This is a genomic window from Streptomyces sp. NRRL S-118, assembly GCF_000716335.1.
In the GTDB taxonomy this organism is placed as follows: Bacteria; Actinomycetota; Actinomycetes; order Streptomycetales; family Streptomycetaceae; genus Streptomyces.
Genome location: NZ_KL591027.1, coordinates 1 through 50,451, shown reverse-complemented (window position 1 = coordinate 50,451; position 50,451 = coordinate 1). Strand labels below are relative to the sequence as shown.

General features: G+C 73.5%; 45 protein-coding genes, 2 pseudogenes and 1 riboswitch. Of the genes and pseudogenes, 32 read left to right on the top strand and 15 right to left on the bottom strand.

From position 1 onward, the window contains the following. Positions 1 to 11: 11 nt before the first annotated feature. A complete protein-coding gene (locus tag IH00_RS0131435; protein WP_039947611.1) occupies positions 12 to 1,298 on the bottom strand; it encodes a GAF domain-containing protein in 1,287 nt (428 codons plus the stop codon). Between the two features lie 123 nt (positions 1,299 to 1,421). Next, a riboswitch (ZMP/ZTP riboswitch) is annotated at positions 1,422 to 1,510 on the top strand. A 22-nt stretch (positions 1,511 to 1,532) separates the two neighbouring features. Here IH00_RS0131435 and IH00_RS0131425 point away from each other — a divergent pair. Further along, positions 1,533 to 2,432, top strand: a complete 900-nt coding sequence (locus IH00_RS0131425; RefSeq protein WP_052411778.1) for a bifunctional 5,10-methylenetetrahydrofolate dehydrogenase/5,10-methenyltetrahydrofolate cyclohydrolase — start codon at positions 1,533 to 1,535, stop codon at positions 2,430 to 2,432. Between the two features lie 12 nt (positions 2,433 to 2,444). On the opposite strand, the pseudogene IH00_RS40830 reads toward IH00_RS0131425, so the two are convergent. The 3 genes and pseudogenes from IH00_RS40830 to IH00_RS0131410 all read right to left on the bottom strand — a co-directional run. After that, positions 2,445 to 2,609: pseudogene (locus IH00_RS40830) on the bottom strand (acetamidase); the annotation flags it as partial. Between the two features lie 134 nt (positions 2,610 to 2,743). After that, on the bottom strand, positions 2,744 to 4,012 hold the full coding sequence (locus tag IH00_RS0131415) for an SWIM zinc finger family protein (protein WP_031079473.1): 1,269 nt from the start codon (positions 4,010 to 4,012) through the stop codon (positions 2,744 to 2,746). Next, a complete protein-coding gene (locus IH00_RS0131410; protein WP_078888062.1) occupies positions 4,009 to 7,236 on the bottom strand; it encodes a DEAD/DEAH box helicase in 3,228 nt (1,075 codons plus the stop codon). The genes IH00_RS0131415 and IH00_RS0131410 overlap by 4 nt, the downstream gene beginning before the upstream one ends. Positions 7,237 to 7,511: 275 nt before the next feature. On the opposite strand from IH00_RS0131410, the gene IH00_RS0131405 reads away from it, so the two are divergent. Both IH00_RS0131405 and IH00_RS0131400 read left to right on the top strand, forming a co-directional pair. After that, the gene (locus IH00_RS0131405; protein WP_031079471.1) at positions 7,512 to 8,612 is read left to right on the top strand and encodes a fatty acid desaturase family protein; all 1,101 of its coding nucleotides are present in this window, start codon (positions 7,512 to 7,514) and stop codon (positions 8,610 to 8,612) included. Between the two features lie 88 nt (positions 8,613 to 8,700). Continuing rightward, complete coding sequence (locus IH00_RS0131400; RefSeq protein ID WP_031079470.1) at positions 8,701 to 8,925, top strand: hypothetical protein; 225 nt, start codon at positions 8,701 to 8,703, stop codon at positions 8,923 to 8,925. Positions 8,926 to 8,930: 5 nt separating this feature from the next. On the opposite strand, the gene IH00_RS0131395 is transcribed toward IH00_RS0131400, so the two are convergent. From IH00_RS0131395 to IH00_RS0131385, 3 genes are all read right to left on the bottom strand, one after another. Then, positions 8,931 to 10,070 (bottom strand): hypothetical protein, encoded by a 1,140-nt coding sequence (locus tag IH00_RS0131395; RefSeq protein WP_052411777.1) that lies wholly within the window; start codon positions 10,068 to 10,070, stop codon positions 8,931 to 8,933. A 466-nt stretch (positions 10,071 to 10,536) separates the two neighbouring features. Then, positions 10,537 to 10,815 carry a hypothetical protein gene (locus tag IH00_RS0131390; RefSeq protein ID WP_052411780.1) on the bottom strand — a complete coding sequence of 93 codons (279 nt, stop codon included), beginning with the start codon at positions 10,813 to 10,815 and terminating at the stop codon, positions 10,537 to 10,539. Positions 10,816 to 10,960: 145 nt separating this feature from the next. Then, complete coding sequence (locus tag IH00_RS0131385; RefSeq protein ID WP_031079467.1) at positions 10,961 to 11,569, bottom strand: class I SAM-dependent methyltransferase; 609 nt, start codon at positions 11,567 to 11,569, stop codon at positions 10,961 to 10,963. Positions 11,570 to 11,719: 150 nt separating this feature from the next. On the opposite strand from IH00_RS0131385, the gene IH00_RS37930 reads away from it, so the two are divergent. The 7 genes from IH00_RS37930 (at position 11,720) to IH00_RS0131345 (ending at position 18,578) form a co-directional block, all read left to right on the top strand. Then, complete coding sequence (locus IH00_RS37930; RefSeq protein ID WP_039947610.1) at positions 11,720 to 12,658, top strand: MHYT domain-containing protein; 939 nt, start codon at positions 11,720 to 11,722, stop codon at positions 12,656 to 12,658. 205 nt (positions 12,659 to 12,863) lie between these two features. Next, positions 12,864 to 15,536, top strand: a complete 2,673-nt coding sequence (locus IH00_RS0131370; RefSeq protein ID WP_052411776.1) for a sensor histidine kinase — start codon at positions 12,864 to 12,866, stop codon at positions 15,534 to 15,536. After that, a complete protein-coding gene (locus tag IH00_RS0131365; RefSeq protein ID WP_031079465.1) occupies positions 15,533 to 15,970 on the top strand; it encodes a roadblock/LC7 domain-containing protein in 438 nt (145 codons plus the stop codon). The genes IH00_RS0131370 and IH00_RS0131365 overlap by 4 nt, the downstream gene beginning before the upstream one ends. 13 nt (positions 15,971 to 15,983) lie before the next feature. Further along, positions 15,984 to 16,376, top strand: coding sequence for a DUF742 domain-containing protein (locus IH00_RS0131360; protein ID WP_031079463.1), 393 nt, complete (start codon positions 15,984 to 15,986; stop codon positions 16,374 to 16,376). Between the two features lie 68 nt (positions 16,377 to 16,444). Next, the gene (locus IH00_RS0131355; RefSeq protein WP_031079462.1) at positions 16,445 to 17,035 is read left to right on the top strand and encodes a GTP-binding protein; all 591 of its coding nucleotides are present in this window, start codon (positions 16,445 to 16,447) and stop codon (positions 17,033 to 17,035) included. A 174-nt stretch (positions 17,036 to 17,209) separates the two neighbouring features. Beyond that, on the top strand, positions 17,210 to 17,605 hold the full coding sequence (locus IH00_RS0131350) for a roadblock/LC7 domain-containing protein (RefSeq protein ID WP_031079461.1): 396 nt from the start codon (positions 17,210 to 17,212) through the stop codon (positions 17,603 to 17,605). Positions 17,606 to 17,690: 85 nt separating this feature from the next. Next, a complete protein-coding gene (locus tag IH00_RS0131345; protein WP_052411775.1) occupies positions 17,691 to 18,578 on the top strand; it encodes a DUF6397 family protein in 888 nt (295 codons plus the stop codon). Positions 18,579 to 18,759: 181 nt separating this feature from the next. Here the strand turns inward: IH00_RS0131345 and IH00_RS0131340 are convergent, their stop codons facing one another. Beyond that, positions 18,760 to 19,167 (bottom strand): RidA family protein, encoded by a 408-nt coding sequence (locus IH00_RS0131340; protein ID WP_031079459.1) that lies wholly within the window; start codon positions 19,165 to 19,167, stop codon positions 18,760 to 18,762. A gap of 118 nt (positions 19,168 to 19,285) precedes the next feature. On the opposite strand from IH00_RS0131340, the gene IH00_RS0131335 reads away from it, so the two are divergent. The 3 genes and pseudogenes from IH00_RS0131335 to IH00_RS0131325 all read left to right on the top strand — a co-directional run bounded on the left by IH00_RS0131335 (position 19,286) and on the right by IH00_RS0131325 (position 22,110). Next, a complete protein-coding gene (locus IH00_RS0131335) occupies positions 19,286 to 19,666 on the top strand; it encodes a winged helix-turn-helix transcriptional regulator (protein WP_031079458.1) in 381 nt (126 codons plus the stop codon). A gap of 267 nt (positions 19,667 to 19,933) precedes the next feature. Continuing rightward, positions 19,934 to 20,642, top strand: a pseudogene (locus IH00_RS37925) (enoyl-CoA hydratase/isomerase family protein). A 1-nt stretch (position 20,643) separates the two neighbouring features. Further along, entirely contained in the window at positions 20,644 to 22,110 is a 1,467-nt protein-coding gene (locus IH00_RS0131325) for a hypothetical protein (RefSeq protein WP_031079457.1), read from the top strand. 252 nt (positions 22,111 to 22,362) lie between these two features. On the opposite strand, the gene IH00_RS0131320 is transcribed toward IH00_RS0131325, so the two are convergent. After that, on the bottom strand, positions 22,363 to 23,406 hold the full coding sequence (locus IH00_RS0131320; RefSeq protein WP_031079455.1) for a phosphatidylinositol-specific phospholipase C domain-containing protein: 1,044 nt from the start codon (positions 23,404 to 23,406) through the stop codon (positions 22,363 to 22,365). Positions 23,407 to 24,093: 687 nt separating this feature from the next. Next, on the bottom strand, positions 24,094 to 24,495 hold the full coding sequence (locus IH00_RS0131315; RefSeq protein WP_031079454.1) for a hypothetical protein: 402 nt from the start codon (positions 24,493 to 24,495) through the stop codon (positions 24,094 to 24,096). Between the two features lie 192 nt (positions 24,496 to 24,687). Here IH00_RS0131315 and IH00_RS0131310 point away from each other — a divergent pair, with 192 nt between their 5' ends. Continuing rightward, complete coding sequence (locus IH00_RS0131310; protein ID WP_031079453.1) at positions 24,688 to 26,244, top strand: ATP-dependent DNA ligase; 1,557 nt, start codon at positions 24,688 to 24,690, stop codon at positions 26,242 to 26,244. Here the strand turns inward: IH00_RS0131310 and IH00_RS0131305 are convergent. Beyond that, complete coding sequence (locus IH00_RS0131305) at positions 26,220 to 26,735, bottom strand: DUF6328 family protein (RefSeq protein WP_031079452.1); 516 nt, start codon at positions 26,733 to 26,735, stop codon at positions 26,220 to 26,222. The genes IH00_RS0131310 and IH00_RS0131305 overlap by 25 nt on opposite strands. 672 nt (positions 26,736 to 27,407) lie before the next feature. On the opposite strand from IH00_RS0131305, the gene IH00_RS0131300 reads away from it, so the two are divergent. Continuing rightward, on the top strand, positions 27,408 to 28,079 hold the full coding sequence (locus tag IH00_RS0131300) for an HAD family hydrolase (RefSeq protein WP_031079450.1): 672 nt from the start codon (positions 27,408 to 27,410) through the stop codon (positions 28,077 to 28,079). A 34-nt stretch (positions 28,080 to 28,113) separates the two neighbouring features. Here IH00_RS0131300 and IH00_RS0131295 read toward each other — a convergent pair whose 3' ends face one another. Continuing rightward, positions 28,114 to 28,443 (bottom strand): hypothetical protein, encoded by a 330-nt coding sequence (locus IH00_RS0131295; protein WP_031079449.1) that lies wholly within the window; start codon positions 28,441 to 28,443, stop codon positions 28,114 to 28,116. Between the two features lie 161 nt (positions 28,444 to 28,604). On the opposite strand from IH00_RS0131295, the gene IH00_RS0131290 reads away from it, so the two are divergent. The 5 genes from IH00_RS0131290 (at position 28,605) to IH00_RS0131270 (ending at position 33,303) form a co-directional block, all read left to right on the top strand. Next, positions 28,605 to 28,991, top strand: coding sequence for a hypothetical protein (locus IH00_RS0131290; RefSeq protein ID WP_031079447.1), 387 nt, complete (start codon positions 28,605 to 28,607; stop codon positions 28,989 to 28,991). A 250-nt stretch (positions 28,992 to 29,241) separates the two neighbouring features. Further along, on the top strand, positions 29,242 to 30,021 hold the full coding sequence (locus IH00_RS0131285) for a polysaccharide deacetylase family protein (RefSeq protein WP_031079446.1): 780 nt from the start codon (positions 29,242 to 29,244) through the stop codon (positions 30,019 to 30,021). Between the two features lie 351 nt (positions 30,022 to 30,372). Further along, positions 30,373 to 31,032, top strand: a complete 660-nt coding sequence (locus IH00_RS0131280) for a hypothetical protein (RefSeq protein ID WP_031079445.1) — start codon at positions 30,373 to 30,375, stop codon at positions 31,030 to 31,032. Between the two features lie 91 nt (positions 31,033 to 31,123). Then, positions 31,124 to 31,633, top strand: coding sequence for an SRPBCC family protein (locus IH00_RS0131275; protein WP_052411774.1), 510 nt, complete (start codon positions 31,124 to 31,126; stop codon positions 31,631 to 31,633). 11 nt (positions 31,634 to 31,644) lie between these two features. After that, complete coding sequence (locus IH00_RS0131270) at positions 31,645 to 33,303, top strand: phytoene desaturase family protein (protein ID WP_052411773.1); 1,659 nt, start codon at positions 31,645 to 31,647, stop codon at positions 33,301 to 33,303. Positions 33,304 to 33,668: 365 nt separating this feature from the next. On the opposite strand, the gene IH00_RS0131265 is transcribed toward IH00_RS0131270, so the two are convergent. Further along, the gene (locus tag IH00_RS0131265) at positions 33,669 to 34,637 is read right to left on the bottom strand and encodes a hypothetical protein (RefSeq protein ID WP_234335026.1); all 969 of its coding nucleotides are present in this window, start codon (positions 34,635 to 34,637) and stop codon (positions 33,669 to 33,671) included. Positions 34,638 to 34,800: 163 nt separating this feature from the next. Here IH00_RS0131265 and IH00_RS0131260 point away from each other — a divergent pair, with 163 nt between their 5' ends. Next, positions 34,801 to 35,664 carry a DUF2382 domain-containing protein gene (locus IH00_RS0131260; protein WP_039947609.1) on the top strand — a complete coding sequence of 288 codons (864 nt, stop codon included), beginning with the start codon at positions 34,801 to 34,803 and terminating at the stop codon, positions 35,662 to 35,664. Positions 35,665 to 35,908: 244 nt separating this feature from the next. Here the strand turns inward: IH00_RS0131260 and IH00_RS0131255 are convergent, their stop codons facing one another. Continuing rightward, the gene (locus IH00_RS0131255; protein WP_031079440.1) at positions 35,909 to 36,337 is read right to left on the bottom strand and encodes a subtilase-type protease inhibitor; all 429 of its coding nucleotides are present in this window, start codon (positions 36,335 to 36,337) and stop codon (positions 35,909 to 35,911) included. A 640-nt stretch (positions 36,338 to 36,977) separates the two neighbouring features. Here IH00_RS0131255 and IH00_RS0131250 point away from each other — a divergent pair. Then, positions 36,978 to 38,501 (top strand): SulP family inorganic anion transporter, encoded by a 1,524-nt coding sequence (locus IH00_RS0131250; protein WP_052411772.1) that lies wholly within the window; start codon positions 36,978 to 36,980, stop codon positions 38,499 to 38,501. On the opposite strand, the gene IH00_RS0131245 is transcribed toward IH00_RS0131250, so the two are convergent. Next, positions 38,462 to 38,740, bottom strand: coding sequence for a hypothetical protein (locus IH00_RS0131245; protein WP_031079438.1), 279 nt, complete (start codon positions 38,738 to 38,740; stop codon positions 38,462 to 38,464). The two genes, IH00_RS0131250 and IH00_RS0131245, sit on opposite strands and share 40 nt — an antisense overlap. A 185-nt stretch (positions 38,741 to 38,925) precedes the next feature. On the opposite strand from IH00_RS0131245, the gene IH00_RS0131240 reads away from it, so the two are divergent. The 10 genes from IH00_RS0131240 (at position 38,926) to IH00_RS0131195 (ending at position 50,393) form a co-directional block, all read left to right on the top strand. Beyond that, positions 38,926 to 39,393 carry an SPW repeat protein gene (locus IH00_RS0131240; RefSeq protein ID WP_031079437.1) on the top strand — a complete coding sequence of 156 codons (468 nt, stop codon included), beginning with the start codon at positions 38,926 to 38,928 and terminating at the stop codon, positions 39,391 to 39,393. Between the two features lie 599 nt (positions 39,394 to 39,992). Continuing rightward, entirely contained in the window at positions 39,993 to 40,526 is a 534-nt protein-coding gene (locus IH00_RS0131235; protein WP_031079436.1) for a hypothetical protein, read from the top strand. A 422-nt stretch (positions 40,527 to 40,948) separates the two neighbouring features. Beyond that, positions 40,949 to 43,135, top strand: coding sequence for a hypothetical protein (locus tag IH00_RS0131230; RefSeq protein WP_031079434.1), 2,187 nt, complete (start codon positions 40,949 to 40,951; stop codon positions 43,133 to 43,135). A gap of 292 nt (positions 43,136 to 43,427) precedes the next feature. Next, on the top strand, positions 43,428 to 44,957 hold the full coding sequence (pelF, locus tag IH00_RS0131225) for a GT4 family glycosyltransferase PelF (protein ID WP_031079433.1): 1,530 nt from the start codon (positions 43,428 to 43,430) through the stop codon (positions 44,955 to 44,957). Continuing rightward, on the top strand, positions 44,954 to 46,258 hold the full coding sequence (locus tag IH00_RS0131220) for a hypothetical protein (RefSeq protein ID WP_052411771.1): 1,305 nt from the start codon (positions 44,954 to 44,956) through the stop codon (positions 46,256 to 46,258). Before pelF ends, IH00_RS0131220 begins: the two co-directional genes overlap by 4 nt. A gap of 67 nt (positions 46,259 to 46,325) precedes the next feature. Further along, the gene (locus IH00_RS0131215) at positions 46,326 to 47,327 is read left to right on the top strand and encodes an SDR family NAD(P)-dependent oxidoreductase (protein WP_031079431.1); all 1,002 of its coding nucleotides are present in this window, start codon (positions 46,326 to 46,328) and stop codon (positions 47,325 to 47,327) included. A 146-nt stretch (positions 47,328 to 47,473) separates the two neighbouring features. Further along, positions 47,474 to 48,187, top strand: a complete 714-nt coding sequence (locus IH00_RS0131210; protein ID WP_031079430.1) for a nucleotidyltransferase family protein — start codon at positions 47,474 to 47,476, stop codon at positions 48,185 to 48,187. Between the two features lie 7 nt (positions 48,188 to 48,194). Beyond that, positions 48,195 to 49,106 (top strand): NAD-dependent epimerase/dehydratase family protein, encoded by a 912-nt coding sequence (locus IH00_RS0131205; RefSeq protein WP_031079429.1) that lies wholly within the window; start codon positions 48,195 to 48,197, stop codon positions 49,104 to 49,106. Continuing rightward, positions 49,103 to 49,939 carry an endo alpha-1,4 polygalactosaminidase gene (locus IH00_RS0131200; protein WP_052411770.1) on the top strand — a complete coding sequence of 279 codons (837 nt, stop codon included), beginning with the start codon at positions 49,103 to 49,105 and terminating at the stop codon, positions 49,937 to 49,939. The genes IH00_RS0131205 and IH00_RS0131200 overlap by 4 nt, the downstream gene beginning before the upstream one ends. Positions 49,940 to 50,042: 103 nt before the next feature. Then, complete coding sequence (locus tag IH00_RS0131195) at positions 50,043 to 50,393, top strand: hypothetical protein (protein WP_031079427.1); 351 nt, start codon at positions 50,043 to 50,045, stop codon at positions 50,391 to 50,393. The last annotated feature ends 58 nt before the right edge of the window (positions 50,394 to 50,451 follow it).

The following is a 50,451-nucleotide window of genomic DNA, read 5'->3' as shown; positions in this document are numbered from 1 at the left end:
GCCCCCCGCTGCTACGGCCCCGCCCCACCGCCCCCCGCCCCCAGTTCCGCGTCCAGCGCGCGCAGCCTCGCCCGTACGGCGGCGCGCTCACCGGCCGGCGCGCGCGTGGCGAGCGCGCGCCACACCTCCAGGTCGTCCTCGCCCCAGGGGCTGTACGCCCAGTCCGCCAGCAGCCCCGCGTCCCCGCGCGCGATCAGCGCCGCCCGCAGCTGATCCGCCAGCCTCCGCCGCAGCCGCACCACCGCAGGTGCCCCCGAGCCGGGCAGCAACGGCCCGGCGTACCCGCTCAGGGCGGCCGTCAGCGCCCCCGAAGCCAGCCGCCGGCCGACCGCCCCGAAGTCCGCGTCGACCGGCACGGCCAGCCGGTACGGCCGCGAACGCAGCACAGCGGGACCCAACAGCGCGCGAAGCCGCGACAGTTCGGCGCGCAGCGTCACCGGGGTGACCGCCCCCTCCTCGTACAGTGCCACCAGCAGCTCGTCGCCGCTCAGGCCCTCCGGGTGACGGGCCAGCAGCACCAGGATCTCGCTGTGCCGCCGGCTCAGCCGTACCGTGCGCCCCCCGGCCGCCCACAGCGCCTCGTCCCGCCCGAGGGCCGACAGCCGCGCCCGCTGGTCGCCCGCGGGCGGCCCCGCAAGCGCCAGCTGCGACTCCGCGGCCCGCGCCACCGCCTGCACGAAAGCCAGGCTGTGCGGATGCGCCAGCCGGTCCCCGCCGGTGATGTCCACCGCGCCCAGCAGGTGCCCGGTCTGCGGATCGTGCACGGGCGCCGCCGCGCACGTCCACGCCTGCACCGGGCGCCGGAAGTGCTCCGCGGCGAAGACCTGCACGGGCCGGTCGACGGCGAGCGCCGTCCCGGGCGCGTTCGTGCCGGCCGCCGTCTCCGCCCACCGCGCGCCCGCCACGAAGTTCATGCGCTCCGCGCGACGCAGGGTGCCCGCATGCCCCTCCACCCACAGCAGCCGCCCGTACGCGTCGCACACCGCGACCAGGTGTTCCCCGTCCGTCGCGTACGCGCCCATCAACTCCCGGATCACCGGCATCGCGGCGGCCAGCGGATGCCCGCCCCGGTACGCGCCCAGCTCGTCCTCACCGAGGTCCACGCAGGCGGCGCCGTCGGGGCTCACCCGAGCGCGCGCCGAGCGCCGCCACGACTCCGCCACCAGCGCCCGCACGGGCGGCCCCTGCAACCCGCCGCCGGACGTGAACGCTTCGTGCGCCCGGCGCAGCGCCCCGGCCCGGGCCACAGGATCCGCACCCCGCTCCAGCGCCACCTCACCCGCCCAGGCATCGCCCAACTCGCCCTCCCGGTCCCGTACGCCGCCGCGCCGGTGCCATCGTCGCCGCCCCTCACCACGCCCACAAGCGTGCCGGTGCGTGCGACCCGGCACGCGCGGCCGGACAGGCCCTCCCGTAGAGTGGGTACGGGCCGTGACTGGCGCTTGGGTGGAGTACCACCGGGGAGCGGCCCGACGGACCGACGTCGATGCCGCGCGCCTGGGCGAGCCACCGCGACGCTCAGGAGCGCATCCATGACCACCGACAGGTCCACCAGCACGCCCACCGGCGCGTACGCCACGTCCCCGACCGCCCGTCTCATGGACGGCAGTGGCCTCGCCCGCCGCCTCGTCGAGGACACCGCCGTCCGCGCCGCCGACCTCACCCGCCGCACCGGCAGCCGGCCCTGCCTCGCCACCGTCCTCGTCGGTGAGGACCCGGCTTCCGTGACCTATGTGCGGATGAAGCGGGCCCGCTGCGAAAAGGCCGGAATCCGCTCCCGTCACATCGAGCTGCCCGCCACGACGACCACCGGCGAACTGGTCGCCACCCTGCGGTCCCTGTCGGACGACCCCGACGTCCACGGCATCCTGCTGCAGCACCCCGTCGGCCCGCACATCGACGAACGGGCCGCCTTCGAGGCCATCGCCCCGGAGAAGGACGTCGACGGAGTGACCACCACCTCGTTCGCGACGATGAGCTTCGGACTGCCCGGCTTCGTCTCCTGCACCCCGGGCGGCATCATGCGGCTGCTCGACGCGTACGACGTCGACCCGGCCGGCAAGCGGGCCGTCGTCGTCGGCCGCAGCGCCATCCTCGGCAAGCCCGCCGGCATGCTGCTGCTCGCCCGCAACGCCACGGTGACGTACTGCCACTCCCACACGCCCGCCGCCGACCTGTCGGCGGCCCTCCGTGAGGCCGACATCGTGGTGGCAGCGGTCGGCCGCGCCCGTTTCATCCGCGGCGAGGACATCAAGCCGGGCGCCGTCGTGATCGACGCCGGGTACAACGAGGGCAACGTCGGCGACGTCGACTTCGAGGGCGCCGCGGCCCGGGCGGGCCTGATCACTCCCGTGCCGGGCGGTGTCGGCCCGATGACCATCGCCGTCCTGCTGGCCCAGACCGTCGACGCGGCGGAGCGGCAGCTCGCGTAACACCCGAGGGCCTCACGGCCGGGGCAGCACCGCCGCCAGCTCCCGCAGGTGACGGTGCAGCCCCCGGTGCGGCTCACCGGCCGGCAGCCACTCCTTGCGGATCTTCGCCACGCACGTGTAGTCGGTGTCGCAGACGTTGGCCAGCGGTGCCTCCCCCGCCTGCGTCACCAACTGATGGCGGACAGCGTTCACGCCACGGCGCCGCCACCGGCCCCGCCAGGCTCACACCGGGCGACCGGACAGGTCCTCGGCCGCACCCGACGAGCCCCTCGCCTCCCGGAGGCCCGACGCCGGATCCCCGTCCGCACCCCTCAGCCCCTCGCCTCCGCGAAGGCCGATGCCGGATCCTCGGCCGGCGGCGTCACCGGAGCCCAGCGGCCGCCCTCCTTGCGGTACGCCCACCAGTGGCCGTCACGGCCCAGACGGAGCTGGACGCCCGTACCCGGCGCCGTCCAGCGGTCCGGCCCCGACGCCCGCAGCGCGGGCCGCTCGGCGTCGTCCCACGCCTCGGCGAGCAACGCGCGGGCGCGTGCCGACTGCTCCGGGGAGGGTGTCCACTCCTCCTCCAGCACGGCCAGTGCCGCGGACCCGCCCAGGCACCACGCGCGCGTGGCCAGGTCCAGATCGGCATGCCGCCGGCCGGTCCCGGAAGCCAGCCGGCCGGCGACCCGGGGATGCCCCTCCGCCCCGGCGGCGAGCCGCACCGCGTCCTGGTCCCGTGACAGCTCCGGCTCCACCGGCTGGTCCTCATGACCGGGTGCGAGCGCCTCCGCCAGCATCCGGTGGGCCCGCGCCGCCGCGTCCGTCGCGAGCAGGGCCAGAGCGCCCGGGTCGACACCCGGCGCCGGCGGGGTCTCCGCGTCCGGCGCCGGTGGCTCGCCCGGCCGCTCCGGCAGCGGGGGAGGAGCGGGAAGCGGTGGCAGGACGTCCCGCGCGGCGAACGCCTCGTCGGCCCGTACGCCTTCCGGCCCGGCGCCCGCGGGCCGGCCGTCCTCGGTCCGCCCGGCCCGCGCCGTACTGCGCACCTGGAGTTCGTCCAGCACCCGCCGCTCCCCGCGGCCCCGCATCAGCAGCAGCACGAACGGGTCCTGGTCCAGCAGCCGCGCCACCTGGTAGCAGAGCGCAGAGGTGTGCGGGCAGTGGTCCCAGGCATCGCACGTGCACTCCGGCTCCAGGTCACCGATGCCCGGCAGCAGTTCGACACCGGCGGCCGCCGCGTCCTCCACCAGATGCGGCGGCATGTCGCGGTCCAGCAGTGCGGCGATGTGCCCCGCCCGGTCCACCACGAGGTCCAGGAACCGGTCCCACTCCCCGTCGGTCAGCTCCTGCAGCAGCACGTCGCTGCGGTGCGCGGTGCCGTGCCGGTCCATGACGACCGCGGTGATCCGCCCCGGCCGGACCGAGACCGCGCCCACCGCGCCCTCACGTGCCTGCCGGCGCCCCCTCTTCAGCTGCTCCCTGTCGAGCGCCGTGTCCTCCAGGGCCTGCAGCCACGCCCGGCCCCACCACGTCTCGGCGACACCGCGGCCGCGGGCGGGCGGCAGCGCCGCGAACGTACGCTCGTCGTCGGCACGGCTCATCGCGCGCTCCCTCGCTCCGTCTTCCGCTGTGTCCTGCGCCGGGTCGGCTGCTGCGTCTCCCGAGGCGCCTGCTGCTGCCTTCCTCGCCCCGGACCCCGACCCGAGCGATCCGGATCTTGCTCCGGTCCCCGATCCGGCCCGCGCAGCTCCACCAGTGCCGCCAGTTCGGCGTCGGTCAGCTCGGTCAGCGCGCTCTCGCCGGAGCCGAGGACGGCGTCCGCCAGGTTCTGCTTGCGCGCGAGCATGCCGGCGATGCGGTCCTCGATGGTGCCCTCCGCGACCAACCGGTGCACCTGCACGGGCTGGGTCTGCCCGATCCGGTACGCGCGGTCGGTCGCCTGCGCCTCGACGGCCGGGTTCCACCAGCGGTCGTAGTGCACGACGTGACCGGCGCGGGTGAGGTTGAGACCGGTGCCCGCGGCCTTCAACGACAGCAGGAACACCGGCACTTCACCGTGCTGGAACCGCGCCACCATCGCCTCGCGCTCGGCGACCGGGGTACCGCCGTGCAGGAACTGCGTCCGTACGCCGCGTGCCGCCAGATGCCGCTCCAGCAACCGGGCCATTTGCACGTACTGGGTGAAGACCAGCACGCTCGCCTCCTCGGCGAGGATCGTGTCGAGCAGTTCGTCCAGCAGTTCCAGTTTTCCGGACCGGCCGGCGATCCGCGGACCGTCCTCCTTCAGGTACTGCGCGGGGTGGTTGCAGATCTGCTTGAGCGCGGTCAGCAGCTTGACCACCAGGCCGCGGCGTTCCATGCCGTCCGCCTCGGCGATGGCCGCCAGGGTCTCGCGCACCACCGCCTCGTACAGGCCCGCCTGCTCCGTGGTCAGCGACACGGTGTGGTCGGTCTCCGTCTTCGGCGGCAGCTCGGGCGCGATGCCCGGGTCCGCCTTGCGCCGGCGCAGCAGGAACGGCCGCACGAGCGCGGCCAGCCGCTCGGCGGCGGCCGGATCCGTGCCCCCTTCCACGGCCCGCGCGTAGCGGCTGCGGAAGCTCCCGAGCCGGCCCAGGAGCCCCGGCGTCGTCCAGTCGAGGATCGCCCACAGTTCGGAGAGGTTGTTCTCCACCGGCGTGCCGGTCAGCGCCACGCGCGCGTGGGCCCCGATGGTCCGCAGCTGCCGGGCCGTCGCCGAGTAGGGGTTCTTGACGTGCTGCGCCTCGTCCGTGACGACCATGCCCCAGGCGATGCCCGCGAGCCGCGCCGCGTCCAGCCGCATCGTGCCGTACGTGGTGAGGACGAACTCCCCGGCCGTCACACCGCTCAGATCCCGCGCGGAGCCGTGGAAGCGGCGCACCGCGGTGCCCGGTGCGAACCTCTCGATCTCGCGCTGCCAGTTGCCCATCAGGGACGTCGGGCACACGACGAGGGTCGGGCCGGCGGCCGACGGGTCGGTCTGCCGGTGCAGGTGCAGCGCGATGAGCGTGACGGTCTTGCCGAGCCCCATGTCGTCGGCGAGACAGGCCCCGAGGCCGAGGGACGTCATGCGGTGCAGCCAGTTGAGACCGCGCAGCTGGTAATCGCGGAGCGTCGCGGCCAGGCCTGCCGGCTGCCCGATCTCCTGCTGCCCGCCGGATGTGCCCTCCGGATCGGCGAGCCGGTCCCGCAGGGCCTGCAGCCGTCCCGTCGCACGGACCTCGACCCGGCGGCCGTCGACCTCGGTGCTGCCGGTCAGCACGGCGCCGAGCGCGTCGATGGGGGCGACCTCGTGGTCCTGGGCGGCCCGGGCACGGCGCGCCTCCTCGGGGTCGAGGAGCACCCACTGGTCGCGCAACCGCACGACCGGCCGGCCCGCCTCGGCGAGCCGGTCCAGTTCGGCGCGGGTCAGCTGCTGGTCGCCGATCGCGAAACGCCAGTCGAAGCGGAGCAGGGCGTCGGCGGACAGGAACGCCGGCAGGCCGTCCTGCCGGGGCGCGCCGCCGGGCGTCTCCTCGTCCGGAAACCCGATCACCGCCCGCGCGGTCAGAGAACGCGCGAGCTGCCTCGGCCAGTGCACCGGTACGCCGGCCGCCGCCAGCGCCCGTCCCGCCTCACCGAGCAGCTCGGTGACCTCCTCGTCGGCGAGGGCGACGGCATCCGGAACGGCGGCCGACAGCAAGGGGCCGAGCGCAGGCCAGGCTCGCGCGGCCCGCCGCAGCGCCAGCAGGGCGTCCATCCGGGCACGCGGCCCGAACGCCCGGCCCACGGCCGTCCCCGGCTCGTCCGCCGCACCCGACCAGACGTCCGCGGCGTCGGCCACCAGGGCCGGGTCGCTGACACTGTGCAGCTGCAGCACGGCGCGGAAGGCCGGCCGCGCATCGGCCGCGGGTCCGGCGAGGGAGCCGTGTGCCGCGCCGTCGGCCGAGCGCGCGTGGGCTTCATCCGCCATGACCCCGGCCGGCCTCCCGGCCCGGCTGTCCGCCGCGCCGTCGGGTGTGTCCAGGCCGGTCACCTCGACGCGCAGGGAGAGCCGTACGCCGGCGTCGTGGCCGGCAGCGACGGCCGCCGCCCATGCCCGCTGCTCCGGGACGTGCTGCGGGGGCGCCGCGGCGAAGGCCGTGCCGTCGGCGGCGAGAGGCGCCGCGGGCGTACGGGGCAGCGTGTCGGCCACGGCGTCCAGGAACGACCGCAGCAGCTGCTCCGGCCGCGGCAGCAGTGCCACGCCGTCCGGTGCGCTGCCGACCGGCACGGCATGGGCCTGGGGAGGCATGGACGCCGCCAGGGTTCGTAGGTGCTCCAGGTCTTCGGGCTCGAGCGGACCCACCCGCCACGCGTCATGGTCCGTGGCGGTCAGACCGGGCAACAGCTTTCCACGGGCGACGAGTTGGAGTGCCATCAGGGTGGCCGCGCCCCAGAACGCGGCGGAGGGCGAAGCGCCGGCGTGGAGACGGGCCCGCGTGAGCACGGGCAGGACGTGACGCACGGGCAGCGTCAGCGCCCGTACGGTGTCGGGCACCCCCTCGTCCGTGATGACGGTGAGCTCCTCGGCGGCCCCCGCGATATCAGCGATACCTCCGATACCGGCGGCACCGGCCGGGACGGTTGACTCCGGCACGTCGGGGAGCCAGAAGGCGACACGGCCGGCGCGGGGAGGGTCGCCGGGCAGGAAGACCGCCCGCGAGCGCGCGAAGAAGGAGAAGTCCGGGGCGCCGGCGTTCGGTGTGGCCGGGTGCGGGGCGACGGGATCCGGGGCGATGGGGTCAGGGGTGGCGGGGTCAGGGGTGGCGGGGTTCGGGGCGGGCATTGCATCGGAGAGCCTGTGCACAGCGCTGACGCATTCCTCAAATTTGACTAGTGCGATCCGGAGCGGCCGAGGGTACCGGAGCTGGCGCTTTCATGCGCTCAAGTCAGCAGTGATCCGGCTCACTTCGCCGGGGGAGGTGCAGCCAGCCCTACCCTCGCCCCCCGGGAAGCCCCCCGACTGGTTCCGGGTGGTGGTGCCATGGCCGGGTGTGTGCACTCGTCCGTAGGTTGATCAGGTCGGCACGTCATGCGTACGGACCAACCTCCGGAGACTTCATGCCCCAGGCCATCGCTGTCCCCCTCACGCCCGCGCCGCCGGCCGGTGCCCCCGCTCCCGCGCGCAGGATCCGGAGCCACGGCAGTGAGTTCACGCCCCTGCTGCGCGTCGTGAAGTCCCAGGGTCTGCTGGAGCGCCGCACCGGGTGGTACGCCCTCGGTATCTCCGTCAACCTGCTGGCCCTGGCGGCTGTCGCCGCCGGCCTCGTCCTCTTCGGGCATTCCTGGTGGTCCCTGCTACTGGCCGTCCCCTTCGCCGTCCTGTCCGCACGCGCCGGATTCTTCGCCCACGACGCCGGCCACCACCAGATCGGCGCGGACAAGCGCCGGGACCGGCTGCTCCAGCTGCTCCACGCCAACCTGCTGCTCGGCATGAGCCAGGAGTGGTGGAACGACAAACACAACCGGCACCACGCCAACCCCAACCATGAGGACAAGGATCCCGACGTCGCCCCGGACGTCCTCGTCTTCTCGCGGCACCAGGCGGAGGGTCGCACCGGCTTCCGGGGCTGGCTCACCCGTCATCAGGCCTGGCTCTTCTTCCCGCTGACCACCCTCGAGGGCCTCGCCCTGAAGGTGTACGGATTCCAGGCACTGTTCTCCAAGGACGGGCCGCGCCTGGCCCCGCGCGAGCGGCTGATCGAAGGCGGACTGCTGTTCGCCCACGTGGCGGGCTACCTCACCCTGCTGATGAGCACCATGTCGGTCGGCCAGGCCGTCGTGTTCGCCCTGATCCACCAGATGCTGCTCGGCGTCCACCTGGGCCTGGCCTTCGCCCCCAACCACAAGGGCATGGAGGTGCCCGACCCGCACGAGGAGCCCTGGGGTCATCTGCGCCGCCAGGTGCTCACCTCGCGCAACATCCGCGGCGGCGCCTTCACCGACTGGTTCCTGGGCGGTCTGAACTACCAGGTCGAACACCATCTCTTCCCCAGCATGCCCCGGCCCCACCTGAAGCTCGCCCAGCCCATGGTGCGCGCCCACTGCCGCGCCCTCGGCATCCGTTACACCGAGACCGGGTTCGTCGACTCGTACCGTCAGGCCCTCGGCCACCTCCATGACGTGGGCGAGCCGCTCCGTACCGCCCCGACGGCACGGTGAGGACGCTCGCCACCACGGGCGCGCACCGGTCCGCGAGGGGTGGCACCGGAACGGGTCTGAGAAGTGCCGATGGGGGTACGCGCCCGTCATGAGCGACAAGCGGCACGAAGGACCCGGCGAAGAAGGGCGCAGCGTCCCGAGGGACCTGCCCGACGAGCAGGCGAGCACCGGCTCCGACCACTGGGACGCCGATCTGTCCCGGACGGGTGACGAGGCGCGGGGCGGCACGCCCGCCGGAGAACCCGCCCCGGCGGACGGCGCACAGGGGGCCGTGCCCGAAGACGAGCCGGCCCCCGAGGAGCCCACCGGCTGACCCCGTCAGGCGGGCCGCACCGCCATCGCCTCCAGGGCCGTCAGCAGGGCGGGGAGCCGCGCTCCGCGCCCCACCGGAAGCACTTCGCCCGGCTGGTCGTCGAGCAGGACGAAGGCGATGTCGTCGGTCCGTGCCACCAGTGACCACCCGGGCCCGTCCGCCCTCAGCATGCGGGCCCCGTCGGGTGCGAACCCGGACCGCACCCGGCCGAGGGGCGGCGGGGAGTCCAGATACCCCTGAAGCTCCTCCAGCACGCGCCGCACCGCCGCGTCCCCGTACTCCGCGGGTTCCCGGCGCCCGGTGGACCCGGAGCCTGCGGAGTCCGGAGGGTTTGCACCGCCAGAGGCCCTCGCGGTCCCGGAACCTCCCGCCTCGCCGGTCGCACCAGGCCGGGCCGGATCATCCGGCGCTCCCGCAGCGCCGCCCGCTGTCCGGGCTTCCCGGCCGCCCTGCGGAGCGTCGCGGCCGTCTTGCGGAGCGTCGCGCCCGGGCAGCGGCCCCACCTGGTCCTGCGCGCCGTCCCCGGCTGCCGGCGTTTCCCGGCCCGGCTTCGGGCCCGACCGGCCCTCCGTGCCTTCCTCGTCCGCCGGAGCCCCAGGAGAGGCGAAGTCGCCGTCGTCGAGCCGGCTGCGCCAGGAGGCCCACTGGAGCGCGATCTCGTCCGCACCCAGGCGCCGCTGGGCCGGGCCCCAGGAGCCGGCGTCCGGCGGGGTCAGCGGGGGCCGGTCGTCCGCGGCCGTCGGGGGATCGTGCGGCGGCGGCAGCTGCGGCGCGGCCACCGAGAGCCCGAGCGGCCAGCCCGGCAGAGCGGCGACGACACTGCGCTCGTCGGGGGAGAGGTCGTACTCCATACCGCAGTCCCAGGAGGCGATGGCCACCGCGACCAGGGACACGTCGTCCACGACGACCGTCCACCGGGCACCGTCGCCGTCCTGCCCCAGCACCAGCCCGTAACCGTCCGCGTACGGCTCCAGGCCCAGGGCAGCGCACGCCTCGGGATAGTCGTCCGCGAGCACGCTGGGGAACTGCGCGGGTGTCAGCAGCGCGGCCGTGAGTACGTACAGCGCGTCGTCGTCCGCCGGGGCGCCGACCACGACGTCGTCCCCGACACCACCGGCCTCACCCACATCCCGAGTCCCCTCCATGCCACCCTCCCCTCGGATCGTTCGTCGGCGCACCTTAACCAGCGGGTAACCCGCCCGTCGAGGGCCTGTCCGACCGTAATGAGGTCGACACCTCCGGATCGCCCGGCTACGGTCCGTGGCATGTCCACCTCCAGCTCGCACTTCGTGTGCCTGCCCTGCCGTGCCTCCTACAAGAAGGCGGCCGGCTACGGCAGGCGGCTCGCGAACGTCTGTCCCCGTTGCGGCGGGCAGCTGCTGAGCGCGGGCTCCGCCCTCGCCGTACCGCCGCGCCGCGACCGGGCGGGCTGGCGCGCTCTCGCCGCCGTGCTCACCGCGGGCCTGCGCTTCCGCCAGGACTGCTGCGGCTGTGGCCCCGGCTACCGTCCCCGGACGCCCCGCGAGGTGAAGGACCTCCTGGCGTACGGCGCCCGCACCGGCACCTCACCGGCGCGGGCACTGGCCCAGGGCGACCCGTACGGCGACGACGTCAGGCAGCGGGTAGGCCGAGGAGGCTTCGCGCCACGGTCTGGGGGGACTCGTCGCGCTCGCGGGCGAGGGCGATGACCGCCCGGCAGGCCAGCTCGCTGACCCCGAAGGACAGCGCCTCGGGCGACACCCAGCCCGCCGCTTCGTCGATCCGCTCCTGGTCGTCCTCGGCGCACGCGGACACGTAGACCGCCGCGGCCTCGAAGAGGTTGTGCTGCCGTGCGCGGGAGCCGTTCCCGGGCTCCGGCGCCGGGGACTTGGGGAACCTGGGGAGCTTCAAGATCGTGCGGAGTCTGCTGTACAACGGACCCACCTTCCCCTCCACCTGGGCTGTCCCTCCAACCTACGGCCCGCCCCGCGGCGGCAGAAGAGGGCTGCACCACGCGGGGCTCGTCTCGGTGCCCCGCGCGGTCGCCGGTTCCCGGTCAGTCCTGCGTCACCTCACGTGCGGCGAGGACCAGAAAGCGGTCGTCCTCGTCCACGTACGACTCCATCCGCCAGCCGGCGCCGGCCAGCAGCGGCCGCAGGTTCGGCTCGGCACGCAGATCGTCCTCGGTGATCCGCCGCCCGTGGCGGGCGGCCAGAGCGGCCCGGCCGACCGGGTGGAACAGCGCCAGCCGCCCGCCGGGCCGCACGACGCGCGCCAACTCCCGCAGGTTCTCCACCGGATGGGGCAGGTGCGAGATGAGTCCCGCCCCGAAGACGGCGTCGAGCGCACCGTCACGCAAGGGCAGCCGGGCCACGTCGGCCAGGAGCAGCGCTGCGCTGCCGTCGCGCCCGGCCCGCACGGCCGCCGCCAGCATCGCGGGGGTGAGGTCGGCGCCGATGACGGTTCCCTCCGGACCGACGGCCTCGCGCAGCGGCGGCAGCGCACGGCCGGTGCCGCAGCCCGCGTCGAGGACCGCGTCCCCGGGGCGCAGCCCGACATCGGCGACAGCCGCGGCGTACGCCGGACCGTCGTCCGGGAACCGCGCGTCCCAGTCCGCCGCCCGGGCTGTGAAGAACTCCTGCACATCCGTGTGGTCTTCGGTCATGCGGCCATGATCCCGCACACGCGATCCAGCCGTGCGGTGCACACGTTCGAGCGGGGCGCGATCGTGCAGAACCACCTCTCTGTCATATTTCATCAGCTTTCGAAATGCGCCCCCCATGTGCGCCCCTGCGGGGTCTAGCGTCCCTGAGCCATGGGACACCTGGACCACGCCACCCTCGGCTGGCTGACCCCCGTGCTGTCGTACGCCATGGCCTGCATCGGAGCGGCCCTCGGCCTGCGCTGCACCGTACGCGCGCTCGACGAGGTGGGCCCCTCCCGCCGCAACTGGCTGCTGACCGCCGCCTCCGCCATCGGCACCGGCATCTGGACGATGCACTTCGTCGCGATGCTGGGCTTCGGCGTCACCGGCACCGACATCCGCTACGACGTGCCGCTGACGCTCCTGAGCCTGCTCGTCGCCATGGCCGTGGTGGGCGCCGGCGTCTTCGCCGTCGGCCACGGACACCGGCGGGCTGCGGGTGACACCGGCGCCCACGGCCGGGCACACGGCCCTGTCGCCGGCCCCCGCACCGGCCCCACGACGCACGGCGACAGCAATGGCAATGGCGACGGCAACGGTGACGGCAGCAGAGCCGGACGAGGACAGGGCCGCAGGCAGGGACTCGGCCGCGTCGGTGCCCTCCTGCTCGGCGGGCTCACCACCGGCCTCGGCGTCGCGAGCATGCACTACCTCGGCATGGCCGCACTCCGCCTCCACGGCACCGTCCGCTACGACCCGCTCCTCGTCGCGCTCTCCGTCGCCATCGCCGTCGTGGCCGCCACCGCCGCCCTGTGGGCGGCCCTCAACATCACCTCACCCGTCGCCGTCGCCGTCGCATCCCTGGTCATGGGCGCGGCCGTCAGCAGCATGCACTACACCGGCATGCTCGCCGTCACGGTCGACGTCGCCCCGTCCGGCGGGCGACTGCCCGGGGCCACGCCGATGCAGTTCATCTTCCCCCTCGCCGTCGGCCTCGGGTCCTACCTCTTCGTCACCGCCGCCTTCGTCGCGCTCTCCCCGACCACCGGGGAACGCGCCGCCTACACCTCGGCCGAACGACGCACCGAACCGGCGATCACCCCCCTCTAGGGGTTGTCCGCCGGTCAGGCCGGGCTCGCGCCCCTGGCACCGCACCACGGCTCGCCACGTTCGTCGCCGGTCGCCGACGCTCCGCATCGGCTTCCTCCTCCGCCTCGTGACGCACGGCACCGGACGCCGCTCGCTGCTCCGGCCCGATCGATGAGACACCCCCTGGCCCTGCCGGCCCCCGACCCGTACCCGGAACGAGGACGCCATGCCCACCTCCCGCACAGCCCCCGGCGGCGCCGCCGCCCCCGGGGTGTCGCCACCCGGCACGCCGGCGATCCGCGGCCGCCGCGCGCACGCGGGACCGCCGGGCCCTGGTGACCACCGCGTACCGCACACGGCGGCTCGGCGTCCGGCCGGCGCCCGAGGGCGCCCGAGGCCCCGGACCGTACGCGCCAGGATCATCTCGCTGCTGATGGTGCCCGTCGTCTCCCTGCTCGCCCTGTGGGGCTTCGCCACCGTGACCACCGCGCAGGACGTCACCCGGCTGCGCGAGGCCCGGCACGTCGACGACCGGGTACGCCAACCGGTGGCCACCGCCGCTGCCGCCCTGCAGGCGGAGCGCAGCGCGGCCGTACGCCAGGCGGCCGCGCCCGGCAGCGGACACGCCACCGGACTGCAGCGACTCGCGCGGCGCACCGACGCCGCCGTCGCGACCCTCCGCCTGGACGACCGGCACACCGTGGCGGACACCGGAGACCTGCCGGCCGATGTCGCCGCGAGGGTACGGAAGTTCGTCGACCGTGCCGAGGGCCTCGCCGCCCTGCGGACCGCGGTCATCGACGGAGGAGCCGGCGGGGACACCGTCTACACCCGGTACACGGCCGCCATCTCGGCCGCCTTCGACGTCCAGGGCGCTCTCACCGGCATGCCCGAGGTCCCGCAGGGCTCCCGGGCGCGCGTGCTGCTGGAGCTCGCCCGCGCCGGCGAGATGCTCTCCCGGGAGGACGCCCTCCTCACCTCCGCCCGGCTCAACGGGGAGTTCCCCGCACCCCGGCACCGCACCTTCACCGGCACCGTGGAAACCCGTCGCACCCTCCTCGCGTCGGCCTCCGCCGACCTGCCCGCCCCTCAGCGCGACGGCTGGCGCCGACCCGGCGTACAGCGTCCCCACCGGCAGCTCGTCGCCGCGGAGGACGCCGTCGTCGCCGCGGCGCCCGGACGGAAGGCCGCCGCGGCCGTGCCGGCCGCCGCCTGGGACGGGGCCCACGGCGCCGTACGCACCGCCCTGGCAGCCCTCGAGAGCGACGCCCGTAGCACCGCGGCCGACGACACCGACCCGCTCACCGGCGGCATCCTCACCCCGGCCGGAGCAGCCGTCCTCCTGGGCCTGGCGGCGGTCGCCGCCTCCCTCGTCATCTCCGTACGCATCGGGCGCGCCCTCGTCGTCGAACTCGTCACCCTCCGCAACACCGCCCTGGAGATCGCCCGGCGCAAACTCCCGCACGCCATGGGCCGGCTGCGCGCCGGGGAAGAACTCGACATCCGGACCGAAGCACCACCCGGGCCGCCCGCGCAGGACGAGATCGGACAGGTCGGCGAGGCCCTCGGCACGGTCCACCGGGCCGCGCTCGGCGCCGCCGCCGAGCGTGCCGAACTCGCCAGCGGGATCTCCGGTGTCTTCGTCAACCTCGCCCGCCGCAGCCAGGTCCTCGTCCACCGGCAGCTCACGCTCCTCGACAGCATGGAACGCCGCGTGGACGACCCGGCCGAGCTGGGCGACCTGTTCCGGCTGGACCACCTGACCACCCGTATGCGCAGGCACGCGGAGAGCCTCATCATCCTCTCGGGCGCCGCCCCCGGCCGCGCCTGGCGGACGCCGGTTCCGCTGACCGACGTCGTACGGGCCGCCGTGTCGGAGATCGAGGACTACGCGCGCGTGGAGGTACGCCACCTGCCCGAAACGGCGGTCGACGGGACCGCGGTGGCCGATCTCACTCACCTCCTCGCCGAACTCGTCGAGAACGCCACCCAGTTCTCCCCGCCCCACACCAAGGTCCGCGTCACCGGCGAACCCGTCGGCAACGGCTACGCCCTGGAGATCGAGGACCGCGGCCTGGGCATGGGCAGGCAGGCCCTGGCCGAAGCCAACCACCGCATCCGGCAGTCCGAGGCGCTCGACCTGTTCGACAGCGACCGCCTCGGCCTGTTCGTCGTCAGCAGGCTCTCCGCACGCCATGACATCCAGGTCCACCTGCGCCCCTCGCCGTACGGCGGCACCACGGCCGTCGTCCTGCTCCCCACCGACCTGCTGCGGACCGCGCTCCCGGCGGATGTCGCCGGCCGCGCGACCACCGTGCCCGCGCCGCCGTCCGCCGCGCACAGCCGGCCACCCCGGGTCCCCGTACCGACGCCCACCGGCACCGCGCCCACCGGCACCGCGTCGGCCGACCACCAACCGCACGAGCCCCCGCCCGCCCGGGTCACCGCCCTGCCCGTGCCGGGCCGCCCACCGGGCCCGCCGAGCCGGCCGAGCCCGCCCCGCCCCGGCCGCCCCGACGACCCTGTGGTGGACGGGGCCGGCGGCCGCAGCGGCGAGCACGACGCCCGCAACCCCACGGAGCACGGCCGGAGCGGTGAGTACGACGTCAGCAGCCGCGCCGGCCGTGGCCCCCATGATCCGCGCGGCGACATGGTGGACGACCGCGGCGGGCTCCCGCGCCGCGTTCGGCAGGCCGGCCTGGCACCGCAGTTGCGCGAGGCGCCGCCACCCCGATCCGAGCCGGATCCGGCCACCGGTGGCAACGACACCACTCGCACCGCCGACCCCACCGGCACCCCGCTCACCACACGAACGCCCGAGCAGGTCAGGGACCGCATGACCGCCTACCGCGACGGCTGGGTCCGCGGCGGCGCAGCCGGCGAAGGAGACAGAAGATGATCGAGCACCAGAGGACCGCCGCCCATCCCCCCGCCCGGGAGCTCGACTGGCTGCTGGACGACCTGAGCGCCCGCGTCAGGGAGGTACGCCACACGGTCGTGCTCTCCGGCGACGGCCTGGCCGTGGGGGCCTCCAGCGCGCTGTCCCGCGAGGACGCCGAGCACCTGGCTGCCGTGGCGTCCGGGTTCCACAGCCTCGCCAAGGGGGCCGGCCGCCACTTCCACGCCGGTGGCGTACGCCGGACCATGGTGGAGATGGACGAGGGCTTCCTGTTCGTCGCAGCCGCCGGGGAGGGGTCGTGCCTGGCCGTGCTCAGCACGGCCCACGCCGACATCGGCCTCATCGCGTACGAGATGGCACGACTCGTCAGACGGGTGGGCGAGCACCTTCGTACCCCGCCGCGCGTCAACGGCACCCCGCCGGCCGCCGGATGACGGGCGGCACACCATGACCGAGCCGGACAGCCACTGGTACGACGCCGACGCGGGGCCGCTCGTCCGCCCGTACGCCATGACCGGCGGCCGTACGAAACCGGGTCCCAGCACCGTACGCTTCGACCTCATCGCCCTCGTGGTCGTCGACGACGATCCGCCGGACGCCGCGGCAGGCGCATCGCTCCTCGGACCGGAACACCGGGCTCTGCTCACCCTGTGCCGCGCCGAGACGCAGTCCGTGGCCGAACTCGCCGCCGACGCCGACCTGCCGGTCGGGGTCGTCCGGGTGCTGCTGGGAGACCTCCTCGAAGCCGGGTACGTCGCCGTCAGCCGGCCCGTACCGCCCGCGCAGCTCCCGGACGAGCGGATCCTCAGAGAGGTCGTCGACGGCCTCCGGGCCCTGTAGCGCCGCCCCCCCTCACACATCCTCCGCCCACCGACCGTCATTGACGCCCATCCCGAGAGAAGAGTTCCATGGCCTCCGAGTGCTCCGACACCACCGCCCTGGCCCTGAAGATCCTGGTCGCCGGGGGCTTCGGCGTCGGCAAGACCACCCTGGTGGGGGCGGTCAGTGAAATCCGCCCCCTGCGGACCGAGGAACAGCTCAGTGAGGCGGGAGCGGCCGTCGACGACACCGGCGGGGTCGACCGGAAGACCACGACGACCGTCGCCATGGACTTCGGCCGCATCACCATCCGCTCCGGCTTGTCCCTCTACCTGTTCGGGACGCCCGGGCAGGACCGCTTCTGGTTCCTGTGGGACGAACTGTCCCAAGGAGCTCTCGGCGCGGTCGTCCTGGCGGACACCCGCCGCCTGGAGGACTGCTTCCCGGCCGTCGACTACTTCGAGCACCGCCGCATCCCGTTCGTCGTCGCCGTCAACTGCTTCGCCGGAGCCCGTACGTACGGTGCGCATGACGTCCTGCGCGCACTCGACCTCGACCGGGGGACGCCCGTCGTGCTGTGCGACGCCCGTGACCGCGACTCGGGGAAGGAGGTCCTCATCCGGCTCGTCGAGTACGCCGGCCGGTTCCACACCGCCCGCCTGCTCGACTCGGTGTCCTGACCATCAGCCGCCTGTGTCAGGGCACTTCGGGCACTTCGCCTTGGAGATCAAGGCGTTGCCGCCGCACACCACGTGATGGTGAAGCTCCGGAGCGCTCTTGCCCTGCCCACGCCAGTACGAAAGGCTTACGGAGAAACGGGGCAACGGGGAACGCGGGAAACGGGGAGGACCGGAATGGCTCTGGACAAGGGACTCGACTGGCTTCTGGACGACCTGACCAAGCGGGTCGCCTACATACGGCACGCTCTCGTGCTGTCGAACGATGGACTGGTGACCGGTGCCAGCAGCGGGCTCGCCCGGGAGGACGCCGAGCATCTGGCGGCGGTCTCCTCCGGCCTGCACAGCCTGGCGCGTGGATCCGGACGCCACTTCGGTGTGGGCAGTGCCCGGCAGACGATGGTCGAGTTCGACGAGGCGATGCTGTTCGTCACCGCAGCCGGTGAGGGCAGCTGCCTGTGCGTGCTGAGCGCGGCCGAAGCCGATGTGGGCCAGGTCGCCTACGAGATGACACTGCTCGTCAACCGTGTCGGCGAACACCTCGCCGTGGCCGCCCGGCGGCCCGGCGACTGAGTTGTCCACAGGCCGGACGCGCGGGTCCGCCTCCGCGCTACCTTCGTGACACAGAGTGACGCTCGACTCACGGGGGAGGGCCCGCATGACGGCCACCGACACCACTGCACGCACAGTCGCGTTCGCGCGCGCCGCACAGGAACTCGTGCTCAGGAAAGGCGAGTTCGAACTCGCGGTCCAGCTCGGACACGTGCGCACCGTGCCCGGCGCCACGGGAAGCGCCGGCACCGCGGGGCGGCCCCGCGTCGCCCGGACGGAGCTCGACCGGCTGCGCGCGGCGCCCGACTTCCCGGACGGACTGCGCGACCGCGTCCGCACGGTCGGTACGGCCGAGGCCGCCCGGCTCGCCTCCATCACCACCGACCGCTTCACCAGACTCGCCCGGACCGGCCACTTCACCCCGGTCAGGTTCTACCTCAACCGCTACCGGGCGGTCGTCTGGCTCTACCTCGCCGGTGAGGTGCGCGAGTTCGCCGAGCGGCACCCGGAGCTCCTCACCGGCAGGCTGCCCGGCGCACTGCGCGCCAAGCTCGACGCGGGCGACGACGCGCGCCCCCGCAATTGGCGCGCCCGCCGGCTCGGCCTGCTGCTGCGCGGCACGGACGATCCCTGGGCGGGGGCGGCGGCCATCGCCTCGCTGCTCGATCCGGTCCAGGTCGCCGAAGTGGTCGACGACCCGTACGAACGCGCCTACCTCGACCGGCTCCGCCCCGAACCGCCGCACGAACGCTCGGAGTCGGCGTCCTTGCACGAGGCCACCGAGCGGCTGCTGCGGGCCGACGAGCCCGACGAGATCCTGTGGCACCGCCTCAGCCTGGCGCTGGCTCTCGACGAAGCCCGTGCCCTGCGGCCGGCACCCCGCCCGGACGGCGGCGCCTCCCGCAGCCGACCTCCGGCCCGCCCAGCCCGCGGACGCGCGGGCCTGCTCGGCCGCCTCCGGTTGCGCCGCCGCACCTCGGTACGGGCCGGTTGAGACGGCATCGCCCGGGCCTGTCTTTCGGGTCCTGCCGGGTCCGGCCTGATGACGGACACCATCGCAGGTTCGCGACACCGACCGGCGACCGGGTCGGTGGGCTCCCCGGTGGCCCGGCCTACGACCTGAAGCTCGACGGCTACCGCTGCCCGCTCACGTCGTGGCCGTGGGCGGGGTGCCGTCAGTCGATGACCGCGGTGGCTTCGATCTCGACCAGGTGCTCGGGTACGTCCAGCGCCGCGACCCCCACCAGGGTCGCCGGGGGTGCAGGGGAGACCCCCTGTTTCGTGACCGCCCGGGTGATCCCTTCCATGAGCAGGGGCATTTTGTCAGGGGTCCAGTCGGCGACGTAGACAGTCAGTTTCGCCACGTTGCCGAGGGAGGCGCCGACTTCGGCCAGCGCGGTGCCGATGTTGAGGTAGCACTGTTCGGCCTGGGCGGCGAGGTCACCCTCGCCGACCGTGACACCGTCGGCATCCCAGGCGACCTGGCCTGCGATGAAGACCAGCTTCGAGCCGGTTGCGATCGACACATGATGGTAACCATCGACCTTCGGCAGTCCGCCGGGGTTCACCAGGGTGATGGGCATGTTGCTTCCTCCTTGTCGACGACGCACCGCGACCGTCGCTCTCTTGTGGTGACTTCGGAACCGTAAGAGAGTGTTCGCTGACATGGAAGAACGCACTTTTCAGTGACTGGGGAACCTTATGGTGACCAAGCAGTTCGTAGGCTCGCCCGACGAAGCAGACGTGAGGCGCGCCGACTCGCTGGCGCGGGAGATCTTCTCGGACCTCGCCAACAAGTGGGCCCTCCTGATCGTCGAGGCTCTGGGGGGAAGCACCCTGCGTTTCGGTGAGCTGCGGGACGAGGTCGAGGGCATCAGCCACAAGATGCTCACCCAGAACTTGCGCATGCTGGAGCGCAATGGCCTGATCGAGCGGACGGTGCACCCGGTGGTACCGCCGCGAGTCGAGTACACCCTCACCGAGGCGGGTCAGGCCCTGCGAGTGACGATCGACGGGATGTGTGACTGGACCCACCGGTACCTGGGGCAGATCGAGGCCTCCCGCCACCGCTTCAACGACTGACGGGTTGACCACTCGCTGACCGCCCCGGGCTTCTCGCCGTGCTGACCCGCGTTCCGGCCAACAGTCCTGCCCTGTCGGCAACCCACGCGCGCCTCGGCGACGCCTTCGGTGCTGCCGCTCAGGCCCGCGGCGGCGACGGCGGTGCGCCTGTCGCTGATCAGTGCGCGGCTCCGCTGTTGCCCACTGCGCCCGAACGACGTCACCGGCAGACCGGGCGGCGCCCCCTACTTGATCATATGATCGGCTGTTGTGAACAGCATCCGGTGCATGGAGCCGTCGAAACCGCAGCCGCGGCTGGCGCACGGTGTCGCGGACGGCGTCGCCACGGTCGTCATCTGCAACGCCACGAAGCGCAAGGCGATGACGGCCGCGATGTGGCGCGCCCTGCCCGGCCTTTTCGCGGAGCCGGCCGCCGACCGCGCCGTCCGGGCGCTGGTGCTCACCGGCGCCGGCGCCACCTTCTGCGCCGGTGCGGACATCGCCTCCCTGCGCGAACCGGGCGACGAACAGCAGGCACTCGCGGTACCGGGCCGAGGAGGCGCCGGCCGCCTTTCCCGGGCCGACGCCCGCCTGCTACCTGCGGTTCGCCGACGAGGGCGCGCTGTTCGGCGTGACCCCGGCGAGGCCGGGCATCGCTCACCCCGCCTCCTCGACCCGGCGGCTGGTCTCCCTGGTGGGCCCGTTCGCCGCCAAGTACCTGCTCTTCTGAGGCGAGTTGATCGATACGGGACGGCCGCAGCGCACCGACTCGGCGGACGAGGACCTGCTGTCGGGCGGCCGGTTGGGGCGAGCGGGTGGCGGAATGCACCCGGTCCCCGCCTCCCGCTCGCCGCCGACCCAGGCGGCGGCGAAGGAGTGCGCGGCGGGCCGCACCGACCGGCACGCCCACCGGGCGGAGCAGGTGCGCGACAGTGGCGCCGAAGGGGTCGCCCCTTTCCTGGAGCGGCGGTTGCCGCGCCTCACGTACGAGGTGTGAGATGACGTCGTCACGCGAGCCGCGCGACGCCTGGCTGCACGGCCTCGCCGGCAATCCGTCCGCGCCCGCATCGGTCCTCGTACGGCTGCTGCGCATGGCGCCGGAGCGGCAGCTCCCTTACGCACTGATGCTCAGGCCGCTGCCGGCGGAGGTGATCGAGGCGTGGCTGCGCCACCCGGACCGGAGAACCCGGCGGGCCCTGTGCGAACAGCACCACCTCACCCCCGAGCAGCGCGGCCGGCAGCTCGACGGCGACGACCCGCGGATCGCCTTCATCGTGGCGACCGTCGCCGCCGATGAGGGCAGGGCGCTGACCGAGGACACGTTCGAGCGGCTGGCCGCGCACCCCGACTCCAAGGTCCGCTGCGAGGCCGCACGCCACCGTGACCTGCCGCGCCGCCTCCGGCACGCCCTGGCGGCGGATCCGCATCCGGCGGTCCGCCGCAGCGTGTGCCGGTGGGGGTGGGCCGAGTTCGACGCCGGTCTGCGGGCGGCGCTCGTGGCCGACGAGGACGACGGTGTCCGCTCCGAGGCCCTGCTGAGCCGCCACCGCGAGCTCCCCATGGACCCGCACATCCATGCTTCTCTGCCTGAGGAGGCGGTGCGGCAGCAGGCGGCCCGGGAGTGCCGTCTGACGTCCGAGCTCGCGGAGCTGCTGGTGACCCACGAGGACGCGGGCATACGTGCCGGTGTGGCGGAGAACCCGCACCTGGCCGCGGACCTGGTGGTCCGCCTCGGCGAGGACCCGGACGAGCGGGTGCGCTTCACGGCAGCGCAGCACCCCTCCCTCGACGAGGACCAGCGCGCGGCGATACCGGTGGAGATCTCGCCGGACGTGCGCTACTGGCCGCTCGACTGGGTCCTGGCACGCCGGGACGATCCCGAGGAGATGCGGCGCTGCGCCACCTCGGGACACGTTCTGCTGCGCCGGGGCGCGGCGCTGGCGAAGGAGCTGCCGCCCGACGTCGTCGAGCTCCTCGCGCGGGACGAGGACCACGTCGTACGGCTCCTCCTGGCCGAGTCGTGCGCGCAGGCGCCGGGCGAGCTGCTGCTGGAGATGTGGCGGACATGGAACGGCTGGTCCCGCTTCGAGATGCCGCGGCACCCCAACTTCCCGCGTCGGGGCCTGCTGCGGTACGCGGACGACCCCGACCCGCGGATGCGGGAGCTGGCCCGGCTCGACCCGGAGTCGACGGCCGAGGTGGTGGAGCGGCTCGGCCGGGACCCCGAGCCGACGGTGCGGTACGCGGCGCTCGGCGACGGGCGGCTCTCGCCCGAGTCGGTCGTCCGCCTGACCACCGATGCCCAGGAGGAGGTGCGGGAGCGCGCCGCGGCGGACTCCCGGCTCCCGCGCGAGGTGCTGGCCCGGTTGCTGGAGGCACCCGGGACGGCCGGCGCCGCCGCGGCGAACCCCGTCCTGCCCGTCGCGGTGATGCATGACCTGCTCGACAGGGCCGGGTTGCCCTGAGGGCCCGGGCCCGGCGGAGCCACCGGCGACCGAGCGCAGCCCCTGGGCTGGCCGACCATGCCGTCCATCAGCTGCCGCCGCGTCCACACCTGCGGCCGTCCCGGCTTGATGCCCCGTGGCAGCAACGGCTCAAGCCGGGCCCACTGGCCGTTCGTCACATCCCCACGTCCCACGCGACCTGATCACCGACGGACGAGATCCACTTACGGAGTCGACCACTCCGCGACCCCGCCGCACAGGTTGAAGATCAAGCTAGGCGCCCCGCGGTACCACCGCACCCAGCACGGCGGGCAGGGGGTACCAGTCCGACGACACGACGCTGGCGTGCCGCCCGGCCAGCAGGGCCACCCGCTCCCGTGCCTGCGCCTCGGTCGGGCGGACGCCGTCGATGGCGGGCGCCACGTTGTGCGCGTCGGTCATGACGACCAGGTAGTGCCGCTCGGCGTACCACTTGGTGGCGATGGAGCCGCCCGCGTAGGCGGAGGCGTTGCCGTCGAAGACGACGAACCAGGGCCGGATCCCCGCTTCCGTGTACCGGCTGCGCGGGTCCCCGGCCTGAGCACCGGTCACGGCGGGGAAGGCCGTTGCCTCGCGCAACCGCCCGGCCGCGGCCAGGTTCCGCAGGTGCTGGGCGTACTCCCGATCGGTCCACAGCGTGTCGAGGGGGTTGTCCTTCTCGACCGTGCCCGGGATCAGCTCGACGATGAACTTCCCGGCCATCGCCGAGCGCGCCGGCCAGCCGTCCAGCCGTGCGGCGGTGTCCAGATCGGGCCGGGCACCGGCCAGATCGGCGGGCCGGAACAGCGCGTCGCCCAGCCGTGCGGTCAGCAGTGCGTCCAGGGCGGCCGGGCCCCGGCCGTACTTGCCCTGGAACCCGTCCTTCAGCTCGAGCTTCAGCAGGACCGGCCGGTGCCCCGGGTTGGCGTCGTGCCAGGCCCTGATGTCGGCGAGGCATCCGCCCAGATCCTGGTTCCTCGGCTTGGTGCGCAGTTCCCCGGCGTTCGCCGCGTTCACGCAGTTGTTGTCGTTCCCGACCGGGTTGCTGTGCGAGACCCGCCAGGATCTGCCGAACACGTTCGTCCACACATCGATCTCGAGCATGCCCGCACCCGAGTCCAACCCGTCCGCGAAGTAGGGGAACTTGTCCTTCTCATAGGCGTTGTGGACCCCGACCGACGTCGAGGCCGAATAGGCCGACTCGCCCGGGTCGGCCGCTCGCGCGTCGACAGGGGCGAGCCCGGCGGTCAATGCCATGACGGCCATCCCGGCCATGGCCGTACGTGCAAGCGTCCTCATAACCCTGCCCCCATCCGTCGACCATGCGTCGACCCGGTTCGTCGAAGTCGACCGCAGAGTAGGGGAGTTGAGTGAAGGAGGGGAGACTTGGGAGCGTCCGTCGTCACAACACACGGCCATGCGGTCGGCCGAAGGCAACGATCCTGCGATGCCTTTGCCCCGTTTTCTTGCTCCCCGCCCGCACGGCCGGGCGGCTCACTCCCTTGGCGTCCCGGAGCGGCGCTGTCGACCGGGCGCCGCGTGAGCCCGCGTTCCCGGGCCGGGGCGCGCAAGCGCTCTGCGTCGTTCAGTGTCCGCCGGAGCATGGTGGATCGGCGGTGATGGTGCAGCGGCGTCTGGCAGGAAGGCGCCGGCCTGGGTGGGCTCCTGCTTGGCCTGGTGGATCTGACAGAACAGCCTGGCCTCGCCCGGGCGAGCAGCCACGGCCGGGGCCTGGCCGTCCCTGGCCGGCAACCCGGACAGCCGATGAATCAGGCCAGCCTGCTCGACCACCTTCGGGACGTCGGAGTGCCTGTTTGGCGTGCCCGGGCCTCAGTGATCCGCGAGCTCGCGTTTCAAGCCCCTGCCCCCGTCGTTGCCCATGCCCTCGGCTGCCACGACCAGACCACCACGCGTCTCGTCACGGAAGCCGGCGGAACCTGGAGCCGGTATGCCCCGGCGATCACCAACGATGAACCTGCTGTGTCCTCACGCAGGATCAGCGGAGCCACGCCGGTCCTCGACGTGGACGATGTGCAATTCGGTGCCGTCCCGGTGGCGCTTGGAACGTCCGCACATTCCGACAGCCAAGTTGTCCTGGCCACGGGGCTCGTCGGGCGCGACATAGGTGAGGACGTCCTGGTGGTGGCCGGTGACCACCCAGCCGTCGGCGTGCTTGACGTCGATCACCCCGAAGTCTCCTGCGGGAGAGCCTGCATGCACAGGACCGAATTCCCTGAGGATCTCGGTGGCCTGTTCGGCAAGGTCTCCCTCGGGCTCGGTAAGCACCACACAGGTGCCGTGTTCGAACAGCACCCACGAGGTGCGAGGATCGGTGAGAAGGCGCTGCCAGACGTCGGTGAGTATCTCGGTATTCACGACGATCATCATGTCGCAGGCTCCGGCGGCTCACAGTCACGATCCGCTGGTGCCGTCAGCGAATACGCGACACGTCAACACACGAGCCCACCCGTCCCGAGCCCCGAAGGCCACACACCCCTCACACCCGGCCCTCTCGGGAACCCGGCGTGAGGGGCGGGGGGTCCGCGTGCGGGACGGGCGCCGGGCGTGCACCATGGGCGCATGCTGCTGGCCCGCCTCGCGGAGGTCTCCGACCAGGTCGCCGCCACCTCCGCGCGCTCGCGCAAGATCGCCGCATTGGCGGACCTCTTCGCCGCGACTCCGCCCGACGAGGCCCCGCTGGTCATCGCCTACCTCGCGGGCCGCCTCCCGCAGGGCCGGATCGGCGTCGGCTGGAGCACCCTCAAGGAATCCGTGCCGCCCGCCGTGGAGGCCACCCTGACGGTCTCCGACACCGATGCCGTGATGACGGCCCTTGCCCAGGTCGCCGGCCCGGGCGCCCAGACGGAACGCCAACGGCTGGTGGGCGGGCTGATGGCCGCAGCGACCCCGCCCGAGCAGCAGTTCCTGCTGCGGCTGCTCACCGGTGAGGTCCGGCAGGGAGCGCTGGACGCGGTGGCGCTCGAGGGGGTCGCCCTGGCGACCGCGGCGCCCGCCGCCGATGTACGTCGTGCCGTGATGCTCGACGGGTCGCTGCCCCGCGTCGCCCAGGCGCTGCTCGCCGAGGGCCCGGCCGCCCTGGAGCGGTTCCGTCTGCGCGTCGGCACCCCGGTGCACCCCATGCTGGCGCACAGCGCGAAGAGCGTGGCGGAGGCGATCGCCGCCCTCGGCCCCTGTGCGGTCGAGGAGAAACTGGACGGCATCCGCGTCCAGGTGCACCGCTCCGGGGACGACGTCCGCGTCTACACCCGCTCGCTCGACGACATCACGGACCGGCTCCCCGAGGTGTCGGCGGTGGCCCGTGCCCTGGACGGCGACCGGTTCATCCTCGACGGCGAGGTGATCGCGCTCGACGCGGCCGGCCGCCCGTCCCCCTTCCAGGACATCGCATCACGAGTCGGTTCCCGCCTCGACGTGGCGACCGCGGCGGCCGCCTTGCCCGTGTCCCCTGTGTTCTTCGACGTGCTCGCGGCGGACGGCTCGGTCCTGCTGGACCTGCCGGGACGGGAGAGGCACGCCGAGCTGGCGCGCCTGGTCCCGGAACCCATGCGCGTACGCCGTACCGTCGTCGAGGATCCGTCCGAGCCGGCCCTGACGGACGCCGCGGACGCGTTCTTCACCGACACCCTGCGCCGCGGACACGAGGGCGTGCTGGTCAAGGCGCTCGACGCGCCGTACAGCGCGGGCCGGCGGGGCCGCTCGTGGCTGAAGGTGAAGCCGGTCCACACCCTCGACCTCGTCGTCCTCGCCGCCGAACGGGGCCACGGGCGCCGCACCGGTCTGCTGTCGAACCTGCACCTCGGGGCCCGTGCCGCGGACGGCTCGTTCGTCATGCTGGGCAAGACCTTCAAGGGCCTCACCGATGCGATGCTGCGCTGGCAGACCGAGCGGCTGCGCGAACTGGCCGTGGAGGACGACGGCTTCACCGTACGGGTCCGTCCGGAGCTCGTCGTCGAGATCGCGTACGACGGCCTCCAGCGCTCGCCCCGCTATCCGGCAGGCATCACGCTGAGGTTCGCGCGGGTCGTCCGCCACCGTCCCGACAAGCGGGCCGCGGAAGCGGACACCGTCGAGCGAGTCCTGGAATCAGGCCCTCAGGGGGCGCCCCGGGACGTGTAACGGTGCCTGACCCACAGCGGCAGCACGTACCAGCAGACCAGGTACCACGTCACCACCCCGGCGACCAGCCACGGCACGAAGGAGTCCTGCGTGGCGACCCGCAGCACCAGGAACAGCGCCGAGACCAGGGTCGCCAGCAGCAGGAGCAGCCCGATGAAGGTGAGGCGCGACGCCCAGACGACCGTCTGCGGCTTGATCCGGCGCCCGGAGACCAGCCGGTGGAACGAGACGGGTCCGATCAGCGCCCCCGTCGCGCAGGATCCGAGCGCCACCGTCGTGATGTAGATCGCCTTGTCCGTGGACGTCAGGTCCGCGTACCGCGGCGTGAAGACGACCGTGAGGAGGAAGCCGAAGAGGATCTGCACGCCCGTCTGGGCCACTCGTATCTCCTGGACCAGCTCCGCCCATCTGCGGTCGGCGCGTTCCTCGGCGGTCTCGTTCCGTCCTCGCTCCGCCCGCGAGCCCTGCTCGCTCGAACCATGCGCACTCACAGCCTGCGCACTCGTGCCGTGCTCGCCTGTGTCTGTGCCTGCACCGCGACCGCCCGCGCCGCGCCCCTCGTACGCTCCGTGCCCGTCCTGCCCAGCCATGGCTACCTCCCACGGTCCGTCCCGCCGCCCGGCACTTCCCTTGTAACCCTGTGGGCGCCGCTCAACCAAGGCCGTACGACAGCCGGAGGAACTCTCCGGGTGTCGCGCCCCCGGAACACGACCGGAAGCTCCGCCACCCCCATGCTCGTACGGACCTTCCGGGCGGCCCCGGAGCCCCCGGACACCAGGCGCCGACCGAGAGGAGCAGCGCCGCATGCATGCCACCCCTCGCACCACGCCGCACCCCCCGCCCGCTGCGGCCACCGCAACGGCGACCGGAGCGGGAGCCCGCGACGGAGCCGGCGACCGAGCCGCGTGGCCGACGAGGCCGACAGGCCCCAACAGGCCGACCAGGCCCGGCGGCCCCAGACGCCCCACGCCGCCCACCGGACCCCCGGTCGCACCTTCCCGCCCACCGGAGTGCTCCGGACCACCGGCCGGGCCGAGCCGCTCGCGCCCCAAAGCCGTTCCGGGGTGTACGCACGCCGTCGCGGGACATCAGGACCGACGGGTCCGGCAGGGACCAGAGGGACGACACGGACGACAGGTGCGACCGGAACGGAGAGAAGCGAGATGACGACCCGGGCTGCGGTCTTCGATGTGGACGGCACCCTCGCCGACACCAATCACCTCCACGTCACCGCGTGGTGGGAGGCGTTCCGGCAGGCCGGTCACGATGTCCCGATGCACGCCATCCACCGCTCCATCGGGCTCGGCGGACACGATCTGATCGCCCGCCTCCTCGGCGAGGACCGGGACAAGGGGCAGGACGACGCGCTCAGCAACGCCCACAAGACCCTTTACGGGACGTACTTCGACCGGCTGCCCGCGTTCCATGACGCCGGGCGCCTGCTGAGGACCCTGGCGGCCGGCGGCTGGACGGTCGTCCTGGCCACGTCGGCCGGGGGAGGGGAACTGTCCGCGCTGCGCAGGGCCATCGACGCGGACGACGCGATCAGCGCCACCGCGAGCGCCGATGACGTCGCGCAGGGCAAACCGGCTCCCGATCCGGTCCGCCAGGCACTGGAGCTGGCGGGAGCGCGCGCCGGGGACTCGGTCTTCGTGGGCGACACGGTCTGGGACATGCAGGCCGGCACGCGCGCGGGCGTCACGTGCGTGGGACTGCTCTGCGGCGGCATCCCCCGCGCCGACCTGACGGAGGCGGGGGCCGCCGTCATCCACGACGACCCCGCCGACCTGCTGGCGCACCTGGATGACGGTCCGCTGCGCGGCACCACCTCGTGACCGGCTCTCGTGACGGGCCGGAGCGCCCCAGGGGTCACTTGCCGAGCTCGCGCTGGAGCTGCTCCTTGTTCATGTTCGACCGACCGTGGACGCCCTTGCGCTTGGCCTCCTCGTACAGCTGGTCGTACGTGGGGCCCTTGGGTCCCCCACTGGAGCCCGAGCGCTGACCGCCACGCTTCGAGGACGACATGTCCTGCTTGGACGTCTTGCTCGCGGTCTTGGACTCGCCGGAGCGTGCCCGCTCCTTGTTCACGGTGCGGGCGGCCATCTCCTCGGCCCGCTTCTCGCTCGTGCCGCGCTTCTTGGCGCTCTCCTTGATGTGCTCGTACTGCCGTTCACGCTTCGGGCTGGATCCTGCGGGCATTGCTCCTCCTCACGGTCCCCCGTTGCTTGTCCTCACCCTCGTACCAGGGGCATCCCTCCGCAAACGCGCCGCCCCGGATCGTGATTGGACCTCCGGAGGCGAGGTATGCGTGCCTGTACGACGCTGAACGGGTACCCCCACGGACCAAGGAGTGGAGCGACGTGGAGAAGAAGGCAACGAACAACCACCCTTCGGACTGTGACGTCACCGTCCAGCTGAGCGATTGCGGCCGCGAGGACGCACGGATCGTCTTCGACACGCTCGACCATGTCTTCGTGGGCTGTGACCTGCCTGCCTCCGGGCCGGAGCAGCGCCACGACCACGAGCCGACCGTCTGGATGGCGACGTTCGACAGCTCCGCACGCTCGGGCGGGGACCTGCCCGGTCCGCCGCGCCTGACGACGCCCGTCGCCGCGGTGCTGACGGGCGACCACCACGCCGTCGAAGAGGTCGAGAAGGAACTCGGCCGGCTCTTCGAGGTGCGGACGTCCGAGTCGGTCCCGGGCGAGCACGAGAGGGAGCTGCGCCTCCTGCTGGCCCCGCGCTGAGCCGGCCCCGGGCCGGGCCCGGCCCGCCGACGTGCCCCACCAGGGCGGTCCCGATCCACCGGGGCCGCCCTCCTTCATGTCGCTGAGGCGACATTGCCGCATGGCCGCACTGGCGCAGTGCTGGGGCGCGAGGATTCGCTGCCTCCTCCCGTGACGCTCGGCCCACGATGGCCCCCCTCTATGCACTCCGTGTATACACCCTGTGTAGAGTACCGGCCGGTAAGGACGTGTACGAGAAAGAGGGAAAGCCATGCCCTTCGGGAAGAAGTCCGCCCAGCGCACCGGACGCCGCTCCCTCGGCGTCACCGCCGCCTCCCTCCTGGCGGCGGCATCGCTGATCCTGTCGCTGGCCGGCTGCTCCGTCGACACGGTGGCGCCCGCCGGAGTGCGGGACGACGCCAAGGGGGAGGCGGGGCCCGTCGACTGCCGCCGGGTCAAGTGCATAGCCCTGACGTTCGATGCCGGTCCAGGCAAGGACACGCCCCGGCTGCTCGACATCCTCAAGGAGGAGCGGGTCCCCGCGACCTTCTTCCTGCTCGGCAAGAACCACGTGGTGCGCCACCCCGACGTCGTGCGGCGCATCGCCGCCGAGGGCCACGAAGTGGCCAACCACACGTGGACCCACCAGGTGCTCACCGACATCGAGCCCGACGAGATACGCCAGGAGCTCTCCCGCACGCAGGACGCCATAGCGAAGATCACCGGCCGCAAGCCCACGCTGATGCGCCCGCCGCAGGGCCGTACCGACGACACTGTCTCGGAGATCAGCCGTGAGCTCGGCCTGGCGCAGGTGCTGTGGAGCGTCACCGCCAAGGACTACTCGACGACCGACTCCGACCTCATCCGCGAGCGGACCCTCGACGGCGCGGACAAGGACGGCATCATCCTGCTGCACGACATCTACGACGGCACCGTCCCTGCCGTGCCGGGCATCATCAAGGAGCTGAAGAAGCGGGGCTTCACGTTCGTCACCGTGCCGCAGCTGATGGCCCCGGCCAAGGCCGAGCCCGGCACCGTCTACCGCCCCTGAGCGGCCCCGCGCTGCTCCCGCGTGAGTGGCCCCCCAGTCCCCTGCGTCCCCTTCGTCTCCTCGAGCCTCTTCCGGCCTCCTGGGCCTCCTGAGTGCCGCGGCGCAGTGCCGGAGGGGCCCGTGCCGTGCGACGCTGGCACCGGTGGGATCCGGGGCGCCACGGGCGCGGGCCCCGGGCTCAAGGCCCGCTCGGAGCGGCGCCGAGCGGGTGGGGATCCCGCGTGAGCCCGGTGGAGTACGGGCCGCCCGAGCCGAGCCGCCCCGGCCGGCCGGCGCGGGCGAACCGGACCGAACCGAACCGGACCGACCGAATCGAACCGGACCGACCGAGCCGAAGGAGCGAATGTGGCCATGACCGAGCAGCAGGCCGGGGACGTCCTGGACAGCATCGCCGAGGCGCTCGCCCCGGAGCAGGACGCCAACCGCTTCGTGCCGGCCGTCGCCGCGGGCACCGCCGGCCGGGCCGTGATCGGCACGCTCGCCCTGGAGCAGCACCACGTCGTCGCCGCCGACCGCCGCTCCTTCCTGCACCTGGCGCGGCGCGCCGTCGGACAGCCCCGGTGCGCCGAGTTCTTCGAGACCCTCGCGGAGGGGGAGACCCTCGCCCTGGACCGTCTCGGCGCGCTGCTGACCGGCTGCGGACTCGACGAGCAGGCGGCAGGGGCGTACGAACCGAAGGCCGGCTGCCAGGCCTACCCCGCGTACGTCGCGTGGCTCGCCCTCAATGGCGAACCGGCCGACGTGGTCCTCGCCCTGTCGGCGAACTTCGCCGCCTGGGGCGGTTACTGCGCCACGATCGCCGAGGCGCTGCGTACCTCGTACGGCTTCACCGACGAGGCGTGCGGCTTCTTCGACTTCTTCGCTCTACCGGCGCCGGCCCTGCGCGCCCAGGCGCTCGCGGCCGTACAGGAGGGCCGCGACCGCATCTCCCTCCCGGCCGCGTACGGCTACGGCCGGCTGCTCCAGACGTACGAGCTGATGTTCTGGGACACGCTCGCCCTCGCCGCCTAGGGGACACGGCCCGGCGCGGGACCTCCGCGTTCGTGGAGGCGAAAGGCGGGTACCCGCCGCTCGTTCCGTCCGTCGGACGCAGGGAGGCACCATGGCTGTGCGGCACCAGTTGATCAGGAGGCCGCCCGAGGCGGTGTGGGCCGTCCTCGCGGACGGGTCCCGCTACGCCGACTGGGTGGTCGGCACCGACTCGTCCCGTCCGAAGGACGACGGCTGGCCGGACGTCGGCTCCGCCATCGCGTACACCGTGCGCGTCGGCCCGTACTCCGCCGAGGGCGACACCGTCGTACGCCTCTGCGAGCCGCTTCGCCGACTGGAGCTCGAAGCCCGCAGCGGCGCCCTCGGGACCGCACGGATCGCCATCGAGCTCCGGCCCTGGGGCGACGAAACGCTCCTGATCGTCGACGAGCACCCGCTGCGCGGACCCGGGGGCCTCCTGCACAACGCGCTGCTCGACGCCCTGCTGCAGCTGCGCCACCGCGCCATGCTGGGCCGCCTCGCCGACCTGGTCGAGAACGGGACCGGGTCGGCAGGGGAGCCCTCCGGCCGGCCCGCCACCGGCGGTCAGGGCACCGCCACCCCCGCCCCCGGCACGCCCTGACGGAGATGCCGATGTCCCGCACACCGTCCCCGCAGCCCACCGGACTGGAGACGGAGGCACCCGACGCGGTCGTCATCGGCGCGGGCCCCAACGGACTCGTCGCCGCCAACGTCCTGGCCGACGCCGGCTGGAGCGTCGAGGTCCTCGAGGCCAATGAAGAGCCCGGGGGCGCGGTCCGCAGTGACCGGGGCGTCCACGAGGACTACGTCAGCGACATCTTCAGCGCCTTCTACCCGCTGGCCCTGGCCTCGCCCGTCATCTCCCGCCTGAACCTCCACGAGGAGGGACTGCGCTGGAGCCACGCACCCAGTGTGCTGGCCCACCCCCTCACCGACGGCCGCTGCTCCGTCCTGGCGCGCGACCGCGCGGCCACGGCGGCGGGACTCGAACACTTCGCCCCCGGTGACGGTCTCGCCTGGGACAACCTGTGCGACATATGGGACGGCATCGGCGAGGACGTCCTGCGGGCCCTGTTCACCCCGTTCCCGCCCGTGCGCGCCACAGTGCGGCTGTTCGCCCGGCTGCGCACCGCCGGGGGCCTGCGTCTGGCCCGCACCCTGCTGCTGCCCGTGCGCAGGCTCGGCGAGGAGGAGTTCCTCGGCGACGGCGGCCGGCTGCTGCTGGCCGGCAACGCCCTGCACGCCGACCTGGCGCCCGAGGCGGCCGGCAGCGGGGCGTTCGGCTGGCTGATGTCCATGCTGGGCCAGACCGTCGGGTATCCCGTCCCGGTCGGCGGTGCCGGGGCCCTCACCGCCGCCCTCGTACGCCGCCTGGAGCGGCGCGGCGGTGTGGTGCGCTGCGGGGAGCGGGTGACCGAGGTGGTCGTCCGCGGCGGCCGCGCGGTGGCGGTCCGCAGCGCATCCGGCGAGACCGTGCCCGCCGGTCGCGCGGTGCTCGCCGACGTGGCCGTACCCGCGTTGTACGGCGACCTCGTCGCCCCCGAGCACCTGCCCCCGCGCCTGCTGGACGACCTGCGCCGGTTCGAGTGGGACTGGGCCACCTTCAAGATCGACTGGGCCCTGTCCGGGCCCGTGCCGTGGACGGCCGAACAGGCCGCCACCGCGGGCACCGTGCACCTGGCCGACGGCATGGACGAGCTCACCCGCTTCACGGCCCAGCTGGCCATGCACCACGTTCCCGACCGGCCCTTCCTCCTCCTCGGCCAGATGACGACCGCAGACCCGTCCCGGTCGCCCTCCGGCACCGAATCGGCCTGGGCCTACACCCATGTCCCGCACCGCGTACGGGGCGACGCCGGCGACGGCGGGATCACGGGCACCTGGGACCTGCGCGAGCAGGAGGCGATGGCTGACCGCGTCGAGGCGCAGGTCGAACGCTTCGCCCCCGGGTTCCGCGACCGGGTGCGCGCCCGGCGCCTCCTCGCCCCTCCGACCCTCGAATCCCTGGACGCCAACCTGCGCGACGGCGCCATCAACGGCGGTACCACCGCCGTCCACCAACAGCTGCTCTTCCGCCCGGTCCCCGGCACCGGCCGCCCCGAGACCCCTGTCGAGGGCCTGTACCTGGCCTCCTCGGGCGCGCACCCGGGCGGGGGCGTGCACGGTGCCCCCGGCGCGAACGCCGCGCGCGCCGCCCTGCACAGCACGCGCCCGGTACGCCGTGCGCTGTCCCGCGCCCAGAGCGCACTGGCGAGCCGGGGCCGCCGCTGACGGGGCGAGGGACGGGACGACGGACGGGGCGACCTGCCGAGGACGCCGTCATGGGCGCACGCCGGTGGGTGAGGCCGGGTGGGTGAGGCCGCGCCCGGCGAGCGGAGGCGAGCGCTGCCAGGGGCATCGGGGAACAGATCCTTCCGGTCGACGAGCTCGCCTGCCCGACTGCTTGCTCACGACGCCGGCCGACCTCCCCGAGGGGCTCTCGCGCATTCCCGGCAACCGCCTCCGGGGCCGCCTCCTGCGCAACCACTGCCCGCCGGGTCGTACGCCCGTACCGCCGAGCGCGGCGCCCGGAGCCCCGTACCGGACCGCCGCCCCAGCCACGCATCGGTCTCATCGCCCCGGCCCCACGGGGAGGCTCACCGGTCGTCCGCCGCCCGGGCGAGGCGCTCGGCCGCTTCCTCGGCGCGGTGCCGGGCGTGGCGGGCCGAACGGTCGGCCACGCGGGCGCGGTCGCGTGCCCCGCGGGCCTCCGCGGCGGCCGTGTGCCGGCGTTCCTCGGCCCGCTGGAGCTCCTCCGCCAGGACGGCTGCCCGCTGCTCGGCGTCGTGCAGGTCCGCCTGGGCCCGCTGACGTTCCGCCTCCGCCCGCTGGTGCTCCTCCGCCCGCTCCTCGGCCTCCCGCCGGGCCATGGCCGCCTCCTCCCGGGCCCGCTCGATCCGTTCGCGGCGGGCCCGCTGCTCGGCCGCCTCCTCCTCCGCCCTCCGCCTCTGCTTCTCCTTGTCCTCCTTCTCCGCCTTCCTCGCCGTTCCCGTCCCCGGAGACCGTGACGGCGCCTTCGCTGCCTCCTCGGGGGTGGCCGGCCGGCGTGCCGGGCGGTGCGCCGCCGCGTCCGTCGCGGCCGCGTCGAAGCCGACCGGAGCGCTCAGCGGCTTCGTCAGCCGGCCGGCCGCCCACTCCTCGGCCGCTCCAGGATCGGCGAGCACCGCGTGCAGCGTGGCTTCCACCTCGTGCTGTACGTCCTCGCCGACCGGTTGCCCCGCATCGGCCGCCAACTGCCGCGCCTCGCGTGCGAGCGCGGAGACGACGGCGTGCCGGCGGCGGCTCAGTTCGCGCAGCCGCTCCCCGTCGAGTTCGTGGTGCGCCTGCCGCAGCCCCTCGCCGAGTGCCACCAGGGCGCGGGTCTCGTCGGGCCGTTCCCGTACGAGGAGATTGCTCGTCCAAGCGGCCAGCGTCGGCCTGCGCAGGGCCCGGATCCGGGCGGCAAGAACCTGGTCACCCGCTGTGCGCGCCGCCAGGGCGCGCTCGTTCCGGGCCGCGGTGAAGCGATCGGGCCGCAACCCGTAGAGCTCGTCGGCAACGCTCTCCCAGTCCACGGCTCTCCTCATCCACGGCTCTCCCCGGAGACACCGGCCATCGGCAACGACACGATCCAGCTCGACATATGTCCAATTTTGCCTACGGAGGGAGGTTTCCTACCCGGGGAGTGGTGGTCACTCGGGCAGGGAGAGATCGAATGACGGAGAAGACCAGACATGGAGGAGAAAACCCATGATCACCCGCGAACAGATTCCCGCGGTGCTCGACCATCCGGTGTACGACGCCGACGGCAACAAGATCGGCAGCGCCTCGCACGTCTTCCTGGACGACACGACCGGTCGTCCCGACTGGGCGACCGTCAAGACGGGCCTGTTCGGCAGCAGCGAGACCTTCGTCCCCATCCACGACGCCGTCCTGATCGGTGACCACATCGAGGTCCCGTACCCCAAGAACAAGGTCAAGGACGCCCCGAACGTCGACGTCGACGCAGGTGGCCACCTGTCCGCCGAGGAGGAGCAGCGCCTGTACGACTACTACGGCATCCGCTGGGACGCGGGCGGGACGGCGTACGTGGACACGGGTGGCGGCGGCCGCGCCGACGCCGACCAGGCCGATGCCGGCCGTGCGGACGCCGACCTCACCGGCAGCGAGGGCCGTGCAGGGGGACTCGATGCTCGCACGGGCCGCACCGCCGACGACGCCATGACCCGCTCCGAGGAGGAGATGCACGTCGGCGTCGAGCGCGAACAGCGAGGCCGGGCCAGGCTGCGCAAGTACGTGGTGACGGAGGAGGTCCAGCAGACCGTGCCCCTGCGCCACGAGGAGGTCGTGGTCGAGCGCGAACCCATCACGGAGGCCAACAGGGACGCAGCGCTGTCCGGACCGGAGATCACCGAGTCCGAGCACGAAGTCACGCTGCACGCCGAGCGGCCCGTCGTGGAGACCGAGGCCGTACCGCAGGAGCGGGTACGACTGAACACCCGTGAGGTGACGGACGAGGAGACCGTCCGGGGCCGGGTCCGCAAGGAGCGGATCGAAGCCGACCTGCCCGACGACGAGGAGTCGCGCCGTGGGGACGAGGGGCTCGACCGCTGAGCCGCTCCCGGCTCCGTCGGACCCCGGTCACCCGGCCGCCGGGCTCTCGTATACGAAGCGCAACCCAGGAGCTTGAGCCGATCGAGGTGAACGGTAAAGGGCGCGGAAGGAGAATAACCGGGTGACTTCTCCGGACACCCGCATTAACGGCACGCGGCGAAGCGGCCCGCACAGCCGTCTTGGTGTCGGCTGTGCGGGCCGCTGAGCTGTCCGCGTGAGGACTCCGGAACGGTCCGGAGCGAAATCAGAAGGCGAAGACGCTCTCGCCTTCGGACTGCATCACGCAGGAATTGGGATAGGTGCGTGCGTAGTCGATGCGCCGGCCTTCCCAGATGCCCTGCGCCGTGACGACCACCGGGTCGTAGATCTTGATGCACGGGCGCTGCTCGTCATTGCTGAGCTGGTCGAACCGCCCCTGCACCGCGCGCAGTTCCGCACAGGCCTGCTGCGGCGCCGGGTGGGTGCCGGCGGGCTTCGGGCTACAGGTCAGCGTCACCGCCCGCAGCGGGGTCGCGGTCGTGGCCTCCTCTCCCTGCGCCACGGTCAGCACGAGGGCGCTCGGGGCGTAGAGCCGCTGCTCGGACTGCTGCGCGGCCTCGGCCGCGGTCAGCGGGCCCAGCGCTCCGGCGGTGACCAGACCGCATACGATGGCGCGCTTTACCAGTGTCCGCATTGCATGAACCCTCTCGGTTGGTTTTTCCGGTTGCTGCGGTGGACACACTGCCTCGCTCCTTCTGTTGACGCACATTCAGCGGCACTTTTCGGTTTTGTCTGTTATTCAAGCAGTGACGCGAAACCGCCTTCCCGGGTGACTGGGCGGGCTCGGTCCATGCCCGCCCACCTGCCTCTACGGCGGTGCCGGAAATCGTTCAAAAGTTCACGATGCGTGGAACAGTACGGTTCGGCCCGTGTCAACACGGCTGAAACGTAACGGCAACATGGCTCGTCGGCCACTGAGGTGATCTTTCATCAGAAGGTAATGTTCAAGTAAAGTCACCGAAGCCGCGGTGGCGCAGGCTTGTCCGTACGCCGCGTCATGGCGCCATGCCCTGACGGCCGTACGGCAGCGGCAGCGCCGGGCGCCGCGGCCGGTTCGACCCGACCATGACCCGACCACACCGCGCGCCCGGCCTCCGCCGGAGCGCAGGAGGCAGGCCACGTGAACACAGTGACAGAGATCGCTCCTGGCTTGGTGAACGCCAACCGCCCGAGGACGTATGGGGAGTTGAGACCACTGTGAGGAGGTCGTACACCCCCGTACCCCGCTCGGCCCGTCCGTCGCCCCCGGACCGTACCGCTAGGAACACACCCCCATGTTCACCCAATTGAAAGATCCTTCCGTCCTGCGCCGCGACGTCCTCGCGTCGCTCGTCGTCTTCCTCGTCGCGCTGCCCCTGTGTGTGGGCGTGGCGGTCGCCTCCGGCGTGCCGGCCGAGCTGGGCCTTGTCACCGGCATCGTCGGCGGACTCGTCGTGGGCGCCCTGCCGGGCAGTGCCCTCCAGGTCAGCGGCCCGGCCGCGGGGCTGACCGTCCTGGTCTACGAGGCCGTGCGGGAATTCGGCCTCGGGGCGCTCGGCGCCATCGTCCTCATATCGGGGCTGCTCCAACTCGTGCTCGGCGCACTGAAGTTCGGCCGCTGGTTCCGGGCCATCTCGGTCGCCGTCGTCCAGGGCATGCTCGCCGGCATCGGCCTGGTCCTGGTCCTGGGCCAGGTGTACGCGATGGCCGACACCGCCCAGCCGTCCGGCGGCCTCGGGAAGCTCGCCGGACTGCCCTCGCTGGCCGGCTCCATCGCCTCCGGCGGGCCGGCACTGACCGCCTTCCTCCTCGGGGCGGGCACGGTGGGTGTCCTGGTCCTGTGGCCGCGGCTCCCCGCCCGCGTCAGGGTGGTTCCGGGACCCCTGGCCGCCGTGGGGCTGGCCACCGCGGCGAGCGCGCTGTTCGGGCTCCCGGTCGCCAAGGTCGAGGTGCAGGGGCTGCTGGAAGCCGTCCAGCCGCCGGGCTTCGGTGACTTCACGGACCTCGCCGGCGTCGCGGCGGTCGGGACCGTCCTCGCCTTCACCCTCATCGCCTCCGCCGAGAGCCTCTTCAGCGCGGCCGCGGTGGACCGCATGCACGACGGCCCGCGGACCGACTACGACAAGGAGCTCATGGCCCAGGGCGTCGGGAACACGCTCTGCGGGGCCCTCGGCGCACTGCCGATGACCGCGGTCATCGTGCGCAGCTCCGCCAACGTGCAGGCAGGGGCTCGTACCTGGCTCTCGCGCTTCCTGCACGGGCTGTGGCTGCTGTTGTTCGCGGCTCTGCTGCCCGCCGCGATCGGCGTCATCCCGCTGGCCGCGCTCGCCGGGGTCCTGGTGCACGCGGGCTTCAAGCTCGTGCCCGCCCGGGAGCTGGCGCCGCTGTGGCGCGAACACCGGGGCGAGGCGGTGATCCTCGGCATCACCGCCGTCGCCATCCTCGTCACCAACCTGTTCGAAGGGGTGGTGCTGGGTCTGCTGCTCGCGGTGTGCAAGACCGCGTGGGAGACCTCCCACGTCCACATGGAGACACGGGAGCTGACCGGTGGCCGGCTCGTCGCGGCCATCACGGGCAACGCCACCTTCCTGCGACTCCCCAAGATCCTGGAGCGGTTGGAGGGCCTGCCCAAGGACCGGCCCATCGAGCTGGACCTGTCCGGACTGCGCCACCTGGACCACGCGTGCCGCGTCGCCCTGGAGAACTGGGCACTGCGGCACAACGACGCCGGCACCGAACCGGTCCGGCTCCTGCGTCCGGCCCCGGCGGACCCGTCGGCTCAGCCCGCGGCTCGTCCTCCGGTCACCTCCAGGGCGTAGTCGACGACGGACCAGGGCGTCACTCGGTCGTTCTTGACCAGACCGACGGCCTGGTCCGGCCGGCCGGCCGCGCCGGGTTCGCCCGCCGACCGGGCGGCGGCCTGCGCGCTGCCCGCGGCACCGGCGGCGAGCAGGGCGCCCGCCGCCGCGGCCACGGCCGCCGCGCGGAGATGCGCGGCCCGGGCGGTGCCGCGGGTGGTCCGGTCGGTCAGGGCGACTTGGGCGGTGCGGAGATTCACGGTTCCCCTCTCGGTTTGACGGTTCGTACGGATGATCAACGAGTGGGGACCGGACAGGTGTCGAGCGGCAGTTGTCGTCAGGGTGACGAGTGAGAGACCTCTCGGAGTATTGACCGGGAGGACGTAAAAGGCGTTACATGAGACATAAAGGGCGAATAAAGTCTTCCACAGGAGGCAGGCCCGCAATGACCACTCATCCGAGCATCGAGCAACACCCCGATCTGGCCGAGATGCGGTCCCGGTTCGAACGGGCGACCACCACCCCCCGCAGCCAGGCGGTCGAGACGCTTGGCCTGCTGACAGGTGTCTACCTGGCGGCCTCGCCCTGGATCGCAGGGTTCAGCGGCCTCACCACTCTCGCCGTGTGCAACCTGATCACCGGCGTCGCCTACGCCCTCTGCATGGGCGGCTTCGGCTCGGCGTACGAGCGGACCCACGCCATGGCCTGGGCCGCGTGCGCCATCGGAGCATGGACGATCATCTCTCCGTGGGTCGTCGCCGGTAACGTCGACACGACCCGCAGCGTGGTCAACAACATCATTGTCGGCGTCGTGGCTCTGCTGCTCGGTGCGGCGATGGCCGCGGCCGCGATGGGCAACCGCCGTTCCGGGCGTGCCCGCGTGCGCGGGGGACCCGGCCCGACGTTGGACTGAGCGACCGGCCCGCGCGATACGAGCCGACAGGTCCGGTCCCCGTGGGAATCCGCTCAGCCCCGGCGTCCGCGGCGCCGGGGCTGACGCCTGCCCTGCGCGACTGCCTGGCATGAGCTCCCCGGGCGGGGGTACCCGACGGTCACGGCCGCGCCCGAGACGGTGTCCCCCCTACGTCGTCGGGCGCGGCCCTGCCGCGTCACCGCGCCCCGGGCACATGCAGGGGACCCCGCCCGGTCGCTGTCCCGGGCGGGGCCGCGTCCGCAGCGCGCAGCAGCCAGAAGCGCGGGTAAGGACGGACGCCACGGTACGGCGCCCCACTGACACCGGCTCCTCGAAGCCGGGGGTGCCCGGCGGAGACGGGCACCGCAACCCACCTCCCGTGGCGGAACCCGCCATTCCCTCCCACCCGCTGCGACCGCCCGTCGACGGAGCGTCATGAGCCGTGCGCACCAGGCCAGGAGCGGCCGCACCCCGGCATATGCGCGGACCCGGTCGCCGTTCGGGGCCGCCCGCGCCGCGTCCGGTTCCGGCCGAGGGGCGGGCGTGGCGGCCGCCGCGGGGCAGACGGCCCTTCGGAGGGTGCCCTAGCCTCCCCCGCCATGGCCACCACACACATCAGGCGCCTCGCACTCGTCGCGGTCCTCGCCCTCGCCACGGCTCTCCTCGGCCTCGGCAGCCCCGCCGCCGCGGCCGGTCCCGACCTCACGATCACCGCGGACCGCCAGACGGCGACGCCCGGCTCCACGGTCAATCTGACGATGACCCTCACGAACAGCCAGGCCAGCGACATCTGGTTCGTGTACCAGTCCGTCCAGCCCGCCTGGACGACCACACAGCGCAAGGACCTCAAGTACGCCTTCAGCAACTGCGTGGCGGACGGCGTCACCTGCTCCGGCACGGGCACGTCCAGCCTCGGAGTGAACTACGCCATCCCGATCGCTCCCGGCGCCAGCCGCACCGTCACCCTCACCCTCGACATCGCGGCGGACTCCGGCTGCAACGGGACCATCGGGTTCTACTCGTACCTCTACTACGAGTACGACAACGGCAAGGCGACCCAGGACGGCATCGTCGCCACCCCGGAGACGCGCGTCGCGTGCACCACGGAATCCGGCTTCGCCCGGACGGCCTGAGTCTCCCCGCAGCCCGCCGGGGGCGAACGCGCACCGACACGCGGCCCGCCCCCGGCCCTCGCTGTCCGGATCCGGACAGTGCCCGCCCTCTGCGGCAGCCGCCCGGGAAGCCGGATCCGCCGGGCCGTGCCGCCCGTGCGACCGGCTGCTCGGCGCCCCGTGGACCGGGTCCACGCTCCGCACGCGGACCACACGCTGTGGACGTGTACGAGAGGGGCGACGCGTGATTTTCCGTCAGGTTTCACGAAGGGGGCACGCAACCTCCACACGGGCCGCACTATGTGACGCGTCGGAGCGCCACGCACACGCACCCGCGCCGCCAGCCGCGCCGTGACGTGCAGGGGAGAAGTGCGTGACGCAGGGGGGTGGGGCACGCCCGGTGGGGAGCACCGGGCGGCCTCTCCGGGGAGGGATGTCACCGCATGAAGCGGAAGTTACGCACGACCGCGCTCACCGTGGGCGTGCTCTTGCTCGGGCTGGTCACGCCCGCGGCGCCGGGGGTACCCGCGGCCACGGCGGCCGCCGCAGCGGACCAGGAGCCGCGCGTCGACCTGCGCGTCCTCGTCGTGACCGACGGCGGCCCGGCCACCGCGGCCATCACCGCCGAACTCGACGGCGCCGGCACTCCGTACACCGTCGTCGACCTGCGGCGCCAGGACCGGCCGGTGATCGACCGGGCGTTCCTGGCCGACACGGTGGACGGCCGTCCCAGGGCCAGGTTCCAGGCGGTCGTCCTGCCGAACGACGCACCCTTCCCTGCCGGGTCCGGGGAGATGGCCGCCCTCGTCGCGTACGAGAAGGCCCACGCCGTACCCCAGGTCGACGCCTATACCTACGCACGGCCCCGGACAGGGCTCGAAACCCCGGCCGGTGCCGGCTACCTCGGCTCCGTGGACGGCATCCGCGCCGGGGTGACGGCGGCCGGCAAGGCAGGCCCCTTCTCCTACCTCGACGGCACGGTGCCGTTCGAGGACAACTCGCCCACAGTCAGCGAGAGCTACGCCTTCCTCTCCCGGCCGGCCGCGGGCGCGGACTTCACCACCTATGTGGACGCACCCCTCCCCGGCAAGGCGGCCCGCGGGTCCCTCATCGGCGAGTACCGGCACGACGGCCGCCGGGAGCTGGTGATCACCTTCGCCTACAACCAGTACCAGCAGCAGTTCCGGGCCCTCGCCCGCGGCATCGTCGACTGGATGACGCAGGAAGTGCGGCTCGGCGCCTCGCGCCACTCCTTCAGCGTGCACGTGGACGACGTCTTCGCCGAGGACGACCGCTGGGACACCGCGCTCGACTGCACACCGGGCGACGTCGACTGCGCCCCCGGCGAAGGCACCCGGGACCCCATCCGCATGAGCCCCGACGACGTCAGGCACGCCGCCCGGTGGTCCCACGACCGCGGCTACACCCTCGACCTCGCCTTCAACGGCGGCGGCAGCGTCGAACACCGCGAGGCCAACGGGGGAGCCGACCCCACCGCCGACCGCCTGATCGCCGACCGGAACACCTTCCGGTGGATCAACCACACCTACGACCACCCCTACCTGGGGTGCGAACAGGACGTCAGCACCGTCCCGTGGACGTGTGCGACGGATCCCGACGGCACGACCCGCTGGGTGAGCCCCACCGAGATCGACCGCCAGATCTCCGCCAACCGCGCCTGGGCCGAGCGGGCCGGCCTGCCGCTGCGCGACGGCGAACTGGTCACCGGCGAACACTCCGGGCTCAAGCTGCTGCCGCAACAGCCGGAGGACAACCCCGGCCTCGCGCCCGTGCTCGCCGGCAACGCCGTGGCCTGGCTCGGTGCCGACAACTCCCGCGACCCCGCCCAGCGCCGGGTGGGCCCCGCTCTCACCGTCGCCCGCCACCCGATCAACATCTTCTACAACGCGGGCCGGATCGCCGAACAGGTCGACGAATACAACTGGATCTACACCAGCAAGGCGCAAGGCGGCAGCGGCCTGTGCGAGAACCTGCCGACGACGACCTGTCTCGACGCCCCGCTCGACCCCGCCACCGGCTACGCCGGCCACATCGTCCCCCTGGAGACCCGAGTCGCGCTGGGCCACGTCCTCGCCGGCGACCCGCGGCCCCACTTCATCCACCAGTCGAACCTCGCCGAGGACCGCATCGGCTACCCGGTCCTGGACGGCGTCCTCGACGCGTACGCCGCGCTCTTCGCCGACAACACCCCACTGCTGAACCCGCCGATGAGCGACATCGGCGCGGAACTGCGCGACCGCGCCGCGTGGGACGCCGCCGTGAAGTCCGGCCGGGTCACCGCCTACCGCATCGGCGACCGGGTCACCGTGGAGGCCCCCGACGGCCTGCCCGTCACGGCGACCATGCCCAGCGGCACGACCTGGGCCGCCCCGGACGGCGTCGCCGCCTTCGGCAGCCCCTACGCCGGCACCGTCTCCGGCTGGGTCCGCCAGGCGACGCCCGACGGGCTCGCGCTCACCCTGCCCGCCGCACCCGTGCCACCGGACACGGAGGCCCCGGACACGGAGGCCCCGGACACGGAGGCCGCTGCGCCGCGCGCCGCCGGACCCCGACCGCCGGTCCCGGCCGGCGTCGTACGACCCGTCCCGTACGGCGTGGAGCGGCGCTGACCCGACCCCTCCTGCTTCCGGCCCGAGGCGCCGTCCGGCCAACGGGCCAACCGTCCGGCGCCCGGCCTCCGGAGCTGGAACGTTTCGCCCGGTCGTGTCCCCGCCCCGCCGGCATTCCGCCGAGGCCGCGGTCCGCACCACTCGGCACCGGCGGCACGACCCGACACCGACCGCCCGTCCGCACCGCCCCGGGTCACCGGCCGGGGCCGGACGGCGGAGCGCCGAGGACCGGACCGGCCGGCGCACACCCCGCCGCGCCCCCCACACCCACTTCCTGCCGTGGAGCACGTCCATGCACGTTCAGAACCATGTCCCCCGCGTCGGCGCGGCGCGGGTCACCCTGCTCACCGAGGGCACCTATCCGCACAGCCACGGCGGCGTGAGTGTCTGGTGCGACCAACTCGTCAACGGCATGCCCGACATCGACTTCGACGTCCTCGCCGTCACCGGGAGCGGCCGTGAGCCCCTCGTGTGGACCCTGCCCCCGCACGTGGCCGAACCGGTCTCCCTGCCCATGTGGGGTCCGCCCCCCGAGGGCTCCCCGCCGCGTGGCCGCCGCGGGCGCCGGCTGATGGCCGCGTACGAGCGCTTCCTCACCGCCCTATTGGACCCGGCGCAGGAGGACGGCTTCGCCCCGGCCCTCTACGAGATGGCCGCGGCGGCACGGGACGGGCTGCTGAGCCCCGCGCTGCGCGGCGACCGTGCCCTGCGCGTGCTCATCGGGGTCTGGAACCGGCCAGGTCTGCGCGTCCGGGAAGCAGCCCCCACCCTGCACGACGCCGTCACCGCGACCGGACTGCTGGAGCACGCCCTGCGCCCGCTGGCGGCGCACCCGCCGGAGACGGGCGTGGCCCACGCGGTCAGCGGCGGGATCGCCGTCCTGCCCGGACTCACCGCCCTCGAACAGCACGGCGTTCCGCTGCTGCTGACCGAGCACGGCGTCTACCTCCGCGAACGCTACCTGGGGTACCGGACGGCGCCCTACCGGTGGCCGGTGAAGGCCGTGCTCCTGGGATTCTTCCGCCTCCTCGCCGAGGAGACGTACCGGCGGGCGGCGCTGATCACGCCCGGGAACCGCTACAACCGGTTGTGGGAGGAGCAGGGCGGCGCCGACCCCGGACTGATACGCACCGTCTACAACGGCGTCGACCCCGACGAGTTCCCGGCCGCCGGCCCGGAACCGGACAGCCCCACCCTCAGCTGGGCCGGCCGCGTCGACCCCATCAAGGACCTCGAGACGCTGATCCGCGCCTTCGCCCTCGTACGGGAGCAGGTGCCGGGGGCGGCGCTGCGGCTCTTCGGCGGCACCCCCAAGGGCGGCGAGTCGTACCGCACCCGGTGCGAGGAACTGGCCGCGTCACTCGGCCATGGGGACGCGGTCACCTTCGAGGGACGGGTGGACGACATCCGGGACGCCTACGCCGCGGGCAACGTCGTCATGCTGTCCAGCATCAGCGAAGGATTCCCCTTCACCCTGATCGAGGCCATGTCCTGCGGACGCGCCACGGTCTCCACCGACGTGGGCGGCGTACGGGAGGCCGTGGGCGCCACCGGCCTCGTCGTGCCCCCGCGCGACCCCGCGTCGATGGCCGCGGCGGCGCTGGAGCTGCTGGCCGACGCACCCCGCAGGGCCGCCATGGGGGAGGCTGCGAGGCTGCGCGTGATCGAGCAGTTCACCCTCCGCCGGACCATCGACACCTTCCGCTCCATCTACCTCGAACTCGCCGCCCGTGACCGCTCCGGCCGGCCGGGCACCCCCCGGCCGCTCCGGCCCGTGCCCCTCGTACCGGCCGCCGCCGGGATCTGGAGCGTGGCCGGATGAGCCGCCCCGCACCGCACACCCCCGGCCACGCCGATGCGGTCGGTGAACTGGCAGCCGGCATGGCCGACCGGATCGCGCCCGCCGTCCACGCCTACGAGGTCGCGGCGCTGCTGGAGTCCGAGGGCCTCACGGGGGAGCGGATACGGGAGCAGTACGGCCATCCGAGCCTGTTCTCCCTGGCGGAGGAGCTGTACGAGCGAGTCCCGCGCAGCTTTCCCGAGCCGCCCCCGCCGGCCGACCCCTGGGCCCCCGATCACGTCCGCTGCCTGCTGCGGGGCCTGCTGTTCGCCCTGCCGGGGCTGGCCTACCCCCTCACCGCCCCCCTCTGGCATTCCGGCCCCTGGGCCCTCGCCGCACTCATGGCCGCCGGGCTGGTCTCCTGGGCCTGGGGCCAGGCACTGGCCCACCGCTTCCACCTGCGCCTGGTGAACGGACGGTACGAGGCGGGGCGCACCCTCGCGGCCGGGGCGCCGGCCGGCGCGCTGCTGGCGGCCACGGCGGCCGTGCTCGTCGCGGGGCCCGGCGCGGCGGCCGTCGCCGCACTCGCCCAGTCCGTCTACCTGGCTGCTGCCGGTGTGCTGCTCGTGCTCGGCCGCGAACGGCTGCTGCTCGCCGCGCTGATGCCCCTGGCCGGCGGCGCCGCCGTCCCGGTGCTGTCCTGGGATCCGGGCCCCGCCGGCCGCCTGGGCCCGGCCGTGCTGAGCGTCGCGGCGGCCACCGCCGCGGCCGCGCTGACCCTGCGGGCCGACCTGCGCACCCCTCCCGCGCCCGCGGCGCCGCGGCCCGCGTACCGCACCTCACTGCCGTACGGCCTGTTCGGCCTCTCCGCCGCCGTCCTGGTGCTCTCCACCGGGCGGCAGCATCCGTACGCCGTCCTCGCACTGACCCTCAGCATGGGCCCCGCCGAGTGGCTGCTGTACCGCTACCGCGGCCTGTCGGTGGCGGCCCTGCGCGCCTCCGCGACGGAGCGGGAATTCCTGCTGCGCTCGGCCCGGACGCTGGCCCTGTGCCTGACGGGCTATCTGCTGCCCCTGTGGCCCGCGGCCCTGCTGGCCGGTGCGCAGCCGGCCGTCCTGCTCGCGCTCGCCGCCACCCTCTGGACGGCCCTGCTGCTCCAGGCGTTCGGCGTGGCCTGGCCCCCGGCGGTCGTGTGCCTGACGGCCGCGGCCGCCGTGGCCGCGTCGTCCGCGACGGGCACCCCGCCCGGCGCGCCGGTGCCCCTGTTCTGCTGCGCCGCCGCGGCGGCCGTCCTGGCCGTCCTCACCCTGCGCTGTCTGGGGCGGCCCACCGCCCACGCCTGACCCGTCCCCGTCCCGTACCGCCCCGCCCGGCCCCGGGCCGGGATCCGTCCGACGAAAGGAACACCAGATGACGTCCGCACCGCTCGCCGCCGTCACCGGAGCCGAGGGCTTCATCGGCTCGCACCTCACCGAGGCCCTCGTCGCGTCCGGACACCGGGTGCGCGCCATGGCGCAGTACAACTCCTTCTCCTCGTACGGCTGGCTGGAGACGCTCCCCGCCGACGTCCGCGACCAGGTCGACATCGTCCTCGGCGACGTCCGCGACCCCGGTTCCGTCCGCGGCCTCGTCGAGGGGGCCCACGCCGTGTACCACCTGGCCGCCCTGATCGCGATCCCGTACTCGTACCAGGCGCCCCACAGTTACGTGGACACCAACGTCACGGGCACCCTCAACGTGCTGGAGGCGGTGCGGCAGGCCGGTACGCCGCGGCTCGTGCACACCTCGACCAGCGAGACGTACGGCACCGCCCGCACCGTGCCGATCACCGAGGACCACCCCATCAACACGCAGTCCCCCTACGCCGCTTCCAAAGCGGGCGGCGACCGGCTGGCCGACAGCTACCACGCCAGCTTCGACACACCGGTCGTGACCCTGCGCCCGTTCAACACCTACGGACCGCGCCAGTCGATGCGGGCCGTCATCCCCACCGTCATCGGGCAGGTCGCGGCCGGTTCGAGGACCATCACCCTAGGGGACCTGCGGCCCACCCGCGACTTCACCTACGTGACGGACACCGCAGCGGCCTTCCTCGCCGTGGGCACCGCGCCCGCCGACCGGGTCGTCGGCCGCACCTTCAACGCGGGCACCGGGCAGGAGATCTCGGTGGGCGATCTCGTCCGGCTCATCGGCAAGGTCATGAGCACCGACCTCGACGTCCGGGAGGACGCCCGGCGCATCAGGCCGGCCAAGTCCGAGGTCATGCGTCTGGTGGCGGACGCGAGCCGACTGCGCGACGCCACCGGCTGGGCGCCCGCCCATGACCTGGAGGAGGGACTCGCCCGCACGGTCGAGTTCTTCCGGGACCCCGCCCACCTGGCCCGCTACAAGACGGACATCTACAACGTCTGACGCCCCCCGGGCTCACCGGCCCGCGGCACCGGCGACGCGCACGCTGCACCGGACAGCACTCGCTCCGCACACCCGCACGATCCACGGTCCCGTACCCCACGCCGAGGGCCCGACGTCCACCGTCAGCCGCACCACAGGGAGGCTCCATGCACGCCGTGATACTGGCCGGAGGCAAGGGCGTACGACTGCGCCCGTACACCACCGCGCTGCCCAAGCCGCTCGTGCCCATAGGGGACAGGCACGCGATCCTGGAGATCGTCCTGCGCCAGCTGGCCTGCGCGGGATTCACCAGCTGCACCCTCGCCATCGGCCACCTCGGCCAGATCATCCGGGCCTACGTCGGCAACGGCTCGCGCTGGGGCATGGACATCGACTACTCCTCCGAGGAGAACCCGCTGGGCACCATAGGGCCCCTGCTGACCATGCGGGACCGGCTGCCCGAGTCCTTCCTCGTGATGAACGGTGACATCCTCACGGACCTCGACTACGCCGACCTGCTGCGGCGGCACACGGACGGCGACGCTCCCCTGACCATCGCCACGTACTCCCGCAAGATCCACATCGATTTCGGGGTGCTCACCACGGACGCGGGGAAGGTCGTCGCGTTCAGCGAGAAGCCGAGCATGGACTGCCGGGTGTCCATGGGGGTGTACGGGATCTCCCGTTCCACCCTCGACGGGTACACCCCCGGCCTGCCCCTGGGCTTCGACGAGCTGATCCTCGACCTGCTGAGGTCCGGCAACGCCCCGCGGGCCTACGAGTTCGACGGCTACTGGCTCGACATCGGCCGCCCCGACGACTACGACCGCGCCAACGCCGAGTTCACCACCCACCAAGCACTGCTGCTCAAGGGAGCCTGACCACCTCATGCGCATCCTCGTCCTCGGCTCCACCGGTTACCTCGGCGGGCACGTGGCACAACAGGCGGGCCTCCTGCCGGGCGTCCGGCTGCTGCACGCCGCCCGGCGCCCGGCCGCCGGCGCGGACCTCGTGGCGGACCTCGCGACGATCGACACCGAGCGGCTCGCGAAGGCCCTCGCCGACCTGGCCCCCGACGCCGTGGTGAACTGCGCGGGCGCCGTCTCCGGCGACCCGGTGCGGCTCGCCGAGGTCAACGCCCGCGGACCGGCGGTGCTCTGCGCCGCGCTGCGCGAGGCGGCCCCGGCCGCGCGGCTGGTCCATCTGGGTTCGGCCGCCGAGTACGGGCCGGGCGTCCACGGCGAGCGCACGACCGAGAGCGCGCCGACCCGTCCGGCCTCCCCGTACGGGGCGACCAAACTGGCCGGCACGGTCACGGTCGGTGCCTCCGGGCTCGACGCGGTGGTCCTGCGCGTCGGCAACCCCGTCGGTCCTGGCGCCCCGCCCGCCGGCCTGCCCGGCGGCCTCGCGCTGCGGCTCCGGGCGGCGGGCGGGGATCCCGGCGCCGTCCTGCGGCTCGGTGACCTCTCCGCGTACCGCGACTTCGTCGACGTACGGGACGTGGCCCGGGCGGTGGTCCTGGCCGCCACGGCGCCGGGGCCCCTGCCGGGCGTGCTCAACGTGGGCGGGGGAGGGGCCGTTCCCGTACGGGCCCTCGTCCACGGGCTCGTCCGCACAGCCGGTTTCCAGGGGCGGATCGAGGAGACCGACGGCGGGTCGTCGCGCTCGGCGGGGGTGCCCTGGCAGTGCTCCGACATCACCGCGGCCCGCGAAGCGCTCGACTGGACGCCCAGGTTCCGGCTGGAGGACTCCCTGGCCGCGCTCTGGGCGGCCCAGCCGGGGCCCGCGGCTGCCCGGTGAGCGCCGCGCGGACCCGGGGAGGGCAGGGCGGAAGCCGCAGTGCGGCGCGCCGCCTCACGCTCGCCGCCGCCCTGCTGCTGCTCGTCGCCGCCTGCTCGCACGGCGGCCCGAACCCCGACGACCGCCGGCATCACGACCGCTGGCTGCCCAGACCGGGCACCGCCTGGCAGTGGCAGCTCGACGGGCGGGCCGACCCCCGCACCGACGTACCGGTCTACGACATCGACGGCTTCGAGAACACGGCCGCCGACGTCGCGCGCCTCCACCGGGACGGGCGCAAGGTCATCTGCTACTTCAACGCCGGCGCCTGGGAGGACTTCCGCGCGGACCACGCCGCCTTCCCCGCTTCCGTACGGGGCAGGCCCAACGGCTGGGAGGGGGAGCGGTGGCTCGACATCCGCCGCCTCGACACGCTGCGCCCGCTGATGGAGCGCCGGCTCGACATGTGCCGTGACAAGGGGTTCGACGCCGTCGAACCGGACCTTCTCGACGGCTACCTCAACGACACCGGTTTCCCGCTGCGCCCGCGGCACCAGCTGGCGTACAACCGCATGATCGCCCGCCTGGCGCACGAGCGGGGCCTGTCCGTGGGGCTCAAGAACGACCTCCCGCAGATCCCGGAGCTGGTGGACGACTTCGACTTCGCCGTCAACGAGGAGTGCGCCCAGTACGGGGAGTGCGGCCGGCTCCGCCCCTTCATCGAGGCGGGCAAGGCGGTCTTCCACGCCGAGTACGCCCTGCCGCCCAGTGCCTTCTGCCCGGAGGCCCGCCGGCTGGGCCTGTCCTCCATGCGCAAGAACCTCCGTCTGGACGCCTGGCGCCGGCCCTGCTGACCCGGTGCCCGCCGCCGGCACCGCCGCGCATGGCCCCCGCCGCGGGGGGAAAGCGGAGTCACACAGTGGGCCCCGAACCGGGGCGAAGAAGCGAGGAGTTGAGGTGCATACCGACATCTGGACCTGCCCGGAGGCGGCGAACTACCTGCCGGGTACCGACCTGACCGGCTACAAGGTCGAGGCACAGGACGGCGGCATCGGCACGGTGGACAAGCACTCCGCCGAAGCCGGCGCCTGCTACGTCGTCGTCGACACCGGGCCGTGGATCTTCGGCAAGCAGGTGCTGCTGCCCGCCGGAGTCATCGCCTCCGTGGACACCGAACGCGAGGTGGTCCACGTGTCCCGGACCAAGGAGGAGATCAGGAACGCCCCGGAGTACGTCCCCGACGAGCACGACCGCGACGGCGGCCGGCGCATGCAGTTCGCGGACTACTATCTGGCCTTCTTCCGCTGAACCCCGGCGCGGGACGCCTGCGCGCTCCCGTGCCGGCCTCACGGCACGGCGGCTTCAG

Bases quoted from the DNA above. Each gene is read 5' to 3' on its own strand.
- IH00_RS0131425 (WP_052411778.1), top strand. From the start codon at position 1,533: ATGACCACCGACAGGTCCACCAGCACGCCCACCGGCGCGTACGCCACG.
- IH00_RS0131415 (WP_031079473.1), bottom strand. From the start codon at position 4,012: ATGAGCCGTGCCGACGACGAGCGTACGTTCGCGGCGCTGCCGCCCGCC.
- IH00_RS0131410 (WP_078888062.1), bottom strand. From the start codon at position 7,236: ATGCCCGCCCCGAACCCCGCCACCCCTGACCCCGCCACCCCTGACCCC.
- IH00_RS0131405 (WP_031079471.1), top strand. From the start codon at position 7,512: ATGCCCCAGGCCATCGCTGTCCCCCTCACGCCCGCGCCGCCGGCCGGT.
- IH00_RS0131400 (WP_031079470.1), top strand. From the start codon at position 8,701: ATGAGCGACAAGCGGCACGAAGGACCCGGCGAAGAAGGGCGCAGCGTC.
- IH00_RS0131395 (WP_052411777.1), bottom strand. From the start codon at position 10,070: ATGGAGGGGACTCGGGATGTGGGTGAGGCCGGTGGTGTCGGGGACGAC.
- IH00_RS0131385 (WP_031079467.1), bottom strand. From the start codon at position 11,569: ATGACCGAAGACCACACGGATGTGCAGGAGTTCTTCACAGCCCGGGCG.
- IH00_RS37930 (WP_039947610.1), top strand. From the start codon at position 11,720: ATGGGACACCTGGACCACGCCACCCTCGGCTGGCTGACCCCCGTGCTG.
- IH00_RS0131370 (WP_052411776.1), top strand. From the start codon at position 12,864: ATGCCCACCTCCCGCACAGCCCCCGGCGGCGCCGCCGCCCCCGGGGTG.
- IH00_RS0131365 (WP_031079465.1), top strand. From the start codon at position 15,533: ATGATCGAGCACCAGAGGACCGCCGCCCATCCCCCCGCCCGGGAGCTC.
- IH00_RS0131360 (WP_031079463.1), top strand. From the start codon at position 15,984: ATGACCGAGCCGGACAGCCACTGGTACGACGCCGACGCGGGGCCGCTC.
- IH00_RS0131355 (WP_031079462.1), top strand. From the start codon at position 16,445: ATGGCCTCCGAGTGCTCCGACACCACCGCCCTGGCCCTGAAGATCCTG.
- IH00_RS0131350 (WP_031079461.1), top strand. From the start codon at position 17,210: ATGGCTCTGGACAAGGGACTCGACTGGCTTCTGGACGACCTGACCAAG.
- IH00_RS0131345 (WP_052411775.1), top strand. From the start codon at position 17,691: ATGACGGCCACCGACACCACTGCACGCACAGTCGCGTTCGCGCGCGCC.
- IH00_RS0131340 (WP_031079459.1), bottom strand. From the start codon at position 19,167: ATGCCCATCACCCTGGTGAACCCCGGCGGACTGCCGAAGGTCGATGGT.
- IH00_RS0131335 (WP_031079458.1), top strand. From the start codon at position 19,286: ATGGTGACCAAGCAGTTCGTAGGCTCGCCCGACGAAGCAGACGTGAGG.
- IH00_RS0131325 (WP_031079457.1), top strand. From the start codon at position 20,644: ATGACGTCGTCACGCGAGCCGCGCGACGCCTGGCTGCACGGCCTCGCC.
- IH00_RS0131320 (WP_031079455.1), bottom strand. From the start codon at position 23,406: ATGAGGACGCTTGCACGTACGGCCATGGCCGGGATGGCCGTCATGGCA.
- IH00_RS0131315 (WP_031079454.1), bottom strand. From the start codon at position 24,495: ATGATGATCGTCGTGAATACCGAGATACTCACCGACGTCTGGCAGCGC.
- IH00_RS0131310 (WP_031079453.1), top strand. From the start codon at position 24,688: ATGCTGCTGGCCCGCCTCGCGGAGGTCTCCGACCAGGTCGCCGCCACC.
- IH00_RS0131300 (WP_031079450.1), top strand. From the start codon at position 27,408: ATGACGACCCGGGCTGCGGTCTTCGATGTGGACGGCACCCTCGCCGAC.
- IH00_RS0131295 (WP_031079449.1), bottom strand. From the start codon at position 28,443: ATGCCCGCAGGATCCAGCCCGAAGCGTGAACGGCAGTACGAGCACATC.
- IH00_RS0131285 (WP_031079446.1), top strand. From the start codon at position 29,242: ATGCCCTTCGGGAAGAAGTCCGCCCAGCGCACCGGACGCCGCTCCCTC.
- IH00_RS0131280 (WP_031079445.1), top strand. From the start codon at position 30,373: ATGACCGAGCAGCAGGCCGGGGACGTCCTGGACAGCATCGCCGAGGCG.
- IH00_RS0131275 (WP_052411774.1), top strand. From the start codon at position 31,124: ATGGCTGTGCGGCACCAGTTGATCAGGAGGCCGCCCGAGGCGGTGTGG.
- IH00_RS0131270 (WP_052411773.1), top strand. From the start codon at position 31,645: ATGTCCCGCACACCGTCCCCGCAGCCCACCGGACTGGAGACGGAGGCA.
- IH00_RS0131265 (WP_234335026.1), bottom strand. From the start codon at position 34,637: ATGAGGAGAGCCGTGGACTGGGAGAGCGTTGCCGACGAGCTCTACGGG.
- IH00_RS0131260 (WP_039947609.1), top strand. From the start codon at position 34,801: ATGATCACCCGCGAACAGATTCCCGCGGTGCTCGACCATCCGGTGTAC.
- IH00_RS0131255 (WP_031079440.1), bottom strand. From the start codon at position 36,337: ATGCGGACACTGGTAAAGCGCGCCATCGTATGCGGTCTGGTCACCGCC.
- IH00_RS0131250 (WP_052411772.1), top strand. From the start codon at position 36,978: ATGTTCACCCAATTGAAAGATCCTTCCGTCCTGCGCCGCGACGTCCTC.
- IH00_RS0131240 (WP_031079437.1), top strand. From the start codon at position 38,926: ATGACCACTCATCCGAGCATCGAGCAACACCCCGATCTGGCCGAGATG.
- IH00_RS0131235 (WP_031079436.1), top strand. From the start codon at position 39,993: ATGGCCACCACACACATCAGGCGCCTCGCACTCGTCGCGGTCCTCGCC.
- IH00_RS0131230 (WP_031079434.1), top strand. From the start codon at position 40,949: ATGAAGCGGAAGTTACGCACGACCGCGCTCACCGTGGGCGTGCTCTTG.
- pelF (WP_031079433.1), top strand. From the start codon at position 43,428: ATGCACGTTCAGAACCATGTCCCCCGCGTCGGCGCGGCGCGGGTCACC.
- IH00_RS0131220 (WP_052411771.1), top strand. From the start codon at position 44,954: ATGAGCCGCCCCGCACCGCACACCCCCGGCCACGCCGATGCGGTCGGT.
- IH00_RS0131215 (WP_031079431.1), top strand. From the start codon at position 46,326: ATGACGTCCGCACCGCTCGCCGCCGTCACCGGAGCCGAGGGCTTCATC.
- IH00_RS0131210 (WP_031079430.1), top strand. From the start codon at position 47,474: ATGCACGCCGTGATACTGGCCGGAGGCAAGGGCGTACGACTGCGCCCG.
- IH00_RS0131205 (WP_031079429.1), top strand. From the start codon at position 48,195: ATGCGCATCCTCGTCCTCGGCTCCACCGGTTACCTCGGCGGGCACGTG.